Source organism: Collimonas sp. GW821-FHT07E08, assembly GCF_059418905.1.
Window position 1 is genome coordinate 134,278 of record NZ_JBWKQR010000004.1, and the last position, 54,592, is coordinate 188,869.

At 61.9% G+C, this 54,592-nt stretch carries 60 protein-coding genes (1 of these 60 cut by a window edge); 30 read left to right on the forward strand and 30 right to left on the reverse strand.

Going from position 1 to position 54,592, the window contains the following annotated elements:
• Positions 1-299: 299 nt before the first annotated feature.
• A complete protein-coding gene (locus AC07RZ_RS06690) occupies positions 300-1,136 on the reverse strand; it encodes an IclR family transcriptional regulator (RefSeq protein ID WP_092392953.1) in 837 nt (278 codons plus the stop codon).
• Between the two features lie 185 nt (positions 1,137-1,321).
• Here AC07RZ_RS06690 and AC07RZ_RS06695 point away from each other — a divergent pair, with 185 nt between their 5' ends.
• The 7 genes from AC07RZ_RS06695 (at position 1,322) to AC07RZ_RS06725 (ending at position 8,017) form a co-directional block, all read left to right on the forward strand.
• On the forward strand, positions 1,322-2,398 hold the full coding sequence (locus AC07RZ_RS06695) for an ABC transporter ATP-binding protein (RefSeq protein WP_494667350.1): 1,077 nt from the start codon (positions 1,322-1,324) through the stop codon (positions 2,396-2,398).
• Positions 2,391-3,257, forward strand: coding sequence for an ABC transporter permease (locus tag AC07RZ_RS06700; protein ID WP_494667351.1), 867 nt, complete (start codon positions 2,391-2,393; stop codon positions 3,255-3,257). The genes AC07RZ_RS06695 and AC07RZ_RS06700 overlap by 8 nt, the downstream gene beginning before the upstream one ends.
• 17 nt (positions 3,258-3,274) lie before the next feature.
• The gene (locus tag AC07RZ_RS06705) at positions 3,275-4,072 is read left to right on the forward strand and encodes an ABC transporter permease (protein WP_494667352.1); all 798 of its coding nucleotides are present in this window, start codon (positions 3,275-3,277) and stop codon (positions 4,070-4,072) included.
• Between the two features lie 28 nt (positions 4,073-4,100).
• Positions 4,101-4,397, forward strand: a complete 297-nt coding sequence (locus tag AC07RZ_RS06710; protein WP_494667353.1) for a (2Fe-2S)-binding protein — start codon at positions 4,101-4,103, stop codon at positions 4,395-4,397.
• Positions 4,390-5,775, forward strand: a complete 1,386-nt coding sequence (locus tag AC07RZ_RS06715) for an FAD/NAD(P)-dependent oxidoreductase (RefSeq protein ID WP_494667354.1) — start codon at positions 4,390-4,392, stop codon at positions 5,773-5,775. Before AC07RZ_RS06710 ends, AC07RZ_RS06715 begins: the two co-directional genes overlap by 8 nt.
• Entirely contained in the window at positions 5,772-6,893 is a 1,122-nt protein-coding gene (locus AC07RZ_RS06720) for an NAD(P)/FAD-dependent oxidoreductase (protein ID WP_494667355.1), read from the forward strand. Before AC07RZ_RS06715 ends, AC07RZ_RS06720 begins: the two co-directional genes overlap by 4 nt.
• Before the next feature lie 77 nt (positions 6,894-6,970).
• Complete coding sequence (locus tag AC07RZ_RS06725) at positions 6,971-8,017, forward strand: ABC transporter substrate-binding protein (RefSeq protein WP_494667356.1); 1,047 nt, start codon at positions 6,971-6,973, stop codon at positions 8,015-8,017.
• 12 nt (positions 8,018-8,029) lie between these two features.
• Here AC07RZ_RS06725 and AC07RZ_RS06730 read toward each other — a convergent pair whose 3' ends face one another.
• Entirely contained in the window at positions 8,030-8,473 is a 444-nt protein-coding gene (locus AC07RZ_RS06730) for an Lrp/AsnC family transcriptional regulator (protein ID WP_144738548.1), read from the reverse strand.
• 133 nt (positions 8,474-8,606) lie between these two features.
• Between AC07RZ_RS06730 and AC07RZ_RS06735 the strand changes: the two genes are divergently transcribed.
• The gene (locus AC07RZ_RS06735; protein WP_494667357.1) at positions 8,607-9,494 is read left to right on the forward strand and encodes a DMT family transporter; all 888 of its coding nucleotides are present in this window, start codon (positions 8,607-8,609) and stop codon (positions 9,492-9,494) included.
• A 55-nt stretch (positions 9,495-9,549) separates the two neighbouring features.
• On the opposite strand, the gene AC07RZ_RS06740 is transcribed toward AC07RZ_RS06735, so the two are convergent.
• Positions 9,550-10,242 (reverse strand): alpha/beta fold hydrolase, encoded by a 693-nt coding sequence (locus tag AC07RZ_RS06740; protein ID WP_494667358.1) that lies wholly within the window; start codon positions 10,240-10,242, stop codon positions 9,550-9,552.
• Positions 10,243-10,392: 150 nt separating this feature from the next.
• Positions 10,393-10,605 (reverse strand): hypothetical protein, encoded by a 213-nt coding sequence (locus tag AC07RZ_RS06745; protein ID WP_494667359.1) that lies wholly within the window; start codon positions 10,603-10,605, stop codon positions 10,393-10,395.
• On the opposite strand from AC07RZ_RS06745, the gene AC07RZ_RS06750 reads away from it, so the two are divergent.
• From AC07RZ_RS06750 to AC07RZ_RS06775, 6 genes are all read left to right on the forward strand, one after another.
• Positions 10,600-10,761, forward strand: coding sequence for a zinc-binding dehydrogenase (locus tag AC07RZ_RS06750; RefSeq protein WP_494667360.1), 162 nt, complete (start codon positions 10,600-10,602; stop codon positions 10,759-10,761). The genes AC07RZ_RS06745 and AC07RZ_RS06750 overlap by 6 nt on opposite strands.
• Positions 10,762-11,169: 408 nt before the next feature.
• The gene (locus tag AC07RZ_RS06755; protein ID WP_494667361.1) at positions 11,170-12,342 is read left to right on the forward strand and encodes a cytochrome-c peroxidase; all 1,173 of its coding nucleotides are present in this window, start codon (positions 11,170-11,172) and stop codon (positions 12,340-12,342) included.
• 22 nt (positions 12,343-12,364) lie between these two features.
• On the forward strand, positions 12,365-13,708 hold the full coding sequence (locus tag AC07RZ_RS06760; RefSeq protein WP_494667362.1) for a putative porin: 1,344 nt from the start codon (positions 12,365-12,367) through the stop codon (positions 13,706-13,708).
• Positions 13,709-13,717: 9 nt separating this feature from the next.
• Positions 13,718-14,254, forward strand: coding sequence for an FMN-binding protein (locus tag AC07RZ_RS06765; protein WP_494667363.1), 537 nt, complete (start codon positions 13,718-13,720; stop codon positions 14,252-14,254).
• Positions 14,251-15,081 (forward strand): FAD:protein FMN transferase, encoded by an 831-nt coding sequence (locus AC07RZ_RS06770; RefSeq protein ID WP_494667364.1) that lies wholly within the window; start codon positions 14,251-14,253, stop codon positions 15,079-15,081. The genes AC07RZ_RS06765 and AC07RZ_RS06770 overlap by 4 nt, the downstream gene beginning before the upstream one ends.
• Positions 15,082-15,084: 3 nt before the next feature.
• Positions 15,085-15,579: a DUF4405 domain-containing protein gene (locus AC07RZ_RS06775; RefSeq protein ID WP_494667365.1), complete on the forward strand. Its 495-nt coding sequence runs from the start codon at positions 15,085-15,087 to the stop codon at positions 15,577-15,579.
• A 224-nt stretch (positions 15,580-15,803) separates the two neighbouring features.
• Here the strand turns inward: AC07RZ_RS06775 and AC07RZ_RS06780 are convergent, their stop codons facing one another.
• The 18 genes from AC07RZ_RS06780 to AC07RZ_RS06865 form a co-directional block, all read right to left on the reverse strand.
• Positions 15,804-16,676 carry a pirin family protein gene (locus AC07RZ_RS06780; protein WP_494667366.1) on the reverse strand — a complete coding sequence of 291 codons (873 nt, stop codon included), beginning with the start codon at positions 16,674-16,676 and terminating at the stop codon, positions 15,804-15,806.
• A gap of 184 nt (positions 16,677-16,860) precedes the next feature.
• A complete protein-coding gene (locus AC07RZ_RS06785) occupies positions 16,861-17,463 on the reverse strand; it encodes a HupE/UreJ family protein (RefSeq protein ID WP_494667367.1) in 603 nt (200 codons plus the stop codon).
• A gap of 68 nt (positions 17,464-17,531) precedes the next feature.
• A complete protein-coding gene (ureG, locus tag AC07RZ_RS06790; RefSeq protein WP_144738541.1) occupies positions 17,532-18,170 on the reverse strand; it encodes an urease accessory protein UreG in 639 nt (212 codons plus the stop codon).
• A gap of 35 nt (positions 18,171-18,205) precedes the next feature.
• On the reverse strand, positions 18,206-18,886 hold the full coding sequence (locus AC07RZ_RS06795; RefSeq protein WP_494667368.1) for an urease accessory protein UreF: 681 nt from the start codon (positions 18,884-18,886) through the stop codon (positions 18,206-18,208).
• Positions 18,887-18,900: 14 nt separating this feature from the next.
• Complete coding sequence (gene ureE / locus AC07RZ_RS06800) at positions 18,901-19,419, reverse strand: urease accessory protein UreE (protein WP_144738539.1); 519 nt, start codon at positions 19,417-19,419, stop codon at positions 18,901-18,903.
• Between the two features lie 21 nt (positions 19,420-19,440).
• On the reverse strand, positions 19,441-21,144 hold the full coding sequence (ureC, locus tag AC07RZ_RS06805; RefSeq protein ID WP_494667369.1) for an urease subunit alpha: 1,704 nt from the start codon (positions 21,142-21,144) through the stop codon (positions 19,441-19,443).
• Complete coding sequence (locus AC07RZ_RS06810) at positions 21,141-21,464, reverse strand: urease subunit beta (protein ID WP_494667370.1); 324 nt, start codon at positions 21,462-21,464, stop codon at positions 21,141-21,143. The genes ureC and AC07RZ_RS06810 overlap by 4 nt, the downstream gene beginning before the upstream one ends.
• Before the next feature lie 17 nt (positions 21,465-21,481).
• Positions 21,482-21,784 (reverse strand): urease subunit gamma, encoded by a 303-nt coding sequence (locus AC07RZ_RS06815; RefSeq protein WP_092393009.1) that lies wholly within the window; start codon positions 21,782-21,784, stop codon positions 21,482-21,484.
• A 72-nt stretch (positions 21,785-21,856) separates the two neighbouring features.
• Entirely contained in the window at positions 21,857-22,765 is a 909-nt protein-coding gene (locus AC07RZ_RS06820; RefSeq protein ID WP_494667371.1) for an urease accessory protein UreD, read from the reverse strand.
• A 6-nt stretch (positions 22,766-22,771) separates the two neighbouring features.
• Positions 22,772-23,470, reverse strand: coding sequence for an urea ABC transporter ATP-binding subunit UrtE (urtE, locus tag AC07RZ_RS06825; RefSeq protein ID WP_144738537.1), 699 nt, complete (start codon positions 23,468-23,470; stop codon positions 22,772-22,774).
• A 6-nt stretch (positions 23,471-23,476) separates the two neighbouring features.
• A complete protein-coding gene (gene urtD, locus AC07RZ_RS06830) occupies positions 23,477-24,331 on the reverse strand; it encodes an urea ABC transporter ATP-binding protein UrtD (RefSeq protein WP_144738536.1) in 855 nt (284 codons plus the stop codon).
• On the reverse strand, positions 24,328-25,467 hold the full coding sequence (urtC, locus tag AC07RZ_RS06835; RefSeq protein ID WP_494667372.1) for an urea ABC transporter permease subunit UrtC: 1,140 nt from the start codon (positions 25,465-25,467) through the stop codon (positions 24,328-24,330). Before urtC ends, urtD begins: the two co-directional genes overlap by 4 nt.
• A complete protein-coding gene (urtB, locus tag AC07RZ_RS06840; protein WP_494667373.1) occupies positions 25,464-27,068 on the reverse strand; it encodes an urea ABC transporter permease subunit UrtB in 1,605 nt (534 codons plus the stop codon). The genes urtC and urtB overlap by 4 nt, the downstream gene beginning before the upstream one ends.
• Before the next feature lie 506 nt (positions 27,069-27,574).
• A complete protein-coding gene (urtA, locus tag AC07RZ_RS06845; RefSeq protein ID WP_494667374.1) occupies positions 27,575-28,828 on the reverse strand; it encodes an urea ABC transporter substrate-binding protein in 1,254 nt (417 codons plus the stop codon).
• A gap of 346 nt (positions 28,829-29,174) precedes the next feature.
• The gene (locus AC07RZ_RS06850; RefSeq protein ID WP_092393028.1) at positions 29,175-30,257 is read right to left on the reverse strand and encodes a calcium:cation antiporter; all 1,083 of its coding nucleotides are present in this window, start codon (positions 30,255-30,257) and stop codon (positions 29,175-29,177) included.
• A 75-nt stretch (positions 30,258-30,332) separates the two neighbouring features.
• Positions 30,333-31,277 (reverse strand): 4-hydroxy-tetrahydrodipicolinate synthase, encoded by a 945-nt coding sequence (dapA, locus tag AC07RZ_RS06855; RefSeq protein ID WP_494667375.1) that lies wholly within the window; start codon positions 31,275-31,277, stop codon positions 30,333-30,335.
• Between the two features lie 51 nt (positions 31,278-31,328).
• Positions 31,329-31,559 carry a hypothetical protein gene (locus tag AC07RZ_RS06860; protein WP_494667376.1) on the reverse strand — a complete coding sequence of 77 codons (231 nt, stop codon included), beginning with the start codon at positions 31,557-31,559 and terminating at the stop codon, positions 31,329-31,331.
• A 263-nt stretch (positions 31,560-31,822) separates the two neighbouring features.
• Positions 31,823-32,623 (reverse strand): AraC family transcriptional regulator, encoded by an 801-nt coding sequence (locus tag AC07RZ_RS06865; RefSeq protein WP_494667377.1) that lies wholly within the window; start codon positions 32,621-32,623, stop codon positions 31,823-31,825.
• A gap of 87 nt (positions 32,624-32,710) precedes the next feature.
• Here AC07RZ_RS06865 and AC07RZ_RS06870 point away from each other — a divergent pair, with 87 nt between their 5' ends.
• On the forward strand, positions 32,711-32,977 hold the full coding sequence (locus AC07RZ_RS06870; RefSeq protein ID WP_144738529.1) for a hypothetical protein: 267 nt from the start codon (positions 32,711-32,713) through the stop codon (positions 32,975-32,977).
• 33 nt (positions 32,978-33,010) lie between these two features.
• Here AC07RZ_RS06870 and AC07RZ_RS06875 read toward each other — a convergent pair whose 3' ends face one another.
• A complete protein-coding gene (locus tag AC07RZ_RS06875; RefSeq protein WP_494667378.1) occupies positions 33,011-33,721 on the reverse strand; it encodes an N-acetylmuramoyl-L-alanine amidase in 711 nt (236 codons plus the stop codon).
• A 166-nt stretch (positions 33,722-33,887) separates the two neighbouring features.
• Complete coding sequence (locus AC07RZ_RS06880; protein ID WP_342830259.1) at positions 33,888-34,832, reverse strand: LysR family transcriptional regulator; 945 nt, start codon at positions 34,830-34,832, stop codon at positions 33,888-33,890.
• Positions 34,833-34,968: 136 nt separating this feature from the next.
• Here AC07RZ_RS06880 and AC07RZ_RS06885 point away from each other — a divergent pair, with 136 nt between their 5' ends.
• The 6 genes from AC07RZ_RS06885 to AC07RZ_RS06910 all read left to right on the forward strand — a co-directional run bounded on the left by AC07RZ_RS06885 (position 34,969) and on the right by AC07RZ_RS06910 (position 41,053).
• Positions 34,969-36,207 (forward strand): argininosuccinate synthase-related protein, encoded by a 1,239-nt coding sequence (locus tag AC07RZ_RS06885; RefSeq protein ID WP_494667379.1) that lies wholly within the window; start codon positions 34,969-34,971, stop codon positions 36,205-36,207.
• Positions 36,208-36,963 carry a 2OG-Fe dioxygenase family protein gene (locus AC07RZ_RS06890; RefSeq protein ID WP_494667380.1) on the forward strand — a complete coding sequence of 252 codons (756 nt, stop codon included), beginning with the start codon at positions 36,208-36,210 and terminating at the stop codon, positions 36,961-36,963.
• A gap of 129 nt (positions 36,964-37,092) precedes the next feature.
• Positions 37,093-38,085 (forward strand): DMT family transporter, encoded by a 993-nt coding sequence (locus AC07RZ_RS06895; RefSeq protein ID WP_494667381.1) that lies wholly within the window; start codon positions 37,093-37,095, stop codon positions 38,083-38,085.
• A gap of 481 nt (positions 38,086-38,566) precedes the next feature.
• Positions 38,567-40,462, forward strand: coding sequence for a S53 family peptidase (locus tag AC07RZ_RS06900; protein WP_494667382.1), 1,896 nt, complete (start codon positions 38,567-38,569; stop codon positions 40,460-40,462).
• Positions 40,463-40,565: 103 nt separating this feature from the next.
• Positions 40,566-40,790, forward strand: coding sequence for a 2-phosphosulfolactate phosphatase (locus tag AC07RZ_RS06905; RefSeq protein WP_144738522.1), 225 nt, complete (start codon positions 40,566-40,568; stop codon positions 40,788-40,790).
• Between the two features lie 47 nt (positions 40,791-40,837).
• On the forward strand, positions 40,838-41,053 hold the full coding sequence (locus AC07RZ_RS06910) for a hypothetical protein (protein ID WP_144738521.1): 216 nt from the start codon (positions 40,838-40,840) through the stop codon (positions 41,051-41,053).
• Between the two features lie 3 nt (positions 41,054-41,056).
• On the opposite strand, the gene AC07RZ_RS06915 is transcribed toward AC07RZ_RS06910, so the two are convergent.
• Positions 41,057-41,458: a YXWGXW repeat-containing protein gene (locus tag AC07RZ_RS06915; RefSeq protein ID WP_494667383.1), complete on the reverse strand. Its 402-nt coding sequence runs from the start codon at positions 41,456-41,458 to the stop codon at positions 41,057-41,059.
• Positions 41,459-41,822: 364 nt separating this feature from the next.
• On the opposite strand from AC07RZ_RS06915, the gene AC07RZ_RS06920 reads away from it, so the two are divergent.
• A complete protein-coding gene (locus AC07RZ_RS06920; protein ID WP_494667384.1) occupies positions 41,823-42,473 on the forward strand; it encodes a glutathione S-transferase family protein in 651 nt (216 codons plus the stop codon).
• A gap of 79 nt (positions 42,474-42,552) precedes the next feature.
• The gene (locus AC07RZ_RS06925) at positions 42,553-42,909 is read left to right on the forward strand and encodes a DUF1304 domain-containing protein (RefSeq protein WP_494667385.1); all 357 of its coding nucleotides are present in this window, start codon (positions 42,553-42,555) and stop codon (positions 42,907-42,909) included.
• Position 42,910: 1 nt separating this feature from the next.
• Here the strand turns inward: AC07RZ_RS06925 and AC07RZ_RS06930 are convergent, their stop codons facing one another.
• Positions 42,911-43,450: an NADPH-dependent FMN reductase gene (locus AC07RZ_RS06930; protein WP_494667509.1), complete on the reverse strand. Its 540-nt coding sequence runs from the start codon at positions 43,448-43,450 to the stop codon at positions 42,911-42,913.
• 75 nt (positions 43,451-43,525) lie between these two features.
• Positions 43,526-43,777 (reverse strand): hypothetical protein, encoded by a 252-nt coding sequence (locus AC07RZ_RS06935; RefSeq protein ID WP_494667386.1) that lies wholly within the window; start codon positions 43,775-43,777, stop codon positions 43,526-43,528.
• Between the two features lie 277 nt (positions 43,778-44,054).
• Between AC07RZ_RS06935 and AC07RZ_RS06940 the strand changes: the two genes are divergently transcribed.
• From AC07RZ_RS06940 to AC07RZ_RS06955, 4 genes are all read left to right on the forward strand, one after another.
• A complete protein-coding gene (locus AC07RZ_RS06940) occupies positions 44,055-45,053 on the forward strand; it encodes an alpha/beta hydrolase family protein (protein WP_494667387.1) in 999 nt (332 codons plus the stop codon).
• A gap of 46 nt (positions 45,054-45,099) precedes the next feature.
• Positions 45,100-45,435, forward strand: coding sequence for a 4a-hydroxytetrahydrobiopterin dehydratase (locus AC07RZ_RS06945; protein WP_494667510.1), 336 nt, complete (start codon positions 45,100-45,102; stop codon positions 45,433-45,435).
• On the forward strand, positions 45,432-46,241 hold the full coding sequence (locus AC07RZ_RS06950) for an SDR family oxidoreductase (protein ID WP_494667388.1): 810 nt from the start codon (positions 45,432-45,434) through the stop codon (positions 46,239-46,241). The genes AC07RZ_RS06945 and AC07RZ_RS06950 overlap by 4 nt, the downstream gene beginning before the upstream one ends.
• Positions 46,242-46,324: 83 nt before the next feature.
• Positions 46,325-47,137, forward strand: coding sequence for a DUF1223 domain-containing protein (locus AC07RZ_RS06955; RefSeq protein WP_494667389.1), 813 nt, complete (start codon positions 46,325-46,327; stop codon positions 47,135-47,137).
• Positions 47,138-47,221: 84 nt separating this feature from the next.
• Here the strand turns inward: AC07RZ_RS06955 and AC07RZ_RS06960 are convergent, their stop codons facing one another.
• From AC07RZ_RS06960 to AC07RZ_RS06970, 3 genes are read right to left on the reverse strand one after another with little or no spacing between them, the layout of a single operon-like run.
• A complete protein-coding gene (locus tag AC07RZ_RS06960) occupies positions 47,222-48,580 on the reverse strand; it encodes an amidase (protein WP_494667390.1) in 1,359 nt (452 codons plus the stop codon).
• A gap of 32 nt (positions 48,581-48,612) precedes the next feature.
• Positions 48,613-49,299, reverse strand: a complete 687-nt coding sequence (locus AC07RZ_RS06965) for a DUF2848 domain-containing protein (RefSeq protein ID WP_494667391.1) — start codon at positions 49,297-49,299, stop codon at positions 48,613-48,615.
• A 58-nt stretch (positions 49,300-49,357) separates the two neighbouring features.
• On the reverse strand, positions 49,358-50,644 hold the full coding sequence (locus AC07RZ_RS06970) for an MFS transporter (protein ID WP_494667392.1): 1,287 nt from the start codon (positions 50,642-50,644) through the stop codon (positions 49,358-49,360).
• A gap of 607 nt (positions 50,645-51,251) precedes the next feature.
• Between AC07RZ_RS06970 and AC07RZ_RS06975 the strand changes: the two genes are divergently transcribed.
• The 3 genes in view from AC07RZ_RS06975 to AC07RZ_RS06985 are tightly spaced (at most 15 nt apart) and all read left to right on the forward strand, a layout consistent with a single transcriptional unit that may run on beyond the window.
• Positions 51,252-53,738 (forward strand): type VI secretion system Vgr family protein, encoded by a 2,487-nt coding sequence (locus tag AC07RZ_RS06975; protein ID WP_494667393.1) that lies wholly within the window; start codon positions 51,252-51,254, stop codon positions 53,736-53,738.
• Positions 53,735-54,520: a DUF4123 domain-containing protein gene (locus AC07RZ_RS06980; protein ID WP_494667394.1), complete on the forward strand. Its 786-nt coding sequence runs from the start codon at positions 53,735-53,737 to the stop codon at positions 54,518-54,520. The genes AC07RZ_RS06975 and AC07RZ_RS06980 overlap by 4 nt, the downstream gene beginning before the upstream one ends.
• 15 nt (positions 54,521-54,535) lie before the next feature.
• On the forward strand, positions 54,536-54,592 hold the start of the coding sequence (locus AC07RZ_RS06985) for a DUF3304 domain-containing protein (protein WP_494667395.1). The gene runs 492 nt beyond the window's last position; only the first 57 of its 549 coding nucleotides appear in the window; the start codon lies at positions 54,536-54,538; its stop codon lies beyond the right edge, outside the window.

The following is a 54,592-nucleotide window of genomic DNA, read 5'->3' on the forward strand; positions in this document are numbered from 1 at the left end:
CCATATTCCAGGCAAGGAAGATGAACATGTCTTCCTTGCCGTTTCAGTAAAAAATCCTGCCTTGATTTTCTCCTGATTTGCCGCGCAGCCTTCCTGCGCGCATGGATTTTCCGGAGCCTTGCCGTCGTTCAGGTGCCGATACAAGAGTAGATTCACCTTTCGCCGGGGCCACTTTCCAGATAGGACTGGGTTCCGGGAGTCTTCTCCTTTATCGGCTATCGCGATAGCCGCATCCTTTCCAATTTACGTTTTGCAATCCAGTTTGACGACCGGTCCGTACGCGCGAGCCGGTCGTTTTGTCATTTGGGCGGCTCAATCGGCAAGCCGCCGAGTATCTGCGCAGGCCTGCGCAGCACCGGGTCGAACGGATTAAGCTGCGCGCCGACGCTCGCGGCTTCTTTCTTCAATATCTGCACCACGGTCGGCAAACGATCGGCATTCAGTCTTTCCGCCAGCGTGGCGACGCTCAGGGCGGCCACTGCACGACCCTGGCGGTCCAGCACCGGCACCGCAATGCCCGCCATGCCGGGCAGCAGCCCGACGCCGTGGCTGGCGGCGTAGCCAAGATCGAGAGAGCGCTTGATTTCGGTGCGCAGATACACCTCGTCGTACAGGCCCAGGTCCAGCAGGCGCGGCAGGTTGAAGCGGATGATTTCTTCCCGTTCCGCTTCCGGCAGGAACGCCAGGATCACCAATGCTCCCTGGCCGACCCCGAGCGCCACCCTGCCGCCTACGTCTCCCGTAAACGAACGGATCGGGAACGGTCCCTCGCTGCGGTCCAGGCACATCGCGTCGTAGCCGCTGCGCACCAGCAAGAACATGGTGTCGCCCAGCGCTGCCGACAGCCGCAGCAGGATAGGGCGGCAGATATCGCGCAAGTTGCCGCGCTGGCCGGCGCGCGCAGCGAGCGCAAAAAATTCCACGCTCAAGCGATAGGCCTTGCTGCGTTCATCCTGTTCGACCACGCCTTCGCCTGCCAGTGCGCGCAGGATGCGGTGCGCAGTGGGCTGGGCCAGGCCGGTGGCCTGGGCGATATGGGTCAGCTTGGCGCCATCTCCGCTGCTTGCGGCCAGGGCCCGGATAATCGCGAAACCGCGCTGCAGGCTGGTTCCGGTAGAACCATCTTGATCCTTCATCAATTTCTCCAGGTGGAATATATATATCTATATGTTTAATAATATATTCATTTAATGGAGTAAATCAAATAATTAGTCTGGTATATGGAATATTGAATTGACCCTGATTTTTCTTTTCACTATATTTCGGAAAAGGCTTTGGCAAGGTATTGGATGCAAAACCGACCGTCATGGGAGACAAGTCGATGTCGTTTCTACAGCTGGAAAACCTATCCAAGCACTACGGTGACTTCACCGCGGTGGAGAAACTCAACCTGACGGTGGAGAAGGGGGAGTTCGTTTCGCTGCTCGGACCTTCCGGCTGCGGCAAGACCACCACCCTGCAAATGATCGCCGGTTTTATCGAGGCGAGCGCAGGCCGGGTGCTGCTGGACGGGCGCGACATCACCCATGAAAAACCGAACCGCCGCGGCCTCGGCATCGTGTTCCAGAGTTATGCCTTGTTTCCGCACATGACGGTGAGCGGCAATGTCGGCTTCGGCCTGGAAATGCGGCGGATTGCACCGGACGAATGCGCTGAGCGGGTACGCAAGGCGCTGGCGCTGGTGCACCTGGAAAAACTCAGCCATCGTTATCCACGCGAGCTGTCCGGCGGCCAGCGCCAGCGGGTGGCCCTGGCGCGCGCCCTGGTGATTGAACCGCCGGTGCTGCTGCTGGATGAGCCGATGTCGAATCTCGACGCCAAGCTGCGCGAGGACATGCAGGTAGAGCTGCGCGAGATCCAGCGCAAGGTCGGCACCACTACCATCATGGTCACGCATGACCAGTCGGAAGCCCTGTCGATGAGCGACCGCGTGGTGGTGATGGATGCCGGCCGCGCGATCCAGATCGCCAAGCCGTTCGATGCTTATGAATCGCCGGTCAACCAGTTTGTCTCGCAGTTCGTCGGCAAGGCCAACCTGTTCGAAGGGCAGGTGGCCTCGGTCAGCCAGCAAGGATCGGCGCTGAATGTTCACGGGCATCTGCTGAACACCAGCGACGCTACCTTGCAAATCGGCGAACAGGTCACGCTTTGCCTGCGCCCGGAAAAACTGGAACGCTGCAGCCCGCAGGATGAAATCATTCGCGGCCGGGTGCGTTCCGGCGTGTTCCTTGGCAACCAATGGCTGTATCACATCGACACCGGACTGGGCGATTTGCTGGCCACCTGGCAGAACTGCGGCAATGCCGCATGCAGCGACGGCCAGGAGGTTTCCTTGCGCTGGCCTGCGGATGCGCTGCACATCGTCAAGCGCGGACAGCCCGAGGTCCGGCATGGCTAAGTCGCCCGCGCTGTCGTCGCCATTGCTGCCGTACTTGCTGACCGCCCCGGGCGTGATCCTTTTTTTCACGATGGTGCTGGTGCCGTTGCTGCTGACCTTGCTGCTGTCTTTCTACGGCTTCGATTCCGGCACCGGCATCGTCGCAAAATTCAGCCTGAACAACTACTGGCAGGTGTTCAGCGACGAATATTTCCATTCCATCTTCTTGCGCACATTCTGGATAGCGGGCCTGACCACGCTCATCTGCATAGTGATCGGCGCCCCGGAAGCTTATGTGCTGAGCCGCATGGGGAAACCGTGGCGCTCGATTTTCCTGGTCGTCATCCTCGGGCCCCTGCTGGTGTCGGTAGTGGTGCGCGCTTTCGGCTGGAGCATGCTGCTCAGCGCCAACGGCCTGGTTAATTCGGCTATCGCCTGGTTCGGTTTTGCGCCGCTCAAGCTGCTCTACACCACGGGCGCCATCGTGATCGCCCTGGTGCACGTGATGCTGCCGTTCATGGTGATTCCAGTATGGACCTCCTTGCAAAGGCTCGACCCTACCGTCGCCCAGGCAGCCATGTCCCTGAACGCCTCGCCGGCGACCGTGCTGCGGCGGATCGTGCTGCCGCAGGTCTTGCCCGGCATCCTCTCCGGCAGCCTGATCGTGTTCGGCCTCAGCGCCAGCGCCTTTGCGATTCCGGGCTTGCTGGGCGGACGCCGCCTGAAAGTGGTCGCGACCACGGTCTACGACGAATTCCTCGGCTCGCTCAACTGGCCGCTGGGAGCGTCGATAGCCATCATCCTGCTGCTGGCGAACCTGCTCATCATGCTGAGCTACAACCGGGTCCTGGAACGCAAGTATTCCAGGACGCTGGGCTAACCGGGGAAACCGATCGTATGCGCAACAATGGTCCGATTGCCTTGATATTCCATGCGCTGGTGGTGGCGTTTGTACTGGCGCCGCTGCTGGTTGTGTGCCTGGTCGCGTTTACGCCGGAAGACACGCTGTCCTTGCCGACCCACGGTGTTTCATTGCGCTGGTTCAAGGCTGTCTTCGAACATCCCGACTTCGTGCAATCGTTCTACAACAGCCTGCTGCTGGCCCTGCTGTCCGCCACGCTCTCGCTGTGCGTCGCGCTGCCGGCAGGATTGGCGATAGGACGCTTGAGTTTTGCCGGCCGCGATGCCTTGAATGCCTTGTTCCTGTCGCCGCTGATCATTCCCACCCTGGTGCTGGGGGTGGCGCTGATGCGCCTGTTCGCCAGCATGGGCGTCAGCGGCTCGTTCAGCTGGCTGGTGGTGGCCCACGTGGTGGTGATCAGCCCCTATGTATTGCGGCTGGTGCTGGCAGCGGTAGTGGGCATGGATCAAAGCGCCGAGCAGGCCGCGCAGTCGCTCGGCGCCGGACCCTGGACGGTATTCCGGCGCGTCACGCTGCCGATGATCCTGCCCGGCATTACCGGCGGCTGGCTGCTGGCGTTCATCAACAGTTTCGACGAGCTGACCATGTCGATTTTCGTGACCACGCCGGCAACCGTCACCCTGCCGGTGCGCATGTACATGTACGCCACCGAATCGATCGACCCGATGATGGCTTCGGTGTCGGCGTTGATGATCCTGGTTACCGGCGCCGCGATGCTGGTGCTGGATCGCGTCTACGGGCTGGACAAGGTATTGATCGGCCAGCAGGGATGAATCCATGCCAGCAACAGGAAACCAGGCAATGACTTTATTTACCAGAATCGCAGAGACGCAGCGCGAACCGGTCAGCTTCTCGCTGGACGGCCGGAGCGTGACCGCGCTGGCAGGCGACACCGTATTGACCGCGGTCCTGACGCAGGCGGACAGCTTGCGTTTGTCTGAATTCAGCGGCAAGCCGCGCGCCGGATTTTGCCTGATCGGCGCTTGCCAGGATTGCTGGATGCGCACTGAAGACGGACAGCCGCTGCGCGCCTGCAGCACCGAAATCCAGGCCGGCATGCGGCTGCTGACTGCAGTCTCGGGAGCGCAGCATGGATGAGCCGCGGATCGTGATTGTCGGCGCCGGCCCGGCCGGGGTGCGTGCTGCCGAAGTCCTGGTGGCGGCAGGATTGCGGCCGGTGGTTGTCGATGAAAACCAGCGTGCCGGCGGCCAGGTATATCGCCAGCCGCCTGCAGGGTTTGTGCGCTCGAAAAAACAGCTGTACGGTTTCGAATCGGCCAAGGCGGATGCGCTGCATCGCACATTCAACAAACTGCGCAGCTATATCAATTATCTGCCCGAGACCCTGGTGTGGAATTGCGATGGCCGCCAGCTGGACCTGCTGGGCCGCGGCCAGCACCAATCCTTGCCCTATTCGCACCTGATGTTATGTACCGGCGCCATCGACCGGGTTTTGCCGTTCCCGGGCTGGCTTTTACCTGGCGTGTATACCCTGGGCGCAGCCCAGGTCGCGCTGAAAGCGCAAGGCTGCGTGATCGGCAGCCGTATCGTCCTGGCTGGTTCCGGACCCTTGCTTTACCTGCTTGCCTATCAATATGCGAAAGCCGGCGCCGACATTGCGGCAGTGCTGGATACCTCTTCTTTTGCCGGCAAACTGCAGGCGACATTCGATCTGCTTAAGCAACCGCTCGCTTTGGCCAAGGGTTTGTATTTTCTGGCTTGGCTGCGCTGCCATGGCGTCAAGGTGGTGGAGGGCGTGGAAAAAATTGCAGTCAAAGGCGAGCAAAAGGTAGAAACCATTTCCTGGCATAAGGATGGCCGGGAGCAAACGCTGGAGTGCGACGCTGTCGCCAGCGGTTTCGGCCTGCGTTCGGAAACCCAGCTGGCCGACCTGGCGGGCTGCGCGTTCGAGTTCAGCCAGCTCAATCAGCAATGGCTGCCGCAGCGCGACCAGGCCGGGCGCAGCAGCGTCAAGGGGGTATACCTTGCGGGCGACGGCGGCGGCATCGCCGGCGCCGACGCCGCCGAACTGGCGGGACGGCGCGCCGCCCTGGCCTTGCTTGAAGACTTGGGAAAGACCATCGACGCGGGAGAAAGCAGGCGCCTCGATCGTGCATTGCAACGCATACAGGGGTTCCGGCGCGGACTGGAGCGTGCATTTCCAACGCCGGTCGAATGGGCGCGCGAGTGCGCCGATGAAGAAATCATTTGCCGCTGCGAAGAAATCACGGCGGGCGAACTGCGCCATGCCGTGGACCATGCCGGCACGGTCGAAATGAACCGGCTGAAAGCGCTGACCCGGGTCGGCATGGGACGTTGCCAGGGGCGGGTTTGCAGCGCCGCCGCAGCTGAAATCCTGGCTTGCAGCACTGGCAAATCGCTGGCGGAAATCGGACGCCTGCGCGGCCAGCCGCCGATCAAGCCGATGCCGGTGGCGGCTGGCGCGGCGGCGAGCCTGATACGGGAAACGTCATGAGCGAGCAGCTGACAGCTGATGTCGCCATTATCGGCGGCGGCCTGATGGGATGTTCTGCCGCGCTGGCCTTGCGTCGCATGAACCTGTCAGTGGTGTTGCTGGAACAGGGCTGGTGCGGTGCGCAAGCCAGCGGCGTCAATTATGGCGGGGTACGGCGCCAGGGCCGGGCTGCGGTGCAGCTGCCGTTATCGCAGCGTGCCTATGCGATCTGGCAGCGTTTGCCGCAACTGGTAGGCAGCGACTGCGAATATACGGTTTCAGGCCATCTGAAACTGGCGCGCAGCGAGATTGAAATGGCGTCGCTCGAAGACTACCGCGCGCAAGCCGACGGCTTCGGCTTGCAGCTTGAGATCCTTGGACGCGCAGCACTGCGCCAGCGCTTTCCATGGCTGGGCGAGAAGGTCGCCGGCGGCTCCTTGTGCCCGGGCGACGGCCACGCCAATCCACGGCTGGTGGCTGCCGCTTTTGCGCTGGCGGCAAAGAATCACGGCGCCGACTTGCACGAAGGGACGGCAGTAGAAAGCGCCGTCTTCGATGGCGAGAAATTTACGGTCCGCGCTGCCGGCGGGCTGGAAGTCAAAGCGAAATTCCTGCTTAACTGCGCCGGTGCATGGGGCGCAAGATTTGCCGGACAATTTGGCGAGCACGTGCCGGAATATCCAATTTTTCCGAACATGTGGGTGACCGAACCGATGCCCAAACTGGTAGAGCCCAATGTCGGCATCGTCGGCGGCGGTTTTTATGTGCGCCAGGTAGAAAGAGGAAATTTCGTGCTGGGCGGCGGACGCGGCACGGGGCAGTTGGCGATTGCATCGACCAGGCCGGCCAGCGCCTCCATGTTTGCCTCGATGAGGATGGCTTGCGAATTCATTCCTGCATTGCAAAACGCATTGGTTATCCGCAGCTGGACCGGCGTCGAGGGCGCCTTGCCGGATCATCAGCCGGTACTCGGGCCGAGTGCGACGACTCCTGGCCTGTTTCATGCTTTTGGTTTTTCCGGCGCCGGCTTCCAGCTGGCGCCGGCAGTAGGGGAAGTCCTGGCGGACCTGGTAGCCCATGGGGCGACGGCAACGCCTATCGAGGCTTTCAGCATCGGCAGATTCAGCGCAATAAGTTGAAAACAAGCGGAAGCCGATGCATCAGGAAATTATGTGGCAGGCATATCGGGGCGTTTAATCTTTGAGGAGGCGGGACCATGAAATTCAAACAGATTCTCCTGGCGACAGGATTCATTTCTGCATTAGGCGTCGCGGCGGCAAGCAGCGCCGAGACGCGCACGCTGTATGTCGGCATGAACGGCGGCAGCATGGAAAAAAATTACACCAGCTATATATTCCCGGAATTCGAAAAAGCCAATAACGTCAAGATTGTGGTGGTTCCCGGCACGTCCGCCGACATCGTGGCCAAGATGTCGGCGCAAAAAGACAAGCCGCAGATGCACCTGGTGTTTCTCGACGATGGCGTCATGTACCGCGCGGTCGGCATGGGGCTGTGCCAGAAACTGAAAGACGCTCCGGTATTCAAGGAAATTTATCCATTCGCGCGCATGGCGAACGACCAGGCGGTGGGGATAGAACTGGGCACGGTCGGCATCGGTTACAACAAGAAGATGTTCGATGAAAAAGGCTGGGCTGCGCCGACCTCCTGGATGGATTTCGCCGATCCGAAATACAAGGGAAAAGTGGTGTTCCAGTCGATCCAGAGCAGCACCTTCGGCCTGCACAGCTTCCTGATGTTCAACCGCCTGGTCGGCGGCACCGATAAAAATGTCGAGCCGGGTTTCCAGAAGTGGGGCAGCACGGTCGGTCCTAACGTGCTTGAGTACCTGTCCAGTTCAGCGAAAATATCGGAAATGGTGCAAACCGGCGAAACCGCGATTTTCCCGCTGACGCCGACGGCAATTGCGAATCTGAAAGCCAAGGGCATCCCGGCCGAATTTGCTACGCCGAAAGAGGGGGCCGTCATGCTGATGGTCGGCGCTTGCGCCTTGAAGAATAATTCCGAACCCGAACTCTCGCAGAAACTGGCGGAATACCTGTTGAGCGCCGGCGCGCAAGCCAAGGCGGTGGAGTATGCCAACGTCATTCCGATCAACAAGAATGTCAAGATACCGGAATCCGTGCAAGCCAAGATAGGCAATGTCGACAAGCTGATGAAAAACATCAACACGGTCGACTGGGACGCCATCAACAAGGACCGCGCCGCCTGGAACGATCGCTGGAGCCGCATGATCGAGCGTTAACCTGGCGCTGTCCTATGCGGCGGCAAACGGCGGCGGCCGGCGCTTGATCGGCTGCGCCTTGACGATCGCGGTATTGGTCTCGGCCTTGTCGGCGATGCGGTCGATGACCTGGTCCAGTTCTGCGATCGAGCGCACGAACAGGCGCGCGATATAACAATCTTCTCCGGTCACCTTGTCGCATTCGCAGAATTCGGGCGTGTCTTCGATCAGCTTCTGGACGATCTGCAGCTTGCCGGGCAGGGGCCGGATGCGCACGATGGCTTGCAGCTGGTAGCCCAGCGCCTGCGGATCGATATCCACCGTGAACCCGCGGATGACGCCGCGCTCCTCAAGCCGGTGCAGCCGCTCCGACACGCTGGGCGAGGACAGGCCAACCTGCTGGCCCAGTTCCTTGAGTGAAATACGCGCATCCTTGAGCAGGACTTCAAGGATGCGCTGGTCGACATTGTTCAGCATTTTGCATGTCTCCGGAAATTTGAAATATTGCCTTATATAATAAGGCGAATGACGCATATTTCCTTGTATTAAGCATGGAAAATACGATGATAAAGTGAGATTATCAGGCTCTGACGGCTTTCGGGAGCTTTATATGAACAAGAAAGTAAGCGGCACGGTTGAAATGACCGCCGCCATGGCCATTTCGGGAACCATCGGCTGGTTCGTCGTGGTTTCGGGCCAGCCGGTGCTGGACGTGGTGTTCTGGCGCTGCGTGTTTGGCGCGGCAACCTTGCTGATAGTCTGCGCCGGAATGGGGCTGCTGCGCGGCGCCATCACGCTGCGCTTGCTGGCCCTGGCGGCGCTGGGCGGGGTGGCGATCGTGGTCAACTGGCTGCTGCTGTTCATCTCTTATTCGCACGCGTCGATCTCGATCTCTACCGCGGTCTACAACACCCAGCCGTTCATGCTGGTCGGCCTGGGCGCGGTTTTTTTCGCTGAGCGGCTGACGCTCAACAAGCTGACCTGGCTCGCGATAGCCTTTGCCGGCATGCTGCTGATCGTGCTGGCGCAACCGGGCGCGGCCGACAGCGGCAGCAATTACTTGGCGGGGATACTGATGGCGCTGGGCGCGGCCTTTTTCTATGCGGTGGCCGCCATCATCACCAAGAAACTGGCCGGCACGCCGCCGCACCTGATTGCCTTGGTCCAGGTCTGCGTCGGCATGCTGATGCTGGCGCCTTTCGCCCACCTGTCGGCGCTGCCTTCCGGCGTCGGCGCCTGGAGCATACTGGTGACGGTCGGCGTGGTGCACACCGGGCTGATGTATATCCTGCTGTATGGCGCGATCCAGAAATTGCCGACGCACCTGACGGGATCGCTGTCGTTCATCTATCCCATCGTGGCGATCGCAGTGGATTTCCTGGCCTTCGGCCACCGGCTGCAGCTGAGCCAGCTGATCGGCGCCGCCGCTATCCTGATCGCTGCCGCAGGCATGAACCTCGGCTGGGCGCTGTGGAAGCCAAGGGTGCAAATGCAATGACGACAAGCGCCGCAGCCAGCCGGTAGCCGGCCGCCGCGGCGCTGTAACGGCCGCATCAGGCCAGGGCGCGCGCCGCCTCTTCAATCAGGGCGACGATTTCATCGGGATGCGAGGCCATGGAAGCATGGCTGGCCGCCAGTTCGATGGTCTTCCTAGGTTTCATGCGTTCGGCGAACCAGCGCTCGGTTGCCGGCGGGATCATGCGGTCGCTGCTCGAGACCTGGTACCAGGAGGGTTTGGTTTTCCATGCCGGCGGCCCCGAGGCGTCGCCGAAGCAACGGGCAGCGATCGGCTTCTGCGTCAGCGCCATCACCAGCGCTTCCGTTGCATCCACGTCCTGGCAGAAATTGTCGCGGAACTGGTCGCGGGCGATCCACAGGAAACCGTTGTCGTCCGGCGCGATGCTGGCGGCGCCGGGCGGCGGTTCGCGCATGCCGAAAATGCCTCCCGGGGTTTCGCCTTCATCGGGAGCGAAGGCGGCAACGTACACCAAGCCAAGCACATTCGGCGCATGGCCCGCGCCGGTGATCACCATGCCGCCGTAGGAATGGCCGACCAGCAGCGTCGGACCGTTCTGGGCTGCGGCGAACCTGGTGGTGCGGTCGACATCGTCGGCCAGCGAGGTGAGCGGGTTTTGCACGGCGCTCACGCGGTATCCTCTTGCGTGCAGCGGCGGAATCACGTGGCGCCAGTGCGAGCCGTCGCCCCATGCGCCATGCACCAGGACTATATTGAGCTGCGTTGCCATATTGCGTTCTCCTGTTCTGTCGAGCGACCGTGGAAACTGCAGGATGGTGTCGCTCAAGCCATCCCGGACAATGCTGGTCGTTGATGCCGGTTTGCGCTTTTCCAGCCCAGTGTGCCGTTGATATTGGCCAGATGCGATGGCAGCTTGGCATCAAATCATCCGGGCGTCCGGAAAAGTTTCCAGCAACAGATCGGAGAATACCCGCAGCCTGCTGCTGACATGGCGCCGGCTCGAATACGGCAGCCAGACTTCCACTTCGCTGTCGGCCAGGATGCCGATCTCATGCAGCAGGCCGCGTTCCAGGTCCTGCCGGATCAGCGACGGCGGCAAGACGCCGGCGCCGGCCGGTGGCTCCAGATGCATCCCGATGCGCAATTGCTGGCGACCCTGGCGGCGATGGTGGTGCGCGGCGAAATAAAGGTCGAGGTGTCATGCCTGTTCCAGCTCGATAACGCGCGGCAGGCGATCGACTGTCCTCACTCGGGAGGAAGACGGGGCAAAGCCGTCCTTGAATTCTGAGCGGCTTGTACTCATGAATTGATACATGCCTGAATCCACGTTTCCGGTGTATGGCGGACGGCACAAGGCGAGACCCGGTTGCCCCCGTTCTTGCCATTGTGCACACCAGCGAGGTTCCCAAAGCGTGGCCGATTGTTGGGAGAAAAAGACATGTTCTGCAGAAATTCCCAGCTGAAAGTGATAGTAATTGCTAATTGCAATCATTCTCAATACCATTCGTATTCTATTGTTTCGTATTGTTTCAAATAAGAATAAAACGATGAAACAGAGGAGGAGCAGCCCCAAGGTCTGGATAGGTCTTTGGCCGGGGCTTGCATGACTTTAAATCAACAAAAAACAACACACATGTTTCAAGATAATGTTGCGGCTCCGGCCCGCAATCGGGGAAGGCTCAAGTGGCCGCTCGCATTGGCGATAGCCTGTCTGGCGGCTGCATGCGGAGGAGGCGGCGACGACAGCGCCAGTACGCCGATTACGCCGGTGGCCGATGGCGGTTTGAGCAAGGTCGCCGCCCTGGGCAAGAAGATATTCAGCGATCAGAGCCTGTCTGCCTCAGGCAAGCAGTCCTGCGCCACCTGCCACAATCCCGACAATGCACACGCGCAGAGCAACGACCTGGCAGTACAGCTGGGCGGCGCCAATCTCGATGTGCCCGGCTTTCGCGCGGTGCCGTCCTTGCGTTACCTGAACCTGACCCCGGCTTTCTTCTTTGCCAGCGACGGCACGCCGACCGGCGGCTTCAATCGCGACGGCCGCGCCAATACGCTGGCCGACCAGTCGGAGCGGCCGTTCCTGGCGCCGCACGAAATGGCCAACGGCAGCAAGGCCAGCGTGATCGTCAGACTGAAGCAGGCGGCGTATGCCGAGGAATTCCGCCAAGTGTTCGGCGCATCCATCCTGGACAATAGCGACGACGCTTTCAACCGTATCCAGCTGGCGTTGCAGCAGTACCAGAAAGAAGACGCGGATTTCCATCCCTACGATTCCAAGTACGATCAATTCCTGGCCGGCAAGGTGCCGCTGGACGCGGCCGAGCTGCGCGGACTGGCCCTGTTCAACAACCCGACCAAGGGCAACTGCGTCGCCTGCCACCTGAGCGCCAAGGGGAGCGACGGTTCGCCGCCGTTGTTTACCGATTTCACTTTCGACAACCTTGGCGTGCCGCGCAATCCGGCGATCGCAGCGACCGCCGACGCGGCTTACTTCGATCTCGGCCTGTGCGGGCCGGACCGCACCGACCTGGGCAACCGCAGCGAGCTGTGCGGCGCCTTCAAGGTGCCGACCTTGCGCAATGTCGCCACCCGCAAGGTGTTTTTCCATAACGGCTACTTCAAGACTTTGCGCGAGGCGGTGAGTTTCTACGTCAAGCGCGATACAAATCCGGAGCTGTGGTATCCGGCCGACGCGAATGGCGTCGCCCAGAAATTCAACGACTTGCCCGAGCAATACCGCAAGAACGTGAATGTCACCGAAGTGCCGTATAACCGGCAACCGAATATGCCGCCGGCATTGTCCGACAGCGAAGTCGACGATGTCGTGCAGTTTCTCGGCACGCTTACCGATGGCTACAAGGCACAATAAAATTTAAAGGGGAAGCAAGATCATGAAAAAAAATATCCTGGCGCAAGCCGTTGCATTGGCCTTGATGGCAAGCCCGCTGGCGGCGTCGGCCAGCGAAGCGGAATTGCTGAAACGGCTCGACAAGCTGGCTGCCGAAGTCGAGCAGCTCAAGGCTGAGCTCGCGGCCACCAAGAAAAAAACCGACACGGTTGAAAAGCGCCAGGACGCGCTGGCGGCTGCACCTGTTGCCCCAGTAGCGGTCGCGGCTGCTCCGGCAGTCGCCGCTGCGCCGGTCTCGACGGTAGCGGCGGCTTCGCCGGCGGCCATGTTGGGACCGAACACGGTGCTGTCGAGCTACGGCGAAGTCAATTACACCCGTCCGCGTCATGACAGCAGCAAGGCGCAGACCGATGTCGCCCGCGCGGTAATCGGCATCACCCATCGTTTTGACGAAAAGACCAAGATGGTGGCTGAATTCGAATGGGAGCATGCCGTCACGTCCGCCAGCGACAAGGGCGAGACGGAAGTCGAGCAGCTGTATGTCGAGCGCGAGTTCAACAACGGCCTGCGCGCCAAAGGCGGCCTGTTCCTGATCCCGGCCGGCTTGCTCAACACGAATCACGAACCGACTGCCTACTACGGCGTATATCGCAATTTCGTTGAAACCGCGATCATCCCGTCAACCTGGCGCGAAGCCGGCCTGGGACTGTCGCAGACCCTGGACAACGGCTTGACCTGGGACACCGGCCTGACTACGGGCTTCGACCTGAGCAAATGGGATGCCGCAGCGACCGAAGGCCGCGATTCGCCGCTGGGCAGCATCCACCAGGAAGGCCAGATGGCAAAGTCGCACGATCTGAGCGTGTTCGGCGCATTGAACTGGCGCGGCGTGCCAGGCTTGCTGCTGGGCGGCTCGGTGTTTACCGGCAAGGTCGGACAAAAGACCCCGGATTTCCCGGCGCAAGATGCGCGCCTGACCTTGTGGGACCTGCATGCCCGCTACACCCCAGGCAAGTGGGACTTGTCGGCGGTCTACGCGCGCGGCACCATCAGCAACACCGAAGCCCTGAACCAGACATTTGCCGGCCAGCCGACGCCGGTGCCGTCGTCGTTCTACGGCTGGTACACGCAAGCCGCCTACCAGTTATGGAAAAATTCCGACTACACCCTGACGCCCTTCGTACGCTATGAGCGCTTCAACACCGCCAACGGCTACGCAGCGATGCCGGCCGGCCTGGCAGTCGCCACCGGACCGAACGAAGGCGTGTGGACTACCGGCCTCAACTTCAATGTCGGTGAAGGCGTGGTCCTGAAAGCCGATTACCAGAAATTCAAGGTAGATACCGCGCGCGACCGCTTCAACCTCGGCCTGGGTTATGCTTTCTGATTTTTGATCATGAAACCCATCAATATGACGGTGCTGGCGCTTGCCGCCGGCGCTGCCTCGAACGCTTTCGGCACCCAGTACCTGACGGTGGAGCAGGCGCAGCAAGCCATGTTTCCGGACGCCAGCGGATTCAAGGATGCCAGCCTGCAGCTGTCCGCCGAGCAGATGAAGCAGGTCGAAAAACTTTCCGGCTTGCCTGCGCGTTCGGTCGCCTGGCGCGTGTTCGCTGCCTATAAAGGCGATACCCAGCTGGGCTACATGGTGCTGGACGACGTGGTCGGCAAGTTCGAGCTGATCTCGTACGCGGTCGCGGTCAATCCCGACGCCAGCATCAAGCAGATTGAAATCCTGACCTATCGGGAAAGCCATGGCTTTGAAATCAAGAGTCCGGCGTGGCGCAAGCAGTTCGTCGGCAAGACGGCCGCAGCCGGTTTGGCGATCGGCGACGGCATCGCCAGCATCAGCGGCGCCACGCTGTCGTGCACTCACGTTACCGATGGCGTGCGGCGGATCGCTGCGATTGCCCAGGTCGCGCTGAAAAAATGAAGCGGCGGGCGCAACCTTGGCTGGGAACCCTGGTTGAGGTGACGCTTGCCGATGCTCTCGACGGGACAGCCGCCGCAGCTGCATTCGACGCCGCCTTTGGCGCAATCGCCGAAGTGCATCGCCTGATGAGCTTTCATGACGCCGCCGGCGATGTCAGCAGGATCAATCAAATGGCGGTCGACAGCGTACTGCAGGTCGATGGCCATACGGCGGCAGTGCTGCGCGCGGCGCTTGACATGAGCACGGCGACAGGCGGCCTGTTCAATATCGCTTGTGCCTCGAAACTGGTGCAGTGGGATTATTTGCCAGGTGCGGGTGCGGACCTCGATGCGGACACCGATGCCAGCCGGCCGGCCTTGCATGTCGATGAAGCCGGCAACGTCCGCAAGCTGGCGCCGGTGCTGATCGACCTCGGCGGCATCGCCAAGGGTTACGCGGTGGACGTCGCCATCGCCGCTTTGCAGAGACAGGGTGTTGCTGCGGCTTGCGTCAACGCCGGCGGCGATTTGCGGGCGTTCGGCGAAAACCCGTTTCCGGTCATGGTCCGCGATCCTCGTTCACCTGGGCAGATCGCCTGCCAGATAGATCTGGACAATGCTGCAATGGCCACTTCAGGCAGTTATTTTTCACAAAAGACGGTACGAGGCCAGCTGCGATCGGCGCTGGTTCACGGCATCGACGGCAGTGCCCTGGTCGACAGCGTCAGCGCCACGGTGCTGGCCCCTGACTGCATGACGGCCGACGCCCTGACCAAGCTGGTGTTGCTGAGCAACGACCCGCGGCATCCGTTATTGCAACGGTTTGGAGCGACTGCTTTTATAATCTGACGGATGCGCCAACTCAAACATCCTAAACATAGCCTGCATCGTGCCAGCACCCGGCCGCCGCTCATCCGTTTCCGGCTTGAACGCTGGCACCGTCTCAGCCTGTATGGCGTGTCCGGCTTGCTGGCGGCCAGCGGCATCCTGTGGTTGGTCGTGCACTATTTTTTCCGTGTCGCCGGCGAGTTCGGAGAGACTGTCAATCCGCTGGAGCCATGGACTATGAAATTGCACGGCGCCGCTGCCATGGCCGCGCTTTTTTTTGTTGGAAGCTTGCTCAACAGCCACATGCGCCGCGCCCACCATGCTCGCCGCAACCGCTATTCCGGCTGGGGCATGGCCGCGCTGCTGGCCTTGCTCACGATAAGCGGTTATGCCTTGTATTACCTCGCCAGCGAATCAAGCCGGCCGCTCTGGTCGGCGGCGCACTGGATACTGGGTTTGCTGTTTCCTGCATTGCTGGCGTTGCATATCTTTCTGGGACGGCGCGCAGCCAGGCGCTAGAGGCAAGCCGATCGGGGTCGGCATCGGCGACCATGCTCTTCCTGATGCCGGGAATGGGGCATTGCCGCGGCGGCGTCGGCCCCAATACATTCGACGCCATCGGTACCCTCGACCAATGGGGGGGAGAGCGGCCGCCCTCCCGGCCAGACGATTGCCGTCACATCTGAAACGACCGATGGCGTTGGCGGTTTGGCCGACAGCACCTTGAACAAAGAGATCCGAGCCTATGCATCCGGCAAGGGAATCCGTTCGTTGTCGCCCGGCACCGGATCGAAGCGCTGCTCGCGCCAGTTGTCTTTGGCGGTTTCAATCAGCTGCGGATCGCTGGCGACAAAATTCCACCAGATGGTGCGCGGCCCGTCGATAGGAGCGCCGCCCAGCAGCATGACCTGGGCTGCTTCGCCGGCGGCAATGCGCACCGCCTGGCCAGGTTCCAATACCGCCAGCACGCCCATTTCCAGCATTTCGCCATCGATGGTCACGCTGCCGCTGGCGACATACACCGCCTGCTGCGGATATTCCGCTTCCAGCGTGAACTGCGCGCCGGCCTGCATTTCGGCGGCGACATACAAGGTCGGCGCCAGGACCTTGACCGGCGCCTCCTTGCCGAAGGCGCGGCCGGCGATGATGCGTAACCGGTAACCGTCGCCCTCGACCAGCGGCAGGCTGGCAGCCGGATGGTGAACGAAGGCCGGCGGCCCCTGTTCGTCGGCCAGCGGCAGCGCCACCCAGGTCTGGATGCCGTGCAGGCGCCAGCCTTTGGCGCGCTGCGCCGCAGGCGTGCGTTCGGCATGGACGATGCCGCGTCCGGCAGTCATCCAGTTGACGTCGCCCGGAATGATTTCCTGGTCGTTGCCCAGGCTGTCATGGTGGCGGATGGCGCCTTCGAACAGATAGGTGACCGTCGCCAGGCCGATGTGCGGGTGCGGGCGGACATCGATGCCCTGGCCGCTGGCGAAGTCGACCGGCCCCATGTGGTCGAAAAACAGGAAAGGTCCCACGCTTTGGTGGCGGCCGGCCGGCAGCACGCGGCGTACTACGAGTTCGCCGAGGTCGCGGGCGCGCCCCGGTATCCGGTATGCAATAGAGGTAGTCATGTTATATCCAGTCCAGGTTGCAAAAAAGGAAGTGCAATGACTTCAGCAAGCTGAAAGACATTAGCATATTTGAATATGCAGGGTCCCGAACAATGAAAAAGCCAGTTTCTTCCGCGGCGCAGCGCGGAAGAAACTGGCTTTTTTTGAATCGCTGCAAGCTGCAGCCATGGGGCTTGGCTGTTTCTTAGAGTGCGCCGGACAGCAGGTAGCAGCCCACCGCCGCAATCGCCACGCCGCCCAGCCGCACTGCCTGCGCCGCCATTTTCTGGCCGGCAACCAGGCCGATCGCCAGGCCAAGCGCATGCAGCAGCGCTGTCGCAGCGACAAAACCGGCGCCATACCAAAGCGCCGAGGCGCCATGCGGCAACTCGCTGCCATGCGCATAGCCGTGGAACAGCGCGAAGATGGAAACCACGCCGGCGCTGGCCCAGAGCGGCATGCGCACGGCGAAGGCGATCAGCAGGCCGAGCACGGCGACCGATGCCGCAATGCCGGTTTCAACCGCGGGCAGCTGCAGGCCGGAAAACGCCAGCAGCGCGCCGGCCGCCATCGTCAGCGGAAACGCCAGCGGCAGCACCCACAGCGCGGAGCGCTTGTTTTGCGCCGCCCACAGGCCGAGCGCCAGCATCGCCAGCAAATGGTCGATGCCGGAGAACGGATGGGAAAATCCGTCGTTGAAGCCGAATGCGTCGGGATGGCCCGGATGGGCGAACGCCGAGCCGATGCCGAAGGCGGCGATGGCCAGCGCGCTGAGGCGGCCACAGGTACGGGCGGAAGGATGGGACATGGCAGGACTCCTTGGAAATGGCGGTCTATTTGAAGAGTTCATTTGGGTTGCTTATTTGGATTGCGGATTCAGGCTGCTGATTTAGGCTGGTCCAGCAAACCTTGTTCGCGGATGAAAGCGATCACTTGCTCAACGCCGTCGCCGCTGCGCAGGTTGGTGAAAATGAACGGCCGTTCGCCGCGCATCTTTTTGGCGTCGTGCGCCATCACATCCAGGTTGGCGCCGACGTAGGGGGCGAGGTCGGTCTTGTTGATGATCAGCAGGTCGGAGCGGGTGATGCCGGGGCCGCCCTTGCGCGGGATTTTTTCACCGCCGGCGACGTCGATCACGTAGATGGTCAGGTCGGACAGTTCCGGGCTGAAGGTCGCCGCCAGGTTGTCGCCGCCGGATTCCAGCAGGATCAGGTCGAGGTCGGGGAAATCGGCGCTCATGCGCGCAATTGCCTCCAGGTTGATCGAGGCGTCTTCGCGTATCGCGGTGTGCGGGCAGCCGCCGGTCTCCACGCCCATCAGGCGCTCCGCCGGCAAGGCGTCGGCGCGCAGCAGGATCTCCATGTCTTCCTTGGTGTAGATGTCGTTGGTGATGACCGCCATGTCGTAGTGGTCGCGCATGCCTTTGCACAGCATTTCGCACAGCGCGGTCTTGCCGGAGCCGACCGGGCCGCCGATGCCGACGCGGAGTGGATTGGATGTTGAGGAAGTGGTCATTTTGGGATTCGCTTAAAAATATTGAATGCTTGGTTTCAGGAGCGGTAAAGGCGGCTGTATTGTTCTTCATGCTGCATCGACAGCAGCGACAGGCCCGGCGCCCAGTTCGACAATTCATGGTCGGCCAGTTCTTGCGCCTGCCGTGCAGCCAGCTGCAGTTCTGCCTGCAAGGACAACAGCAGGCGCTGGCCGGCGACCTGGCCCAGCGGTATCGACTTGACGCACACCAGCACCTGGTTTTCCGCCCAGGAAAACAGCATGCCCAGCAGCGCCGCCTCATGCGGCACCTGCAGCGCTACCGCGGCGTAGGCGTAGGCGGTCGGCAGCGGCAGTTCCGGCTGGGCCTGCAAGATCGCCAGCAAGGCGGCATCGCCTACCTGCAGTTCGATCGCCAGCTTGCCCAGCGAATATCCCATCTGTATGGTTTCGGCGCGGAATTCGGCGGTGTCGCGGGCTGCGATGAAGCGTTCAGTCCACAGCGCAACCGCGGCGCCGTCGCGGCCTTCGAACGCTTGCAGCAGGCGCCACAAGACGGGCGCCTCAAACAGCGTCACTACTTGCTGCAGGTTGTTGCAGATCCAGCCGCGCGCGGATTCCGGATCCTTGACCCAGCCCTTGTCGATAGCCGTTTCCAGTCCCTGCGAATAGCTGTAGGCGCCGATCGGCAGCGACGGACTGGCCAGTTGCAGCAGGTGGAGCAGCGCGGTCGCGTTCATCTTGTGTGCCGGACTCAGGTGCCGGACTCGTCGCCAGGCCGGTGGATTTTCTGGCGCAGCGGCACCGGCGCCAGCAAGCCGTCGTGATGATGGTGATGGCCGCCGCCATAGGCTCCCGATTCGGGCTCGAACGCCGCCAGTTCTTCGGTGACCGTGGCTTGCAAGCCCTGCAGCATTTCCTTCAGCACCGCATCCTTGCGTATGCGCAGGAACCCGTCGCCGACATGCGCCTGGGTGTGCCGGTTGCCCAGGTGGAAAGCGCAGCGCAGCAAGGCGTGCGGACTGGCGCATTCGATGCGGTAGGTTGCTTCGGCCGCCGCCATGATCCTGATCACGCGCTCCTGGCCGCTGTCGTCGCTGCCTTTGAGCAGGTCGCCATGGCGCAGCACGGTGCCGCGCACCGTGAATACGCCGACTTCTTCGCCGCTGGCCAGCGCTGCCCGCAGGCGGCTTTTCTCGCGCAGTTCATAGGGCAAGACCAGTTCGCCATGGACCAGGTCGGCGCGTTCTACTTTTGTGTTGAGGATTAACATCTTGCTTTCGTCGAAATTGAATCAGAACAGGAAATAACGCTGCGCCATCGGCAATATGCTGGCCGGTTCGCACACCAGCAATTCGCCGTCGGCGCGCACTTCATAGGTTTCCGGATTGACTTCCATGTGCGGCGTGGCGCTGTTGTGGATCATGTGGTGCTTGCGCAGGTGGCGCACGTCTTTGATCGCCACCACCGGCTTGTTCAGCTTCAGGCGTTCGCCTATGCCGTCGTCAAACGCCGCTTGCGAAACAAAGGTGAGCGAGGTCTTGAGGCCGCCGCCGTAGGCGCCGAACATCATCCGGTAGTGCACCGGCTGCGGGGTCGGGATAGAAGCGTTCGGATCGCCCATCTGGGCGGCGGCGATCATGCCGCTTTTCAGGATGGCGGATGGCTTGACGCCGAAGAAAGCCGGCTTCCACAGCACCAGGTCGGCAATCTTGCCGACTTCGATCGAGCCCACCACATGCGAAATGCCATGGGTGATGGCGGGATTGATCGTGTATTTGGCGATGTAGCGCTTGACGCGGAAATTGTCAGCCTTGCTGCCGCTGTCCTCGGCCAGCTTGCCGCGCTGGACCTTCATCTTGTGCGCGGTCTGCCAGGTGCGCATGATGACTTCGCCGACCCGGCCCATGGCCTGCGAATCGGACGACATCATGCTGATGGCGCCGATGTCGTGCAGGATGTCTTCGGCGGCGATGGTCTCGCGCCGGATGCGCGATTCGGCAAACGCCACGTCTTCGGCAATCGCGGCATCGAGGTGATGGCAGACCATCAGCATGTCCAGGTGCTCGTCCAGCGTGTTGACGGTAAACGGCCGGGTCGGGTTGGTGGACGAGGGCAGCACGTTGCTGTTGCCGACCGCGGCGATGATGTCCGGCGCATGGCCGCCGCCGGCGCCTTCGGTATGGAAGGTGTGGATGGTGCGGTCCTGGAACGCGGCCAGCGTGTGTTCCAGGAAGCCGCCTTCGTTCAGGGTGTCGCTATGGATCGCGACCTGCACATCCATGCGGTCGGCCACGCTCAGGCAGTTGTCGATGGCGGCCGGGGTCGAGCCCCAGTCTTCATGCAGCTTGAGGCCGATGGCGCCGGCCCGCACCTGTTCTTCCAGCGGCCCCGGCAGGCTGATGTTGCCCTTGCCGAGGAAACCCAGGTTCATCGGGAAAGCGTCGGCCGCCGACAGCATCGCATGCAGGTGCCAGGGGCCGGGCGTGCAGGTGGTGGCGGCGGTGCCTGCCGCCGGGCCGGTGCCGCCGCCGAGCATGGTGGTGACGCCGCTCATCAAGGCTTCTTCCATCTGCTGCGGACAGATGAAATGGATGTGGCAATCGATGCCGCCGGCGGTGACGATCTTGCCTTCGCCGGCGATGATCTCGGTGGCGCCGCCGATCACCATCGTCACGTCGGGCTGGATGTCCGGGTTGCCGGCCTTGCCGATGGCGGCGATCTTGCCGCCCTTGATGCCGATGTCGGCCTTGACGATGCCCCAATGGTCGATGATCACGGCATTGGTGATCACCGTGTCCATTACATCCTTATGCATGCGCTGCGACTGGCCCATGCCGTCGCGGATCACCTTGCCGCCGCCGAATTTCACTTCTTCGCCGTAGGTGGCGTAGTCCTTTTCGATTTCGATGAACAGCTCGGTGTCGGCCAGGCGGATGCGGTCGCCGGTGGTGGGGCCGTACATTTCGGCGTAGGCGTGCCTTGCGATCTTGCTCATGATTTTGCTCGTTTCGTTAATGCGCCCATGACCTTGCCGTTGAATCCGTAGACGATGCGGTCGCCCGCCAGCTCCACCAGTTCCACCGTGCGCTTCTGGCCCGGCTCGAAGCGCACCGCGGTGCCGGCGGCGATGTTGAGCCGCATGCCGTAGGTATCCTCGCGCTCGAACAGCAGGGCCGGGTTGACTTCGTAAAAATGAAAGTGCGAACCGATCTGGATCGGCCGGTCGCCGCTGTTGGCGACGGTGACGCTGCTGCAGCGGCGGCCGACATTGAGTTCGATGTCGCCGCCCTGGATCTGCATTTCTCCTGGAATCATGTTGGCTCCGGCGCTGGTTAGGGAATGGGGTGATGCACGGTGACCAGCTTGCTGCCGTCCGGGAAGGTGGCTTCGACCTGGATGTCGGGAATCATTTCGGCGATGCCGTCCATCACGTCGGCGCGGGTCAGGATCTGGCTGCCGTAGGACATCAGCTCGGCGACGCTCTTGCCGTCGCGCGCGCCTTCCATGATGGCGGCGCTGATCAAGGCTACCGCTTCCGGATAGTTCAGCTTGAGGCCGCGCGCCAGCCGCCGTTCTGCCAGCAGGGCGGCGGTGAAAATCAGCAGCTTGTCTTTCTCTCTTGGCGTCAGGTCCATGTGACTGTTCTTTCTTTTCGATGACGGAGGCGATGTCGGTTCGTTGATTCGTTGATTCGTTGATTCGTTGATTCAGGTGTTCCAGATGCGCGGTATCAATGCTGCGTGTCCCAGCAATTGCGGGCGGACCAGCTGCCAGGCTTGCATCATCCACTGCCGCGCCAGTTCGCTGGAGTGGCCCAGGTGGCGCAGCACCAGGACTGACTTCACCTGCGTGACGCCGACGCTGGCCCGGTCTCCCGCCAGCTGGTTCGAGAGTTCGCGCAACTGTTGCACGAAGCCCGGGGAAAACGGCTTGCCGGCCACTACCAGGGTGGCGCACACGGTACAGCCCGCCAATCCCAGGCGGTTGTGCATGGCCGGGCTGGCGCCGCTCAGCGCACCTTGTTCAAACCACAATAATTTGCCGTCGCGGCGAATGCTGGTCTGCTGCGAGATGCGGCCGCTGTTGAATGTTTCGCCCGAGGCGGTGCGGCCGAAGCACAGGATCTCGCCGCCGATGTAGCGGGCGTCGCCTTGCAGCTCCACCTGGTGTTCCAGCGCGACTTCGGCCTGGTCGAAAAAAATGGTCTCCTGCGGCAGCCATTCCATGGTTGCCGAATCGGCAAGCTGCAGCCGGACGTGCTGCTGCGAAAGCTTGCCGTTGGCCTGGTACCACTTGGCGGCGCCGGGCGTGGTGAGGAAGGCGTGGGCGCCTGGACCGACGCTGGCCTTGACGGTAAGCTGGTCGCCGCCGACCACGCCGCCGGGCGGATGGACGATGATGGCGTGGCAGATCGACGGATGTTCCGGATAGAGCGATTTTTGCACACGCAAGGGGCCGTAGTGGGCGCGCTCCAGCAGCCGCGTGGTGCCGCGGTCGTCGCCAAAGCGCAGCGACAGCCAGGCCTGGTTGCCGGCGCGATGGATCGGCTCGGACAGGGCCGCAGGCAGGGCAGGCCCGGCGCTGGCCGGCATGGGCTGGGCAATGAAATTATCCATGGGGAACTATACCGCCAAGTGCCGTTTCACGCTGTCGTCATCCATCCCGTCCTGGCTGCCGGCGGCCACCACTTCGCCGCGCGACAGCACGACAAAGTTGTCCGCCAGGTCGCGCGCAAAATCGAAGTACTGTTCGCATAGCAGGATGCCGATGTCGCCGCGTTCGCGCAGCAAGCGGATCACGCGCCCGATATCCTTGATGATGGAGGGCTGGATGCCTTCGGTCGGCTCGTCCAGGATGATCAGCTTCGGTTCCGCCAGCAAGGCCCGCGCGATCGCCAGCTGCTGCTGCTGGCCGCCGGACAGGTCGCCGCCGCGCCGCTGCAGCATTTCTTTCAGCACCGGGAACAGTTCGTAGACCTCGTCCTTGATCAGCAACGCCTTCTTGCCCGATTTGGTGGCCATGCCCATCAGCAGGTTTTCTTCCACCGACAGGCGCGCAAAGATTTCACGTCCCTGCGGCACATAGGCAATGCCAAGCGCGGCGCGCTGGTGCGGCTTGAGGCTGGTGATGTCGCGTCCCTCCAGCACCACCTTGCCGCTGGCGCTGGGCAGCACGCCCATCAGGCATTTCAGCAGGGTGGTCTTGCCGACGCCGTTACGGCCCAGCAGAGCCAGGCACTTGCCTTTTTCCAGGGACAGCGAAACGCCGCGCAGGGTATGCGAGGAGCCGTAATACTGGTTCAGTTGTTCAACGTTCAGCATAGTCTTCTAGCGCCCGAGGTAAACTTCGATCACGCGCTCATCGGCCTGCACTTCCGACATCTTGCCGGCTGCCAGCACCGAGCCTTCATGCAGCACGGTGACCTTGCCCTCCTGCGCGATCTCGGCGACAAAGCCCATGTCATGTTCGACTACCATGATCGAATGCTTGCCGCGCAGTTCATTGAGCAGCTCGGCGGTGCGCGCGGTTTCTGCATCCGACATGCCGGCTACCGGTTCATCCAGCAACAGCAGCTGCGGTTCCTGCATCAGCAGCATGCCGATTTCCAGCCACTGCTTCTGGCCGTGCGACAGCAGGCCGGCCAGCCGCCGCTCGTTGCCGTTGAGGCGGATCAGCCTGAGGCAAGCGTCGATCTTGTCGACCTGTTCCGAGCTCAGCCGCGAAAACAAGGTGGTCTTGACGCGCTTGTCCATCTTCATCGCCAGTTCAAGGTTCTCGAACACGGTGTGCTGCTCGAACACGGTGGGCCGCTGGAACTTGCGGCCGATGCCGGCGTGGGCGATGTCGTATTCGGTCAGCTTGGTCAGGTCGATGCTCTGGCCGAAGAAAGCGGTGCCGGCGCTGGGCCGGGTCTTGCCGGTGATGACATCCATCATGGTGGTCTTGCCGGCGCCGTTGGGGCCGATGATGCAGCGCAGTTCGCCCACCGAAATATCCAGGTTCAGGTTGTTCAGCGCCTTGAAGCCGTCGAAGGAAACCGTGATGTTTTCCAGGTAGAGGATGGCGCCGTGGGTGGTGTCGACGCCTTCCGGCTTGATCCGCGCATACGAGGTGCCGTAGTCGGCGTGCAGGGCGTTGTCGACCTTGTCGGACGGCTGCGCCGGGTTATAGATCTGGCTCATGCGCTCTCCTTGCCGCTGTTGAATTTGCTTTTCAGCTTGTCGGCCAGGCCCAGGATCCCCTGCGGCATGAACAGCGTGACCAGGATGAAAATCAAGCCGAGCGCGTACAGCCACAGGTCGGGGAAGGCGCCGGTAAACCAGCTCTTCAGGCCGTTCACCGAGAAGGCGCCGATGATCGGCCCCAGCAGCGAGCCGCGGCCGCCGACCGCGGCCCAGATCACCATTTCGATCGAATTGGCGGGCGACATCTCGGACGGATTGATGATGCCGACTTGCGGCACGTACAAGGCGCCGGCGATGCCGCACAGGACCGCCGACAAGGTCCATACGAACAGCTTGAACCAGAGCGGGTTGTAGCCGATGAACATCAGGCGCGATTCAGAGTCGCGCACTGCCTGCAGCACCCGTCCGAGCTTGGAGGTGACGATCCAGCGGCACAGCAGCAGGGCGCCCAGCAGGAAGGCCAGCGTGATCAGGTACAGCACCGCCTTGGTCGACGGCGCCGTGATGGAATAACCCAGGATGCGCTTGAAATCGGTGAAGCCGTTGTTGCCGCCGAAGCCGGTGTTGTTGCGGAAGAACAGCAGCATGAAGGCGAAGGTCATGGCTTGCGTGATGATCGAGAAATACACGCCCTTGATGCGCGAGCGGAACGCGAAATAGCCGAACACGAAAGCCAGCACGCCCGGCACCAGCACCACCAGCGCCATGCAGTACCAGAAATGGTCGGTCAGCGACCAGAACCAGGGATAGGTTTTCCAGTCGAGGAACACCATGAAATCGGGCAAGTTGCTTTGATAGACGCCGTCGCGGCCGATCGCCCGCATCAGGTACATGCCATGGGCGTAGCCGCCCAGCGCAAAGAATACGCCGTGGCCGAGCGACAGGATGCCGGTGTAGCCCCATACCAGGTCGAGCGCCAGCGCCGCCATGGCGTAGCACATGAACTTGCCGACCAGGGCTACCGTGTAGCCGGAAATGTGCAGTACATGGCCGGCAGGGAAGGCCAGGTTGAGCGCCGGCAGCAGGGCCAGGACCACGCTGCAGAAAATGATCCCGCTCCACGCCGGTCGCGAAAACAATGGCGTCCTGGCTGCGGCGATCTGCTGGGAAACCGGTAGGGTTGCGCTGCTCATTCGACGCTCCTGCCTTTCAGGGCAAACAGGCCTTGCGGGCGTTTTTGAATGAAGACGATGATGAAGACCAGGATCGCGATCTTGGCCAGCACGGCGCCGGCCACCGGCTCCAGGAACTTGTTGACTTCGCCCAGGCCGAAAGCGGCGATCACGGTGCCGGCCAGCTGGCCGACGCCGCCCAGCACCACCACCATGAAGGAGTCGACGATGTAGCCCTGGCCCAGGTCCGGGCCGACATTGCCGAGCTGCGACAGCGCCACGCCGCCAAGGCCGGCGATGCCGCAGCCGAGGCCGAAAGTCATCATGTCGATCTTGCCGGTCGAGACGCCGACGCAAGACGCCATGCGGCGGTTCTGCATGACTGCCCGCACGAACAGGCCGAGCCGGGTCTTGTTCAGGATCAGCCACACCGCCAGCACCACGGCCAGCGCGAAGAAAATGATCACGATGCGGTTATACGACAGCACCAGCGAACCGAGCACGGTGACGCCGCCCGACATCCAGCTGGGATTGGCGACTTCGACGTTCTGCGCGCCGAAGATGGAACGCACCAGCTGCATCAGCATCAGGCTGATGCCCCAGGTGCAGAGCAGGGTTTCCAGCGGCCGGCCGTACAGCCAGCGCAGCACCAGCCGTTCCAGCACGATGCCGACCGCGGCGGTGACGATGAAGGCGGCCGGCAGCGCGACCAGCAGGTAGCCGTCCAGCGCGCCGGGGAAATACTGGCGGAACAGCAGCTGGCAGACATAGGTGGTGTAGGCGCCGATCATCAGCAGTTCGCCGTGCGCCATGTTGATGATGCCCATCAGGCCGAACGTGATAGCCAGCCCGAGCGCGGCCAGCAGCAGGACGCTGCCGAGCGAGATGCCGTAGAACACCTTGCCGATGAAATCGACCGTCGCCAGGTGGCGGTCCAGCACGCCCAGGGTACGCACGGCTTCGATGCGTACCGCCGGATCCGGTTCGACATAACTGCCGTCCGGGTTCTTGTCGAGCAGGTTTTGCAGGGCGGGGCGCAGGTTGGCGTTGGTGCTGCCGGCCAGGGTTTGCACCGCGGCCTTGCGGGTGGCGGCTTCGGGCGAGTGCAGGTTGGCGGTGGCGATCACCTGTTGCAGGATGGCCTGGATTTCGGGATCGCTTTCCTGGTGCAGGGCTTTGCTGATCAGCGGGATTTGCGCCGGGTCGGCGGTTTTTATCAGTTCCGTGGCGGCGGCAATGCGCTGGTTGCGGTTGGCGGAAAACAGTTTCAGGCCGGACAGGGCGCCTTCCACTACGCCGCGCAGGCGGTTGTTGACGCTGATGCCTTCGGCGTCGTCGGGCGTGGGCGTGGCCTGGTCGGTGGCTGGGTTGAATGCCTGGGTGTCGTCGACGATCAGTACGGTGCCGTCGGGGCGGGCATACAGGGCGTCGGTGTTCAGTGCATTCAGGATTTTTAGTGCGTCGTCGTTGGCCAGTGCGGCGATCTGGTTGACTGCGGCTATGCGTGCATCGGGGTCGTCGCCGGCCAGCGGCTTGAGCAGCGCCGGGTCGATCCTGGCGTGCGCCAGCGCGGTGTGCAGGCACAAACTTGCAATGAGAAGAATTTTTCTTGAGATTTTCATTAGTCTGTTTGCGAGCCGATTTTTTTCCTGCCTTGGCGTTACGGGACGGTAGTTAAATGGGGTCAGAGTTTTTTTTCGGCAGTTTTACCGCCGAAAATTACTCTGACCCCATTTAACGGGCTACGGAGTAGGTTCGGTGGCATGCGATGGCCTTCGTTCGGTGTTACCTAAAAAGTTCGCTACTCCGTGGAAGCTAGCCGGGGGTAGCCCGGCAGCTAGTCACTTTTCTTGCTTCGCCAAGAAAAGTAACCAAAAGAAGGCGACCGCAAAGCCGTTGCCCTCCCTTCGGTCGGGTCCCCAAATGAGCCAGCGGTCAGCCGGGTGGGAAGACAAACTCGCTTCGCTCAAACATGTCTTCCCACAATTCCCGGCTGACCGCTGGCTCATTTGGCAACGTCCCCATGCGGAATTCAAAAGCAACGGCAACGTCAAGAGCCACGGCAACGTCAAAAGCAACAGCAACTACAACAGCAACGTCAAAACCAACAGCCTTGATGCCGCTACGGTCAGAGTTTTTGCTTGCCTTCGTTGCCCGGGATGTATGGACTCCAAGGCTGCGCACGGATTGTGGTCTTGGTTTTGTTGACTACGTTGAACTGGCCGTCTGCCTTGATTTCGCCGATCATTACCGGCTTGTGCAGGTGATGGTTGGTGGCGTCCATTTCCAGTTCATAGCCGGACGGGGCCTTGAATTTCTGGCCGGACATGGCGGCGATCACTTTGTCGGTGTCGGTGGACTTGGCTTTTTCCACGGCCTGTTTCCACATGTAGATGCCGACATAGGTCGCTTCCATCGGATCGTTGGTGACCACGGTGCTGGCGTTCGGCAGTTTCTTGGCGACGGCGTAGGCTTTCCATTTCTTGATGAAGGCGGTATTGACCGGGTTTTTCACCGACTCGAAATAATTCCATGCGGCCAGGTGGCCGACCAGCGGCTTGGCGTCGACGCCGCGCAATTCTTCTTCACCGACCGAGAACGCCACCACCGGCACGTCCGTGGCTTTCAGGCCGGCATTGCCCAGTTCCTTGTAGAACGGCACATTGGAATCGCCGTTGATGGTCGAGATCACTGCCGTTTTGCCGCCGGCGGAAAATTTCTTGATGTTGGCGACGATGGTCTGGTAGTCGGAGTGGCCGAACGGTGTGTAGACCTCGTCGATATCCGCATCTTTCACGCCCTTGCTATGCAGGAAGGCGCGCAGGATCTTGTTGGTGGTGCGCGGGTAGACATAGTCGGTGCCGAGCAGGACGAAGCGCTTGGCGCCGCCGCCTTCTTTCGACATCAGGTATTCGGTGGCCGGGATCGCTTGCTGGTTAGGCGCGGCGCCGGTGTAGAACACGTTCTTCTCCAGCTCTTCGCCTTCATACTGCACCGGATAGAACAGCAGGCTGTTGAGTTCCTTGAAGACCGGCAGCACCGATTTGCGCGAAACCGAGGTCCAGCAGCCGAACACCACCGACACCTTGTCCTGCGAAACCAGCTGGCGCGCCTTTTCGGCGAACAGCGGCCAGTTGGAAGCCGGGTCGACCACCACCGGCTCCAGTTGCTTGCCCATCACGCCGCCGTTGGCGTTGATCTCTTCAATCGCCATCAGGGCCACATCCTTCAGCGAGGTTTCAGAGATCGCCATGGTGCCCGACAGCGAATGCAGGATGCCTACCTTGATGGTGTCCGCGGCAAATGCAGACGGCAGCCAGGAGCTGGCGGCCAGGGCGAAAGCGCCGAGTGCGGTAGCTTTCAGAAGGGTGCGACGTGACATGAATTTCTCCTCCGGTTATGAGCGATAAAAAACAGAAAAAGCACGAGCAAAGAAAGCCTGCGGCAAACCTGGTGAGGGGATGCGCCGATTACACAATGGCATTAGCAGAATGCATGCCAGAGAGGCGGGGCGGCGCCATGCGCCGGATTCGGGGAGAACGACTTGAATCTGGAACAATATCGACGCCAGCGAGACGCGCGGCGCCCATATTTGGTGAGAGGGGATTTTGGTGCAGGATAAGCGCACCAGCATGGTGCCGCGCTATGCGGCGACCCTGGGGGCGCCGCAAAAAACGATACCGATTGGTGCGGAAAACCGGAACTGGCTGGCCAGCTCCGGGATTGGTTCAGGGAACGATGGTGGTAAACAGGTAAACCGCAAAAATCACCAGGTGCACCGTGCCTTGCATGACCGTGGTGCGGCCGGTGCCGAGCGACAGCGTGGCGACGATGAAAGACAGCAGCAGCAGCACGGTGGATTTGACGTCCAGGCCGAGCGACAGGGTCCAGCCGGTGGTGAGCGAAACGATGGCAACCGCCGGAATGGTCAGGCCGATGCTGGCCAGCGCCGAACCCAGCGCCAGGTTGAGGCTGGTCTGCAGGCGGTTGGCGCGCGCCGCACGCACCGCGGCCAGTCCTTCCGGCAGCAGCACCACCGCGGCAATGATGATGCCGACCAGGGTCTTGGGCGCGCCGACGCTCGCCACCGCGGTTTCCAGGGCCGGCGCCAGCGATTTCGCCAGCAGCACCACCGCTCCCAGGCAAACCAGCAGCAAGCCGCCGCTGAGCGCGGCCACCTTGGCTGATGGCGGCGCCGCGTGGACATCTTCATCGTTGACAGCTTCTTCCGGCAAGAAGTAATCGCGATGGCGCACGGTCTGCACCAGCACGAAGGTGCCGTACAGTATCAGCGAGATGACGGCGATGAACGCCAGCTGGCTGGGACTGTAGAACGGGCCGGCGGCGCTCGAGGTGTAGTTGGGCAGCACCAGCGTCAGCACCGCGATCGCCGCCAGCGTCGCCAGCGAAGCGCTCACGCCCAGCAAGCCGAAACTCTGTTCCTTGTGGCGGCTGGCGCCGACCAGCAGGCAGATGCCGACGATGCCGTTGAGGATGATCATGATGGCGGCAAACACGGTATCGCGCGCCAGGCCCGTGGTTTCTTCGCCGCCGGCCAGCATCAGCGAGACGATCAGCGCCACTTCGATCAGGGTCACCGCCAGCGCCAGCACCAGCGTGCCGTAAGGTTCGCCGACCCGGTGCGCGACGACCTCGGCGTGGTACACCGCCGCCAGTACGCTGCCGAGCAGGCCAATCACCAGCAATATCGTATAAAAGCCGCCTGGATTAAAGCTCGCGCCGCCGAGCAGGAGCCAGCCGGCGACCGGAGCGGCGATGGACCATATGGGGAGTGCAGGGGAAATTTTCATATGGCGATTGGACACGCATCAAGCATTTTTTGCAAGTATTGCGTGGAAATCGGCCGCCGGCAAGGACAAGGCGCTTCATCTCACCAGGCCCAGCAGCCGGGATTTGCCGCGCATGGCCGATTCCGGCTGCATGCTCTTGCCGGCAACCGGCACCGTCATCAGCTTTTCCAGCGCCCTGGCCAGCTTGACCCGGCCCGCCGCCGACATCCTTGTCATCGGCAGGCGCAGTTCGTCCTGTATCTGGCCTTGCATGGCCAGCGCCGCCTTTACCGGACCAGGATTCGGTTCCGAGAACAGCAGCTGGATCACCGGCAGCAGCTGCTTGAACAGGGCGCGCGCCGAACCGAGCTGGGCGGCGCGCACCAGTTCGAACAAATGCACAAACAGGTCGGGCCGTATGTGCGCCGCGGCGGAAATGGCGCCGTGTCCGCCCAGGCAGAGCGTATTGAACAGCAAGGAATCGTCGCCGCACAGGACACGCAGGCCGGTGCGGTTGATCAGTTCCATGGTTTGCGCCAGGCTGCCGCTGCTTTCCTTGATCGCCGCGATATTGGCATGCTGTTCCAGCGCGCTCACGGTAGCGATATCGATATTGACGCCGGTCCTGGCCGGGATGTTGTACAGGACCAGCGGACTCTCGGCGGCCGCGGCCAGCGCTTCGAAATGCAGGCGTATGCCTTCTTGCGACGGCCGTACATAAGACGGCGCCGAAACCAGGAAAGCAGCCGGGCGCAAGGCGTTCAGGCGCTCGATTTTCTCCGTCACCGCACGCGTGTCGCTGCCGCCGATGCCCATCGCCACCGGACAGCGGTCTTGCACCGCCTCCATCACGCTGCACAGCAGCTTGTCTTGTTCATGCTCGTTCAGGGTGGCGGCTTCGCCGGTGGTGCCGCACACCACCAGGCCATGCACGCCGGCGGCGGACAGGTTCAGGGCCAGTTGCTGCGCGCCGTAGAGATCGAGTTTGCCTTGTCGGAAAGGCGTGACGAGGGGAACCCAGATGCCTTCAAAAATGGACATGATGTGCTGTTTCCAGTAAAGGTTGGAATGATGTGATGTCGACGGCGGGGCTCATGCCGGCTGCAGCGGCGTGATGCGGCCGAATTCTGCCTGCGGCAAGGCGCGCATGATGTTGCCGATGACGGCGTCGATCGAGCCCTTGCTCAGGCACAGCCAGAATTTCATCTTGCTGGCGTGGTCGACCGGCTTGACGCGCATGTAGATCATCAGGTCGCCGCAGGTGCCGACGATGATGCGGCGCAGCTCGGCGACCGAGGCGGCATCCACGGTGATGCGCATCATGAAATCTTTGTGGATCGGGAGGGGTAGCCGGCGATACGAATGCGAAGGGAAGGGCAAGGCAGGGGCCTGGATTTTTTTCGAGACGGCAGCGGGAAGCGAAGAGAAGCGCCATGCTGCTGGAATTACCTGATTCATAGAGGGTATCTACTGGTCGTTTAGGTGATTACAGGTTAGCAGGCAGGACGTAAAGATTCTCTAAAAAGGACTAGCGGGCTTGTAAACGCGGCGTAAAAATTGCTGCGCTGCTCGTGCTTGATGCAGCGTCAGGCCGCGCCGTTTTTTGCAAGCAGGTATTTGCTCGGAGAGACGCCCAGCGAGCGCCGGAACATGGCGATGAATGCACTCAGGCTGTCATACCCGAGATCAAGCGCGATGCCGGTCACCGGCTGTCCCGCCATCAGCAGTTCCAGGGCGCGCATCAGCCGCGCGCGCTGGCGCCATTCGGAAAACGGCATGCCGGTTTCGGCGGCGAAGCGACGGCTCAACGTCCTGGGCGCAATCGCGGCCCACTCTGCCCATTGCTGCAGGCTGCGCTGGTCAGCCGGATTGTCGGCCAGGGCCTGGGCGATTTTTTTCAGGCGGCGTTCCACCGGCAGCGGCAACGCCAGCCTTGCGCGCGGCAGGCTGGCGATTTCATCAAGGATGACGGCCAGTACGCGCGCTTGCATTGCGTCGGGCATGAGGGCATCGGCCCAGCTTGCGGCTCGCAACACGGCTGCCCGCAACAGGCCGGAGACCTGCAGCACCAGCGCTTGCTGCGGGAGGCCGGCACAGGCTGCGGGGGCGACATAAACGCTCCAGCCGTCGAAGGGGCCGTGCGAGCGCAGGCTGTGCTGCTGATGGCCCGGGATCCAGACGGCGTGGCTGGGCGGCACCACCAGCCGTTCGTCGCCGGTATCGATGCTGAGCAAGCCGCCGGTCGCAGCGATCAGCTGGCCGCGCGCGTGAGCATGGGGCGGCGTGGCGCGGAAATCGTCGCTGCGGCAATGCACCGCGATGACTTGCGGCCCGTCCTGGCCGTCGGCGCGGGCGGGATCGAGCAGGGTTTGTGGTTTGGCTTGCATGCGACATATTATGGCTTAACAGCACAAGCCAGGCCATTTTTTGCGCAGCATACTGGGCACTCCTTTCTTAATTAACGGAGCACAACCATGCGAGCAGAAGACCTGCTTCCCAACCATATCGATAGCGGTGATTTCAACGGCACCGTCGTGCGCAAAGGCACCGTCGGCGCTTTCCTGGCCAATGCCCGCACCTTCCTGGATCCATCAGCAGCGCCAGGCCGCCGCCAGGAAGCGGAGCGCCACATGGCCGAGGCGCTTGCGGCGCTGGAGGCACTTGGCCTGTTCGAGGTATTCGCGCTGCGCGATCCGGTCTTGCTGGCTTTTGTCGAAGAATGCCGCCGCAGGCAGGGTTGAATTTTTTGCCGGCTGTCCGCCAGCTGCATACTCTTATGGCGCCGCCGGCAAGCACTTTCGTATGCCGGCGGCGACGGCGCGGGCAGCCTTGCCGGCAAACCGCGGCGAGGCCAGGCGCGGCTCCTGGTCCGGATTGGCCAGCACGCCGACTTCGATCAGCAGCGCCGGCGATTCGGCGGTTCTTAGCACCGCCAGCTCGTCAAAGCGATGGATCCCCAGCTGGCGGTCAAGCAAGGGACGGTTTTCGCCCGGGATGGGAGTGGCGTGATAAAGCGAAGGATGTTCGCCGATGTCTTGCAGGCGCAGGCTGATGCTTTTGGCGCAATCCAGGCTGCGTGCGTAGTGCGGCTTGCTGGCGGAAACAAACAGGGCGTAGCCGGAAAATTCGCGGCTGCGGCCTGCGTCCAGCCAGGCTTGCTGCATCGAATCGTGGTGGATGGAGACGAACAGCGCTGCCCTGGCGCTGCCTTTGGTGCGCGCTTGCAGGGAGGCCGGCGATCCTTGCGCGGCGACGTCGACCACGTCCATTCCTTCTGCCTGCAATGCCTTGCCGAGGGCGATGGCGAACTGCCGGTTGAGGTCGAATTCACGGCTGCCGCCGGGGCCGGTGGCGCCGGGCTTTTCCGTCGTGTGGCCGGTATCGACCACGACTTGCTGTGCGCTGCAGCGGGCAAGCGGCAGGGCATAGCAGCAGGCCAGGCCGGCCACCGCCAGGAGTTGCCGGCAGATGGCGGCCTTGCTCATTTGTCGGATGCTAGTGTAGTGTTTCACACCTAATGAAACTTAATAAATGGCGTCTTTTCGCGCCATGCGTCGTTGCAAATCCTCGCGATAGTCCACTATCGCTCCGGTTTGCGTCTAGCCTGACACAAAAATCCACCATTTCTTAAGCTCCATTAGATGTGAAACACTACACCAGCCGCCGCCGGTCCAGGGGCTTCAGGTCGGCTTCCATGTGGGTCGCCAGGTGGTCGATGAAGACGCGCATTTTGGGCGCCAGGTAGCGGGTCGGCAGGTACTGTATGAAAGCCGTGCCCTGGTAGGCGGCGATGAATTCCCAATCGGTGAGCACGGCTTTGACCAGCCCTTGCTCAAGCGCGTTGCGGACGATGAAGTAGGGCAGGCAGCCGATGCCCAGGTTCTGCAGCACGCCGTCCAGGCGCGCTTCGCTGTGGTTGACCACGTAACGGCCGCGCACCTTAATGATGGTGGTTTCGCCCTGGCGCATGAAGTGCCAGTCGGAATCGCCGGGATTTTCGCCAAGGTAGAGGCAGCTATGGCTGCACAGGTCTTGCGGCTGTTTCGGCGTGCCGTGCTGGGCCAGGTAGCTGGGGGTGGCGCACAGCACCTGGTCGATCGACATCAGCGGCCGCGCCACCAGGCCGTCGGCCGGCTGGCTGGTGATGCGGATCACCAGGTCGGCGTCGTCGTTGATCAGGTCGACGTGGCGGTCGGTGAGAATCAGCTGCACATCGACTTGCGGATATTTTTCCAGGAAACTGGGAATCAACGGCGTCACCACGCCCTTGCCGAAGGCTTTTGGCATGCCGACCCGCAGCAGTCCCTGCGGCACCGCCACGAACTTGTCGGCCACTTCCATCGCCGCCTTGGCCGCGCCCACCATCTCCAGGCAGCGCTGGTAAGCTTCGCTGCCGGACTCGCTCAGGCGCAGCTTGCGGGTAGTGCGTTCCAGCAATCTGACAGATAATGCCTGCTCCAGACGCGACACCTGGCGGCTCACCGCCGAGGGCGTCATGCCGAGCTCCTGCGCCGCGGTCGAAAAACTGCCGGTTTCCACTACCCGGACAAACACCGCCATATCCGGCATCAGCTTGATATATCGATTGGCTCCCATTTGTTCCCGCTGTGCACAAGTGTTGTTCTGAATACATAGATTATCGTATTTGCTGGAATAAAACATAATTACATTCATTGGTGATTGTTTTTATTGATTTATTCATACTATCTAGTTTTTGAATGTCGGAGCTCCCATGATTCAGCCGCTAAAAAGAATACGCAGCATCGACGACCTGAAACTGGTGGCGGCTCACTGCGAGCATGTCCTGACTTTGTTCAGCGGTGGACTGGATAGTACCTATGCCTTGAAATGCCTGGTCGATAGCGGCTGCCGCGTGACGGCGCTGACGGTGGACCTGGGCGAGGGCATCAACGCCGCCGACCTGCAGCAGATCACGACGCACTTCGGCGCCGAGCTGCTGGTGATCGACGGCCAGCAAGCGTTCGCCGAAGATGCCGTGCTGCCGGCGATCCGCGCCAATGCCCGCTATATGGGCATCTATCCGATCAGTTCGTCCTTGTCGCGTCCCATCATCGCTCGCTTCGCGGTCGAAACCGCCTTGCGGCTCGGCTGCAACGCCATCGTCCATACCGCCAACCAGTCGCAGAACACCCTGCGCCGCTTGAACGGCGCGATTGCGCAGCTGGGCTACGCCGGTTATTACGGTACGCCTTACGAATACACCGCAATCTCCCGCGAAGAAAAAATCGAAGCCTTGCGCGCTGCCGGCCTGCCTCACTTCCAGGCGCGCGGCATCAGCGGCGACGCCAACCTGTGGTGCCGCGAATTTGAATCCGGCTCGCTCGACAATCCGGAATCGTTCTGGGTGCCGGAATCCCTGTTTGACTGGACTGCCGCCGTCGATCCGGCGCCTGCCAGCATCGAACTGTCGATCCGTTTCGACGGCGGCCGGCCGGTCGCCATCGACGGCGAGGCCTTGCCGCTGGTGGAACTGATCGCACGCCTGAATCGCCGTGTCGGCGTTTTCGGCATCGGCCGTTATTGCGGCCTGGAGCACCTGGAGCAGGGCGAGAAGGTGCTGGAAGTACGTGAAGCGCCTGCCGCCATGGTGCTGCTGGAAGCATACCGGCACCTGGAAACGGCAGTGCTGGACGCCGAACTGCTGCGCGAAAAACTGCACATGGAGCAGCTGTGGGTGCGCGAAGCAATCGAAGGACGCTGGTTCACCCCGCTGCGCGCCGCCGCCGACCGTTTCATCCTGGAGACCGTGCAGTATGTCAGCGGCACAGTCAACTATCGCTTGCGCGCGGGCGCTGCCGACGTCTGCGCGATACGCGCCGACGCGCCGCTGTACCTGACCGATCGCGACAGCTGGGAAAAGGACATCGCTGCGCAACGTTCCAGCCGGCAGCTGTTGGCGCCGACCGGTTCGGTGCTGGATGCCAGCAAACTGCTGGCTGAGGAAAACTAAATGGAAATCGACGTCTTGGCGCCCATCAGGATCGCGCCGCCCATCATCGACCATCTCAGCAATGAGCTGCGCCAGCGGCAATTCAGCGTGATGTCCGGCCGCGCCGTGCAAGCTGCCTGCGATGTCGATCCAGGCACCTGGGATGAATTCGCCAGCTGCTGGAACAACCTGCCGCAAGACAAGTACATGGGCGACAACGGCAGCTACCGCTTCCGCCGCTACAGCGCATTCGAACTGGACGGCGTCGACGGCGTGCTGCGGCAGCTGCCGCACGCGCCTTACGTGCAGCCGAGCTACATCAATAAGCTGAACGGCGACGTCGCTCGCCATTTTGAACCGCTTGAGCAGCACTTTATCGACAACCCTTTCCTGTCCGGCCTGCTGCTGTCCCTGGCGCAAGTGTTTGACCGGGTCGACGGCGGCAGCGGCAAATGGAATATCCGCCTCCATCCTTACCGCATACGCGCCAGCTCCCATGTCCCAGGCAACCCGACGCCGGAAGGGCTGCACCGCGACGGCGTCGACTATATCGTGACCATGATGGTGCGCCGTCATAACGTGGTCGGCGGCGAGACCTACATTACCGATGTCGCCGGCAAGCTGATGTGCCGCTATACCTTGACCGATCCGATGGACCTGATGCTGGCCGACGATGCCCGCACCATGCACGGCGTGACCAAGGTGCTGCCGCATGAAGCCAAGCGTGAAGCATTCAGAGATGTGCTGGTGATCGCCTATACCAGGACCCAAGCTTAACCAAGCGTGATCCGACCCTGACCAATATCCTCGGTGCTCCCGCCGTTTGTTCCGCTCAGCCTCCACCTAGGCGGAACGTTTTTTTTTCTTAACTGATAGCGCTGATGGCGTTATCCGGAGTAAAGCGAAGTGACGATCCCATCTGCCAGCCGGTCCCCCAACTCATCTGCCAAAGGTCTCTGGTTCGCCGACTTGCTGCTGTTGCTGGTTGCGATCGTCTGGGGCACCAGCTATGGCGTCGCCAAGGACGCGCTGGTGTTTTATCCGGTGCTGGGTTTTGTCGCAATCCGTTTTTGCATGACCTTTTTCCTGCTGCTGCCCAGCCTGCGCCGGCTGGCCCGGCCGGAAGGCAGGGCTGCGTTGCGGGCAGGCGTGCCGCTCGGCTTGATCCTGCTTGCCATCTTCATCTGCGAAACCTTCGGCGTGGCGTTGACGCAAGCTTCGAACGCCGCTTTCCTGATCAGCCTGTGCGTCGTCTTTACGCCTTTCGTCGAATGGCTGGTGATGGCGCAACGGCCGCCGGTCAGCGCTTTCGTGGTGGCTTTTGTTTCGCTGTCCGGCACCTGGCTGCTGACCGTCGGCAGCAACCTGACCTTCAACCTGGGCGACGGCCTGATGCTGGCGGCGGCGTTGCTGCGCGCCTTCATGATGGTCATGACCAAGCGCCTGACGGTCGACAGGAGCATGTCCAACCTGACCCTGACCGCGGTGCAATCCGGCGTCGTCGGATTCGGTTGCCTGCTGGTCGCCAGCCTGTTCATGCAAGGCGGCTTGCCGCCGCTGCCAAGCGATCCGAGCTTCTGGGTGAGTACGGTCTACCTGGTGCTGTTTTGCACCATCTTTGCTTTTTTTGCGCAGAACTATGGACTGCGGCGCAGCAACCCCACGCGGGTTTCACTGCTGATGGGAAGCGAGCCGGTATTCGGCGCGCTGTTTGCTTCGTTCTGGCTCGGCGAGAAACTCGGCACCTTGTCCTGGATCGGCGGCGCGCTGATTGTCGGCGCTACTTTATGGGCGACATTGCCGCGTTCGATGCTGAATTTCGGTGCGGTTTTTTCGACCAGGAATATCAAGCAGGAGAGTGCTCCCATCATTGGTGCGGGAATTGATTCGAGCCAATGAATACAAGGGTTTGAGCGGAAACAGGGAGCAACGAAATACGCGGTTCGATAGAAGAAAATATCAGTTGAATTGCTATTGCCACACGGAAATAATTGATTTATTCTGAATCACAAGACAGATAGATTTGAATCTTGAAAAAGATGTGAAGCGTTGATTTTTCACACGGCATCCGCTCCAAAAGAGTCATCGGTGCCGTGGTTAATCCTCAAGAGGGAAGTCTCATGATTTGCACCGGATTCAATGCAATCTCCATCCGCCCGCGCCGCTCGCCAGATGCCGCGCAGCGGACCGCGGATCCTTCCGATCTTCCGGCATCGCCAGCGCTAACGCTGCGGCCATCCAGTTAACGGACATCACGTCTCGTTAAGCAACTGCATCACGACCGGTGATGCAGACTCCAGCGCCAGACCAACTTTGCATTGCTGATCGCAATGCCGGGCTGCGGCGTCTTTTATCTGTTCCATTCAAGAGGAATATGCACATGAAATCGGAAATATCAGCGAAAGCACTAGCAGCAAATTTTGCGATTCCCCAGGCTTCGGCATTGTCATTGGCGCTGTCCCTGGTGTTTGCATCTTTGTCTGCCGCCTCCTATGCAGCGGTGGCGGACAACAGCACTTGGGTCACCACCAAGACCCAAGCGTTCTTGCCGCAAGTCCAAGCGAATCAAAAGAGCGTGGCAGCCGATGCCAGCGTGGTAACCCCAGCCGCATCCGCCGTGCAATTGGCGCAAGGCGAGCCGGTCCACGTGACGCTCAGCCTGAATTTGCGCAATGAAGCCAAGCTCGACAAGTTCCTGCAGGACCTGCGTACTCCTGGCACGGCTTCCTACGGCAAGTTCCTGACGCCGGCGCAATTCGCCGCGCAGTATGCGCCTGCGGAAAAAGATGTGGCGAAAGTGGTTGCCCACCTGAGCAAGTCCGGTTTTGTCAACATCCAGGTGGCGCCGAATCGCCAGCTGGTGACAGCCGACGGCACTGCCGCTACCGTTCAAACCGGCTTCCGCACCGCGCTGAAACGATTCCAGCAAGACGGCCGTAACGTGTTCGCCAATACCGACGCTGCGCAAGTGCCTGCGGCGCTGAGCGGCATCGTCGGCTCGGTGCTGGGGTTGCAGAACGTTGCCATCGCCCAGACCCATCATCGCTGGGTACAAGCTCCTGAAGCCGGCGTGAGCGCACAGGCTAAAGTCACGGTCAATGCAACGCCGGTCGCAACGGCGCACAGCCCGGTGCAGTTCCCTGCGATCTATAGCGTCGGCTCTACGCCAACGGCTTCCAACACCGTGGTCGGCATCATCTCGGCAGGCGATCTCAGTCCGACGATTACCGACCTGCAAACCTTCACTACCGCCAAGGGCCTGCCTACCGTCAATACCCTGGTGGTGAAAACCGGCCCTGCCGGCGCCGACTATAGCGATACTTCCGGCCAGGTCGAATGGAACCTGGACAGCCAGACCATCACCGGCACGTCGGGCGGCGTCAAGCAGCTGGTTTTCTACGCGTCGCCTGACATGAGTTTCAGCGGCATCACTGCTGCCTACAACCGTGCGGTGACTGACAATGTGGCCAAGGTCATCAACGTCTCGCTCGGCGGCTGCGAGTCGGATACGCATAGCGACGGCACCCAGGCGGCAGACGACAACGTCTTCAAGCAGGCTGTGGCGCAAGGCCAGACATTCTCCATTTCGACCGGAGATGCCGGCACGTACAATTGCCAGGTCAGTTCGATTTCCGGTGCGCCTGGCGTGCCGAAAAGCAAAACTACCTATGACGTCAGCGAACCGGCTTCTTCGCCTTACGTGATCGCAGTCGGCGGCACCACCCTGTACACCAACTCCGGCGCCTACAGCAGCGAAACCGTGTGGAATGAAGGCCTGAGCGCAATCGGCACCTACGACGACGCAGGCGACTACGATGCCACCAAGCGCCTGTGGGCAACCGGCGGCGGCTACAGCAAGTACGAAACGGCGCCTAGCTACCAGACTGGCGTGATTGCCGCCGGCAAGACCACCCGCGGCCTGCCGGACATCGCATTTGATGCCGCCAGCGCCAGCGGCGCCACCATTTATTACAACAACCAGACCGGAACAGTCGGCGGCACCAGCTTGGCGGCGCCGATCTTCTCCGGCGTCTGGGCCCGCCTGCAATCGGCCAACAGCAATGCACTGGGTTTCCCGGCAGCCAGCTTCTACAAGTATTTCCCGGTGGCCGCCAACGCTTCGCTGTTGCATGACGTGACCTCCGGCACCAACGGCGCCAGCAGTTCTTACGGCTACAAAGCTGCCGCCGGCTGGGATGCGACAACAGGTTTCGGTAGCCTGAACATCGGCAACCTGAACACCTTCGTCAAGAACACTTCGGACTTTGCGCGTTAATCCTCCGAGGTTTCTGTAGCCAGCATGTTGGAAATCGCCGGCGCGGACAACCCTGTCCGCGCCGGCGACGAGATGGCAATACCTGTACTGATCGGAGCCGGACATGAACAAATCGAATTTCAGATGGATCGTCGCCGCCCTTGCGTTGGGCGCCGGCGGCATCTATGCGGTTTTCTCGGTCGACGATTCGATAGCGAAAACCGGGATCCATGCCGCGGCAGCGGCCGGGGAGCGGGGCGGATTGCCGTCCGGCGCCGCGCAGGCCGCTGCGCCAGCCTTGTCGGCCAAAGCGCAAGACGCCGTGAGTATCAATCCATTTGGAAAATAGCAAATGTCCGGGCCTGAACCGGGCAAGCAATCAAGGAAGAATCCGCAATGACCGCATATCTGCAACGACAAGACCGGCTGGCGCTGGTGACCCAGGCCACGGCAAATGTTACCGGCAAGCGATTCTGCTCGCATCACCAGGGTGAAGTCTCGGTGACGGAAGGCGATTTCGTGTTGCGCAACAAATCCAAGCGCTGGATCTGCTTCCGCTGCCAGGAACGCAGCCGGCTGCGCCGCGATGCGCTGGCAAAACAGGTCGGCTAATTATTAGCGAAACGCCGCAAGCGGATCGTATTGCGGCTCTGGAGCATCGTCTGCCTCCGCCGCGGCATTTCTCTGCTTGATGAAGCTGACCGAAGTGACGCGCCATTCGCCGCGCTGCAGCTGCCAGCCGTGTATCACTTTCTGCCAGCCCGGCTTCAGGTAAAGCTGGTTGTCGCGCTCCAGTTCCCAGTGGCCGGCTTCCCACACATACCAGCCGCCCACATAATTCCAGAATCCAGGACTCCACACCAGCCCGGCGCGCGGGACCGGTTCGGCTTCTTTCCTGGGGGCCGGCGGGGCGTTCCTGAGCACGATGCCGGGACCGCCCTGGGTCCTCGGCGGCGGACTGGCGAACGATGAAAAGCGGCCGGCGATGATCGCTGCGATGCTGAGAGGGTGTTTCAATTTGCGCTCCTGAAGTTGTTCAGTGCGATCGATTGTACGAAGCGGGAATTTCAGGAATGTGTCCCGTGCATTTGCTTACACTTTTCACATTTGACTTACAGCGCCAGGCTGGTTTGCCGACCGCGGCGCAGCCTGGCGGCTCTCCGATTCCCCTATGACAACCGCTGGTTTTCCGTGGCCGCGGCGGCGCCTGCGCCGCCTGCGGAGGTCTTGTGAATAGATTAATAAAGCTTGGCCAGGCGCTGCCCGAATAGAGGGTTTGGACTAATGCAAGAGGAAAATATTATCTAGTTGTTTCACTATGTGTCGGCAACGCTTGAGATATATTACATGCCCTGAGCGCCATAAAAAATCAGGAGATGCCATGACACCGAACCGCCGCGTGACTTTTTTCCATTCGCCCAACACCCGCTCCACGGGCGCCCGTATCCTGCTTGAGGAACTGGGCGCCGACTACCAGCTGCACGCGCTTAACATGAAGGCGGGCGAGCAGCGTAATCCCGCATACCTGGCAATCAATCCCATGGGTAAAGTCCCCGCGATCCGCCATGGCGAAGCGCTGATCACCGAACAGGTCGCGGTTTTCCTGTACCTGGCCGACCTGTACCAGGATGCCGGGCTGGCGCCGGCGCTGGACGATCCGCTGCGCGGCCCGTACCTGCGCTGGATGGTGTACTACGGTTCCTGTTTCGAGCCGGCGCTGGTCGACCGCGCCCAAAAGCATCCGCCGGTGGCGCCGTCGACCTGCCCCTACGGCGATTTCGATACGATGCTCAAGACCTTGACCGACCAGCTGGCCAAGGGACCGTATATCCTGGGCGACAAATTCAGCGCCGCCGACGTCCTGTGGGGCACCGCGCTGACCTGGACCACCGCCTTCCAGCTGGTGCCGATGTCGCCGGTGATACAGGCTTATATCGACCGGGTCAATGCGCGCCCGGCCGCGCAGCGCGTCAAGGCGCTCGACGCTGAGCTGGCGGCGCAGCACGCCAGCCTGGCCGCAGCCAAGACCTGAAAGCGGATTTCACCTCGCCTGCCGCCATCCTGCCAAAGCAGGGGCGGCAGCTTCCATCATCAAAAAAACGGAGCCTGATTTGAATACTGTCGCCAACCTGCTGATTGCCCTGGTCGCCTTGCTGCACGTCTATTTCCTGGTGCTCGAAATGTTCTTGTGGGATAAGCCGTTCGGCCTCAAGACGTTCAGGCTGACGCCGGAGTTTGCCGCGGCGTCCAAGGCGCTGGCCGCCAACCAGGGTTTGTATAACGGTTTCCTGGCTGCAGGCCTGGCCTGGGGGTTGTGCCTGGGTGCGCCAGGGCATGCGGTCAAGATTTTTTTCCTGGCCTGCGTGATCGTCGCCGGCATCTTCGGCGCGCTCACTGTCAGCCGCAAGATCCTGTACATACAGGCGGTGCCGGCTATCGTCGCTTCGGGTTTGCTGATGCTGGCCTGACTCATTCAGGCGGCAAGCGGGCCGCCAGCACGGCGGCGCGCAAGGCGAGCAGCGCGCCGCGCAGCGTTGCGGAAATTCCTGGGTGATGGACGATCTGGTCTTCGCTGAGATGCGAACCGAGGATGGGCACGGTGACCGACGCCGGCTCGACAACCTGCGCCGACATCATCGTCACGATTTCCTTCAACGACGCCTGGGCGTGCACCGCCCTGGGCGAAGCGTTCAGCAACGCCACCGGCTTGCGCACAAAAGCTTCGCAACCCACCATCCAGTCGAGCGCATTCTTCATGGCGCCGGTAATGCCGTGCGCATATTCCGGGCTGGCGATCAGCAAGGCGTCGGTGGCCACGATGCGGGCGCGCAAGTCTGCCACGGCGGCCGGGTCGCTGGCTTCGATATCGGGATTGAACAAGGGCAAATTGCCCAGGCCGCTGTACAGCGCGACGCTGATGCCGGCCGGCGCCAGGCGGACCATGGCGCGCAACAGGGCGGAATTGTGGGAGCCTGCGCGCAGGCTGCCCGAGATGGCCAGGAATTGCATGATGCCCGAGGAAGTTTGCAAGGACAGCCATTATGCCAACATCCGTTCCGGGCGTCGCCGGCACTGCGTTCCTGCCTATTTTGCAGGCGCGGCTTGCGGTGCTGGAGCAGCCTGGCGTGCGGCGGCTTCATCGGCGGCTTTCTTGTTGGCCAGGTGGCGTCCCACGACGCAGCCGCCAACCGCGCCGACCACTGCGTGATGACCCGCGTAGTGGCCCGCCACCGCGCCCACGGCAGCGCCTTTCAGGCAGCCTTTTGCCTGGGCTGCGCCGGTAGCGGCGACCAGGGCAACGGTGCATAGCATTGCTGCGATGATGCTTGATTTCATGGCGATTCCTTTGGAAGATGATTGTGCTTGTGCAGATCGTTAACGCCAAGGGCTGGGCGCTCGGTTGACAGCACCTGGAAAAAAGCGCCGGCTGTCGCATTGCCTGTTTTTCAAGGAAGCAGATCAAATGCCGGCTTTTTGATAACCCGGCATAGGCCATCGCGCTGATGCAAATCAGCAATCCCGGTCAGGCGCGCAATCCGGCCGCGCCCTACAATCGCTGCTATCCCGGCTTGTGACAGCCGGTTCGATTCCTGCCTTTCAGCCTGGAGATGACATGCGTTCCTTGCGTGCGGTGATATTGATCTTGATATGCGGAGTATTTGCCGGACAAGCCTCGGCCAGCGACGGCCAGATGAATGTCGGCATCGTCAGCCTGGCCACCGGCGGCGAATATGACATCCCGGTCGCGGTCTGGTATCCGACCGCAGCGCCGCCAACCGAATGGCAGACCGGTTCCGGCCTGATCCATGCCACGCGCAACGCCGCCATCGCGGCCGGGAAGCATCCGCTGGTCATCCTTTCGCACGGCAGCGGCGGCAGCGAATTCGGCCACGCGGACCTGGCTGAAGCCCTGGCCAGCCACGGTTACGTGGTAGCGACGCCGCGCCACCTGGGCGACAGCTACGACCGCCCGGAGGGCAGGTTTACGGATGTGCAGATCATTGGGCGCCCATGGCAAGCGGTGGCGACGCTGGATGCAGTCCTGGCCGACAAGCGGTTCGAACCGTCGATAGACGCCAGGCGCATCGGCATGGCCGGGTTTTCCGCCGGCGCCTACACCACCATGGTGATGGCGGGCGCCAAACCTGACCCTGCCTTATATACCGCTTATTGCGCGGCCCATGCCGACGACCATGAAGTATGCCCGGCCGGCGGCCAGTCGGCGCTGCGGCGCATCCGTCCCGGCTGGAACGTGCCCAGCGACAGCCGGGTGCGCGCCGCGGTGGCCATGGCGCCGTTCAGCATCATGTTCGACGCCAAAGGCGTGGCAGGCGTGACTATCCCGCTGCGCATCTACAAGGCCAGCGACGACCAGGTCTTGCGCAACCGCTGGAATACCGACCATCTGCTGAGCCTGCTGCCGGCCAGCGTGGAACGCGGCGAACTTGCCGGCGGCCACTATGTGTTCATCGCTCCCTGCAGCGACGGAATGAAGGCGGCAATGCCATTCCTGTGCGTCGATGCGCCGGGAGTGGACCGGGTTGCCGAGCATGCCAGGCTGAATGCTGAAATCATCGATTTTTTCGACCGCAAGCTGCCTAAAACCGAGTGAATGGCCTTCGATACGGCATCTTTTACTCATTCAGCTGCTCCAGGTTATAGAATTGAAGTTTTCACGAACGGATACTTCAATGCCAAGTTCTACTCATATCGGCGCCGCAGCGGCGCTCCAAAGCCTGGCCACCTGGACTGCGGCGGATGGCCGCGATGCGATTCAAAAGACTTTCCGTTTCGCAGATTTCAACGCCGCCTTCGGTTTCATGACACAGGTGGCGCTGCTGGCGGAAAAAATGGACCATCACCCGGAGTGGTCGAATGTCTATAACCGCGTAGAGGTGCTGCTGACTACCCATGACGCCAACGGCGTTACCGATCTCGATCTGCGGCTGGCGCAGTTCATGGATCGTCACGCCGCCGCTGCCGTCAAAAATTGAACAAGCACGCCAGCCAGCCGCCCAAGGCCGGCACGGCGGCGCCCGCCGTCGTGCTGATTACCGGCGCCGCCAAGCGGGTCGGGCGCGGGATCGCCGAACGGTTTGCGCAAGCCGGTTATGCGGTGGTGGTGCATTACGGCAGTTCGCAGCAGGAGGCGCTCGATACGGTGCAAGCCATCGAAGCCGGCGGCGGCAGCGCCGTCGCCTTGCAGGCTGACCTGCAGGCGCCGGACCAGCTGACGGCAATGGTGGCCGCGGTCTACGCCAGGTTCGGACGGCTCGATGTGCTGGTCAACTGCGCCGCGGTATTTTTTCCCGATACGCTGGCCGATTTTGAGCTGCCGGACCTCGAACGTTCATGGCAAGTGAATTGCCGTGCACCGTTGCTGCTGACCCAGGCATTTCACCAGCAAGCCAGGCAACGCGTCCAGCAAGGCGTGGTGATCAATGTGGTGGACCAGAAAGTGCGCGCCAATTTCCATCCCGAGGATTTCAGCTATACCGTGGCGAAAGCCGCGCTGGGCAACCTGACGGCGATGCTGGCGATGTCGGCGGCGCCGGTATTGCGCGTCAATGCCCTGTATCCCGGCCTGATGGCGACCAGCGGCGACCAGAGCCAGGCCGATTTCGAATATTCTTCCGCCCGTTCTACGCCGCTCGGCTATATCGCGCCCATCACGGAAATTGCCGACGCCATCCTGTTGCTGACAAGGCCTTCGTTCAACGGCGCCGAGTTTGTGGTGGACGCCGGGCAAAACCTGGTGCGGGTCGAACGCGACGTGATCAATTTGTACCGGGCGCCGTAGCGCCTGGCCCGGGTTGGTGCTGGTGTGTAAGGAAACCGCGAGGTGGAACGACCAAGCAGCAGACGACCAGCCAGGAGAGCCACGTGCCAGACCTTATCAATGTTGCAAAGAAGATTGCCGTAGCCGCGCTTGCGCTCGGCATTTCCGCCGCCGTTCAGGCGCAGGACTACAGCGCGCAAAGCCCGCCCAACCGGGTGGCGCTGGTCGAGCTGTATTCCAGCGAAGGCTGCAACAGCTGCCCGCCGGCCGACCAGTGGCTGTCCAGGCAAGGCGCGCAAGCCAGGCCAAGCGAGGCCGGAGCCGAGCGCATCGTGCCGCTGGCCCTGCATGTCGATTATTGGGACAACCTTGGCTGGAAGGACAGGTTCGGCGACCATCGCTTCACCGTGCGGCAGCAGGAGCTGGCGGCATCCGCCGGCAGCCGCGTGGTGTACACGCCGGAAATCTTTGTCGGCGGCCGCGAGCTGCGGCAATGGAGCGCGAACAAGGCTTTTGACGCCGCGATCGCAAAAATCGCGGAGCAGCCGTCGCCGGCCGACATCGCCATCAAGCTGTCAGGCACGGCGGCGCGCAGCTTCGACCTGTCGGCCAGGGTCAAGCTGCGCCAGCCTTCCAAAGACAGCCATGAGGCTTACATCGCGGTCTACGAAAACAAGCTGGTATCGAAAGTGGCGGCAGGCGAGAACGACGGCGTGACGCTGCATCACGACTATGTCGTGCGGCGCTGGCTCGGTCCGTTTGCGTTGAAGGATGGCATGGTGCAGATCAATCAAAAGCTTGCGCTCGACAGCATAGGCACGGACGTCCGCGCCGACCGCTTCGGTATCGTGGCTTTTGTCCAGAATGCGAACAGCGGGGAAGTATTGCAGGTAGCCAGGCTGGCGGTCGATCGCTGATCATCGCTGAGTGGCGGCCAGAGGCGGAAAAAAGCCGGATCAATCGCTTGATCCGGCTTTTTGTTTGGCAGCATGCAGCCGGTATCAGGCAGCCGCCAGCGCAGCCTCCACCGCCAGCCCGATTTCCAGGATCTTGCGGTCGCTGCCGCCGGCGCCGGCCAGCATCAGCCCGACCGGCGCCGTGCCGGCGGCATGGCAAGGCAGCGACAGCGCGCAGCCGTCGAGAAAATTGATCACCGATGGATTGCGCAAGATCAGGCCGTTAGCGGCGAAATACGCCTCGTCGCTGGCTTCCAGTTCGGCAATCAGCGGCGCCACGACTGGCACGGTCGGCAGCAGCAGGGCATCGTAGCCCGCGATCCTGGATTCGACCGCCGCGATCCATTGCTTGCGCGCCGCGAACAGGTCGATCAGGTCAGCCGCGCTGATTTCCTTGCCGCGCAAGATGCGCGAAATCACCCGCGGGTCATAGGCAGCGGCGCGCTCGGCGATCAGCGCGCGATGCCATGCATAAGCCTCGGCGCCGGTAAAGCCGCCCTTGGCGTTGATTGCGCCCAGCGCCGCAAATTCGGGTATCTCGATTTCCTCGATCAGTGCGCCCGCAGCCTGCAGCCGCCGGCGCGCATCGGCAAACGCCGCCGCGACCTGCTGGTCCATGCCGTCCAGCACCAGCGTGGTCGGCAGCGCCAGGCGCAGGCCGCGCAGCGAATAAGGCTGCAACGGCAATAGCGGTTCACCGGCCAGGATCGCATCGAGGGTGGCGCAGCAGGCGACGCTGTTGGCGATAGGGCCGATCGAATCGAGCTGCGTCGACAGCGGCAGTACGCCCTGCAGCGAGATCCGGCGCGCAGTCGGCTTGAAGCCTGTCAGCCCGCACAGCGCGGCCGGGATGCGCACCGAGCCGCCGGTGTCGGAACCGATGGCGGCGGCCGCCATGGCGTCGCTGACCGACACCGCGGCGCCCGACGAGGAACCGCCCGGTATGCGGCCGGCGCCTCTGTCCCAAGGATTGCGCGGCGTGCCGTAGTGCGGATTGATGCCGAGGCCGGAATAGGCGAATTCGGTCATGTTGGTGCGGCCGATGATGACGGCGCCGGCCGCCGCCAGGCGCTGCACCGCCAGTGCGCTGACGCTGGCCGGCGCAGCGTCGCGCAGCGCCACCGAACCGGCCCGCGTGGTGCTGCCGGCGACATCGAACAGATCTTTCACCGAAATCGGCACACCGTCGATCGGCGAGCGTGCCTGGCCGCTGGCGCGCAGCAGGTCGGAGGCTTGCGCCGCCGCCCGCGCCGCCGTCGCATAGAGTTCGGTAAACACCCGGCTGCCTTCGCCGGACGGCTCCAGCGCGCGCTGCAGCGCGGCCTCGGTAAGGTCGGCCGAACTGACGGCGTTCCGGCTGAGCGCCGCGGACAGGGATTGCAGGGTAGGTAGCGTGGTAGTCATGCGGCCTCGTGAAATAGTGTGGAATCCGATGTTCAGGCAACTTCCGGCAACACTTCTACCTGGTAGCGATGGCGCAAGGTGCGCTGCCGGCGCGGATCGAACAGCTCCATTGTAAATGAGCGGGCCGGGCGGATGCCGCCGATCGCGGCGACGGTGCCGCAGGTCATGCCGCTGCCGGCGGGCAGCACGGCGGCGCCGTTGGTATAGCCCGCGATCAGGTCCTGCGGCGTGCGCAGCGAAGCCAGCGTGCCTTCCTGGTACAGCAGCTGCTCGCCGTTTTCTTCGATGTAGGAGCGGATCACCAGTTCATCCCAATGGTCGGCGACCTCGGCCAGGCGCCAGGCGCCGGCGGCGACCGGCTTGACGCAAGCCTGTTTCGACAGCGCCACGCTGTGCGCTTCCAGCTTGCGGTCGGTATGGTCGGAAGCGATGCTGACATACAGCTCGCCGCCGGCGGCAAAGACAAAGGTTTCCACTTCGCCCGAGGAATCCGGGCCGACCACTTGCACCTGTTCCGCCTGGGTCAGCTGGTTGCTGGCGACGCGGTAATACAGCGGCACCGCGCTTGGGCGCGAGATGCCGAGCGCAGCCAGTTCCTCTATGTGATGTTCGATGGCGGCATGGTCGCGCCCGGCCCAGCCGGCGACGATCAGGGTATGGATATCGGTGTCGAGCTGGCGCGAGCCTTGCTCGCTGTCGACCTGAAATGAGATGTGCATGAGATGGTTCCAGCTTTAAAGAAGGCGGCCGGCGGGAAAGCCGGCGCCAGTTAGAAAATCAGCGAACTTTTTTGATGAACAGCAAGACCAGGATCGTTGCGCAGAATTCCAGCGCAGCGACGAAGTACAAACCGGAAGCGACGCTGCCGGTAGAGGTTTTCAGCGAGCCGATCAGGTAGGGCGCGGCGAAGCCGGCCAGGTTGCCGATCGAATTGATCAGCGCAATGCCGCCGGCCGCCGCGGTGCCGGTCAGGAACGCGGCCGGGATCGACCAGAACACCGGGAACGCCGCCAGGATGCCGATAGCCGCCAGCGTCAGCGCGCACAGCGCCAGCACCGCGCTGCCGATGAAGAAACCGGTCAGTATCAGGCCGATGCTGGCCACCAGCGTCGCCAGCGCGCAGTGCAGGCGGCGTTCGCCGCTGCGGTCGGAATGGATACCGTTCCAGATCATGGCGATGGTGCCGGCGAGGAATGGGATGGCAGAGATCAGGCCGATCTGCAGGTTGCCGACGATGCCGATTTCCTTGATGATCGACGGCGACCAGAAAGCAATCGTGGCATTGCCGCTGACCACGCAGAAATAGACGGCGGCGCAGATCCAGACCCGGTAGTTGCTGCAGGCGTCGCGCAGGGACGCATGTTTATTGTCGTGGTTCTCGGCCGCCAGCGCGCCGCTCACCGCCTGCTGTTCAGCCGGGCTCAGCCAGCCGGCGTTGACCGGCTTTTCCGGCAGGTACAGCAGCACCATGATGCCGGCCAGCACCGAGGGTATGCCTTCCAGCAAGAACAGCCATTGCCAGTTGGCGTAATGGCCGACGCCATCCATGGCGCTCATGATGAAACCGGCGATCGGCCCGCCGACCACGCCGGCGATGGCGAACGAAGTCATGAACAGGCCGTTGACGCGGGCCCGCTTGGCGGCCGGGAACCAATAGGTCAGGTACAGCACCACGCCGGGGAAAAAGCCGGCCTCGAATACGCCCAGGAAAAAACGGATGACATAAAACATGGCAGGCGTCTTGACATACACCATGGCCATCGAAGTCAGGCCCCAGAGGATGGTGATGCGCGCCAGCGTCTTGCGGGCGCCGATCTTTTCCAGCAGCAGGTTGCTCGGCACCTCGAACAGGAAATAACCGATGAAAAAAATACCGGCGCCGAGGCCGTAGATCGCTTCGCTGAACTGCAGGTCCTGCAGCATCTGCAGCTTGGCGAAACCGACGTTGACGCGGTCTATCCAGGCCAGCACGAACAGGAATACCAGGAACGGAATCAGCCGCCAGGCGATTTTCTTGTAGGTCGCTTCCAGCGCGTCCGGCGCCAGGTTGAGGTTGTTGCGCATGTGATGTCATCCCGAAATGAATGTGCTCCGCCGTGGCTGGCGAAGGATGGCGCGGCGTTTCTTTGACGTCCGTCACCGGCGGCCAGGACCGGCTACCGGATGCGTCGAGTATGCGTACCGGCCTGGCGGCTGTCCAACAAGAAATTGTCAGCGCAATTGAATGGAAAATCTTATGAGCAAAAGTGGGGCGCTGCATTGGGCGTTTGCCGCATTTTGGCCGCGCTGTGCACTGCGGCTGTGCTTTATGGTTTTTCTTAAAAACAGGCTGGCGATGTTTTAAGCAATGCTTTATTGCTTTTGCGATGCTGGCTCCCGATGCCGTATTGAACCGGTTTTCAGGCAGCGGCTCTTGTCTGGCCGTATGGAGCAACGTGGCGCAACAAACCGGTAGATGGGCGCGGCCGGGCAAGCGGAAACCTCCGAGTCTGTTATTTTTCATAACAGTTTCTTGATTGTAATTAGATGTTAGTTTGTCAATATTATTTCCTTGTGCCACAATCCTTCGCACTTCAATCAAGTGCGAGCCGCGCACCGGCGCAGCCCCGCTGGCGTAGTCCGATATGGAGAGCGGGCGGTTTCAGCAACAGACAAAAAAACAAGGACGACAATGACGCAAGAGTTCATCTCCTCGTGGCACAAGGGCCTGGGCCAGCACAGCCGCCTCCTGAAACTCGAAACCCTGCTGGGACAAGACGTACTGCTGCCGCAGCGCCTGGTTGCCGAAGACCGTTTGGGGCGCGGGTATGAATATACCGTTGATGTTTTGTCCCTGGACCGCAGCATCCCCCTCAAACAATTGATTGCCCAGCCAGTCACCCTCTGGCTGCAGCAGGCCGACCAGCGCAGTTACTTGCCGGTCCACGGTTATGTGCAGCGCGCCCGCAAGCTCGGCTGCGACGGCCTGCTGACGACGTATCAATTGACCTTCCGTTGCTGGCTGCATTTCCTCAAGTACCGCAAAGACAGCCGCATCTGGCAAGACCGGGACGCCACCGACATCCTCTCCGAGGTATTTAACCGCCATCCCCAGGGCCATGGCCGTTACCGTTTCAAGCTCAGGCGCCCGCCCGCGGCGCGCTCGTATTGCACCCAGTACGAGACCGACTGGCATTTTGCGATGAGGCTGATGGAAGAAGAGGGCTGGTACTGCTATCACGAGCAGCAAGAGGACGGCAAGGACCACATGCTGGTCATCACCGATTCGGCGCGCAGCTTGCCTGCCCTGGACCCTGCCGCCGTCCGTTTCCACCGGGCCGGCAGCCGGGACGAGGCCGACAAGATCACCGAATGGAGCGGCGAGCGCCAGCTGCGCAGCCGCAAGCTGGAAACGGTCACGACTGACTACAAGGCGCCGCGCCAGGCCAAAGGTGCTGCCAGGCGGATTACCCCGGAACACGGCAACATTCCCGAGCAGCTGGGAGTCTACGAATACACCGGTGCCTATACCTATGGCCAGCAGGCACAGGGCGATCTGCAGGCGCAGAACACGGTCGAGGGCTGGGAGTCGCAAGCCAAGCGTTATTTCGCCTGGTCTGCGGTGCGGCGCATGGCGGTCGGGTCGTATTTCAGTTTCGAAGGCCATGCCGACCATGCCGAGGCCACAGACGAGCAGCGGCAATTCATTGTCATCGGCCTGCATTGGTATGTCGAAAACAACCTGCCTTTGTCTGGCACGGCGGACGACGTGCCCGGCAGCTTGCGGGAACAGCTCGCCGCCATCAAGGAACGCGCCGGCGCCAGCCAGGCCGCGGCCAACAGCGGATTTTGCATCAACCGGATCGAAGTGCAGCGCCGCAGCCTCGAATATCGCAGTCCAAGGGAACATCACAAACCCGTCATGCATACCCAGACCGCGGTTGTGACAGGGCCGGAAGGGGAGGAGATATTTACCGACGCGCTCAACCGGGTCAAGGTGAAGTTCGTGTGGGCGCACGGCGTCGCCTCTTGCTGGGTGCGCGTCAGCTATCCAAACGCGGGCAACAATTACGGCGGCGTCTATACCCCACGCATCAACATGGAGGTGATCGTCACGTTTCTGGACGGCGATGCGGACCGTCCGGTCATCACCGGCCGTCTCTATAACGGCGACCAAGCGCCGCACTGGCATACCGACGGCAAATTGTCTGGATATAAGTCCAAGGAGCATATGGGGAAGGGATACAACCAGCTGGTGATGGACGACAATACCCGGCAGAACCGCCTGCAGCTGTACAGCACAAATACCCACGCCCAGCTCAACCTCGGCTATCTGGTCGGCCAGCAAGGCAATACCCGCCAGGCATTCTACGGCAGCGGCTTTGCGCTGAACACCAATGCATACGGCGCCGTCGTCGCCGGCCAGGGACTCTACCTGAGCACGTTCGGCCGGCCCGGCGCCACCGGCTCCCAGCTGGACGTGCGGGAAGCGCACCAGCAGCTGACGGCATCCCGGCGCCTGACCAAAACCTTGTCGGACGCGGCCGCCAAAGCCGGCGCGCCTGCCTTGGAAGCGCAAGATACGCTCGAACAATTCATCGACGCCACCCAGGACCAATATGCCGGGCAGGGCCAGGAACAGGCCAACCGTTTCCGGCAACCTGTCTTGCTGGCGGCGTCTCCGGCCGGCATCGGCCTGGCCACGCCGAGCAGCACGCATCTGCACAGCGGCGACCACCTGACCGTGTCCAGCGGCCAGGACACCAACCTGGCGGCAGGCAACAACCTGGCTGCCAGCGTCAAGCAGCAGATCAGCCTGTTTGCCAGCCAGGGCGACATCAGCCATATCGCCGGACGCGGCAAAGTGGCAATCGAGGCGCATGACAACGCCATCCGCCTGGTCGCCCAAAAGGTGATCGAGATGATCAGCGCGGAAGACTGGCTGCGCTTCAAGGCCAAGAAGGGCATCAGCTTCAATGTGGGCGGCACCGAATACACCATCCAGCCGGACGGCCACCGCTGGTTCACGCCGGGCGTGGTGGAGCATCATGCGATCAGCCACGGCACCTTCCCGCCGCAGAGCAGGTCGGCGGCCATGCCTGTCTTACCCAAAGGCGTTTGCCTGCCGTGCATGTTTAAGGCGGGCCGGCAGGCCAGGCTGGTTGCGCGGTTGACATGATGCGCCATTATTCCCTGATCGACGGCGGCTTGGTGTATGACGCGATATGCAATCACCCGTTGTTTACGGACCCCGCTGTCAACTGGTGCGCGCCGCTGCTGCCCACCGAGAAACGCTGCCTGGCCGGGCCGATACTGATAGACATGGCGCTCGTGGACGCAGCAGGAGCGGAAGCCAGATCTGCGGTCGATGCCGTACTTGGCGGCTTCCCGGGGCGGCTGCATTGCTCCACGCTGCAAAGCCAAGCCGACCTCGCCACGCTGGCCGGCCATCTGCAACGGTTCACGTGTTTCTACGACCAGGATGCCGTACTGCTGGGGCTACGCTTCGCGGACGCGCGAATCCTGGTGCATCTGCCCGCCATCATGACGCCGCAGCAGTGGGGCGAAATGACCGGACCGATAGAGCAATGGCGCACGTTTGACCGGCGTGGTGAGGAAGTCGTCTTGATGCTGCCGGAAGATCGCGCCAGCCTGATCCCGGAAGACAAGCAGTTTGCCTTGAGCGGCGAACAAATGGCGACTTTTGCCGTTGGCGCCGAGCCCGATATGTTGCTTGAGCAGTTGGTAGGCACGAAGCACGCCGCGAAAGGCCATTTGCATGACGATTGGCGTCTGGCGTGCGAGTGCGTCGCGATATGGCAAGAAAGCGGTTCCGATAATCAGGAGGTCTTATTAAGTTTCGCCCGCAAAATATTCAGCTCGAAAGGCCGGGCATTGCAGGAAAGAGACTGGGTGTCGTTTCTTGCGCATGCCGGACCGCAAGAGATTTCAGATTCGTGATCCGAGGATATGCACATGAAGAATAACCACATTAAATCCATTTCATTGCGCTGGCTGTTACCGCCATTCTTG

Bases quoted from the DNA above. Each gene is read 5' to 3' on its own strand.
- AC07RZ_RS06690 (WP_092392953.1), bottom strand. From the start codon at position 1,136: ATGAAGGATCAAGATGGTTCTACCGGAACCAGCCTGCAGCGCGGTTTC.
- AC07RZ_RS06695 (WP_494667350.1), top strand. From the start codon at position 1,322: ATGTCGTTTCTACAGCTGGAAAACCTATCCAAGCACTACGGTGACTTC.
- AC07RZ_RS06700 (WP_494667351.1), top strand. From the start codon at position 2,391: ATGGCTAAGTCGCCCGCGCTGTCGTCGCCATTGCTGCCGTACTTGCTG.
- AC07RZ_RS06705 (WP_494667352.1), top strand. From the start codon at position 3,275: ATGCGCAACAATGGTCCGATTGCCTTGATATTCCATGCGCTGGTGGTG.
- AC07RZ_RS06710 (WP_494667353.1), top strand. From the start codon at position 4,101: ATGACTTTATTTACCAGAATCGCAGAGACGCAGCGCGAACCGGTCAGC.
- AC07RZ_RS06715 (WP_494667354.1), top strand. From the start codon at position 4,390: ATGGATGAGCCGCGGATCGTGATTGTCGGCGCCGGCCCGGCCGGGGTG.
- AC07RZ_RS06720 (WP_494667355.1), top strand. From the start codon at position 5,772: ATGAGCGAGCAGCTGACAGCTGATGTCGCCATTATCGGCGGCGGCCTG.
- AC07RZ_RS06725 (WP_494667356.1), top strand. From the start codon at position 6,971: ATGAAATTCAAACAGATTCTCCTGGCGACAGGATTCATTTCTGCATTA.
- AC07RZ_RS06730 (WP_144738548.1), bottom strand. From the start codon at position 8,473: ATGCTGAACAATGTCGACCAGCGCATCCTTGAAGTCCTGCTCAAGGAT.
- AC07RZ_RS06735 (WP_494667357.1), top strand. From the start codon at position 8,607: ATGAACAAGAAAGTAAGCGGCACGGTTGAAATGACCGCCGCCATGGCC.
- AC07RZ_RS06740 (WP_494667358.1), bottom strand. From the start codon at position 10,242: ATGGCAACGCAGCTCAATATAGTCCTGGTGCATGGCGCATGGGGCGAC.
- AC07RZ_RS06750 (WP_494667360.1), top strand. From the start codon at position 10,600: ATGCATCCCGATGCGCAATTGCTGGCGACCCTGGCGGCGATGGTGGTG.
- AC07RZ_RS06745 (WP_494667359.1), bottom strand. From the start codon at position 10,605: ATGCATCTGGAGCCACCGGCCGGCGCCGGCGTCTTGCCGCCGTCGCTG.
- AC07RZ_RS06760 (WP_494667362.1), top strand. From the start codon at position 12,365: ATGAAAAAAAATATCCTGGCGCAAGCCGTTGCATTGGCCTTGATGGCA.
- AC07RZ_RS06765 (WP_494667363.1), top strand. From the start codon at position 13,718: ATGAAACCCATCAATATGACGGTGCTGGCGCTTGCCGCCGGCGCTGCC.
- AC07RZ_RS06770 (WP_494667364.1), top strand. From the start codon at position 14,251: ATGAAGCGGCGGGCGCAACCTTGGCTGGGAACCCTGGTTGAGGTGACG.
- AC07RZ_RS06775 (WP_494667365.1), top strand. From the start codon at position 15,085: ATGCGCCAACTCAAACATCCTAAACATAGCCTGCATCGTGCCAGCACC.
- AC07RZ_RS06780 (WP_494667366.1), bottom strand. From the start codon at position 16,676: ATGACTACCTCTATTGCATACCGGATACCGGGGCGCGCCCGCGACCTC.
- AC07RZ_RS06785 (WP_494667367.1), bottom strand. From the start codon at position 17,463: ATGTCCCATCCTTCCGCCCGTACCTGTGGCCGCCTCAGCGCGCTGGCC.
- ureG (WP_144738541.1), bottom strand. From the start codon at position 18,170: ATGACCACTTCCTCAACATCCAATCCACTCCGCGTCGGCATCGGCGGC.
- AC07RZ_RS06795 (WP_494667368.1), bottom strand. From the start codon at position 18,886: ATGAACGCGACCGCGCTGCTCCACCTGCTGCAACTGGCCAGTCCGTCG.
- ureE (WP_144738539.1), bottom strand. From the start codon at position 19,419: ATGTTAATCCTCAACACAAAAGTAGAACGCGCCGACCTGGTCCATGGC.
- ureC (WP_494667369.1), bottom strand. From the start codon at position 21,144: ATGAGCAAGATCGCAAGGCACGCCTACGCCGAAATGTACGGCCCCACC.
- AC07RZ_RS06810 (WP_494667370.1), bottom strand. From the start codon at position 21,464: ATGATTCCAGGAGAAATGCAGATCCAGGGCGGCGACATCGAACTCAAT.
- AC07RZ_RS06815 (WP_092393009.1), bottom strand. From the start codon at position 21,784: ATGGACCTGACGCCAAGAGAGAAAGACAAGCTGCTGATTTTCACCGCC.
- AC07RZ_RS06820 (WP_494667371.1), bottom strand. From the start codon at position 22,765: ATGGATAATTTCATTGCCCAGCCCATGCCGGCCAGCGCCGGGCCTGCC.
- urtE (WP_144738537.1), bottom strand. From the start codon at position 23,470: ATGCTGAACGTTGAACAACTGAACCAGTATTACGGCTCCTCGCATACC.
- urtD (WP_144738536.1), bottom strand. From the start codon at position 24,331: ATGAGCCAGATCTATAACCCGGCGCAGCCGTCCGACAAGGTCGACAAC.
- urtC (WP_494667372.1), bottom strand. From the start codon at position 25,467: ATGAGCAGCGCAACCCTACCGGTTTCCCAGCAGATCGCCGCAGCCAGG.
- urtB (WP_494667373.1), bottom strand. From the start codon at position 27,068: ATGAAAATCTCAAGAAAAATTCTTCTCATTGCAAGTTTGTGCCTGCAC.
- urtA (WP_494667374.1), bottom strand. From the start codon at position 28,828: ATGTCACGTCGCACCCTTCTGAAAGCTACCGCACTCGGCGCTTTCGCC.
- AC07RZ_RS06850 (WP_092393028.1), bottom strand. From the start codon at position 30,257: ATGAAAATTTCCCCTGCACTCCCCATATGGTCCATCGCCGCTCCGGTC.
- dapA (WP_494667375.1), bottom strand. From the start codon at position 31,277: ATGTCCATTTTTGAAGGCATCTGGGTTCCCCTCGTCACGCCTTTCCGA.
- AC07RZ_RS06860 (WP_494667376.1), bottom strand. From the start codon at position 31,559: ATGATGCGCATCACCGTGGATGCCGCCTCGGTCGCCGAGCTGCGCCGC.
- AC07RZ_RS06865 (WP_494667377.1), bottom strand. From the start codon at position 32,623: ATGCAAGCCAAACCACAAACCCTGCTCGATCCCGCCCGCGCCGACGGC.
- AC07RZ_RS06870 (WP_144738529.1), top strand. From the start codon at position 32,711: ATGCGAGCAGAAGACCTGCTTCCCAACCATATCGATAGCGGTGATTTC.
- AC07RZ_RS06875 (WP_494667378.1), bottom strand. From the start codon at position 33,721: ATGAGCAAGGCCGCCATCTGCCGGCAACTCCTGGCGGTGGCCGGCCTG.
- AC07RZ_RS06880 (WP_342830259.1), bottom strand. From the start codon at position 34,832: ATGGGAGCCAATCGATATATCAAGCTGATGCCGGATATGGCGGTGTTT.
- AC07RZ_RS06885 (WP_494667379.1), top strand. From the start codon at position 34,969: ATGATTCAGCCGCTAAAAAGAATACGCAGCATCGACGACCTGAAACTG.
- AC07RZ_RS06890 (WP_494667380.1), top strand. From the start codon at position 36,208: ATGGAAATCGACGTCTTGGCGCCCATCAGGATCGCGCCGCCCATCATC.
- AC07RZ_RS06900 (WP_494667382.1), top strand. From the start codon at position 38,567: ATGAAATCGGAAATATCAGCGAAAGCACTAGCAGCAAATTTTGCGATT.
- AC07RZ_RS06905 (WP_144738522.1), top strand. From the start codon at position 40,566: ATGAACAAATCGAATTTCAGATGGATCGTCGCCGCCCTTGCGTTGGGC.
- AC07RZ_RS06910 (WP_144738521.1), top strand. From the start codon at position 40,838: ATGACCGCATATCTGCAACGACAAGACCGGCTGGCGCTGGTGACCCAG.
- AC07RZ_RS06920 (WP_494667384.1), top strand. From the start codon at position 41,823: ATGACACCGAACCGCCGCGTGACTTTTTTCCATTCGCCCAACACCCGC.
- AC07RZ_RS06930 (WP_494667509.1), bottom strand. From the start codon at position 43,450: ATGCAATTCCTGGCCATCTCGGGCAGCCTGCGCGCAGGCTCCCACAAT.
- AC07RZ_RS06935 (WP_494667386.1), bottom strand. From the start codon at position 43,777: ATGAAATCAAGCATCATCGCAGCAATGCTATGCACCGTTGCCCTGGTC.
- AC07RZ_RS06940 (WP_494667387.1), top strand. From the start codon at position 44,055: ATGCGTTCCTTGCGTGCGGTGATATTGATCTTGATATGCGGAGTATTT.
- AC07RZ_RS06960 (WP_494667390.1), bottom strand. From the start codon at position 48,580: ATGACTACCACGCTACCTACCCTGCAATCCCTGTCCGCGGCGCTCAGC.
- AC07RZ_RS06965 (WP_494667391.1), bottom strand. From the start codon at position 49,299: ATGCACATCTCATTTCAGGTCGACAGCGAGCAAGGCTCGCGCCAGCTC.
- AC07RZ_RS06970 (WP_494667392.1), bottom strand. From the start codon at position 50,644: ATGCGCAACAACCTCAACCTGGCGCCGGACGCGCTGGAAGCGACCTAC.
- AC07RZ_RS06975 (WP_494667393.1), top strand. From the start codon at position 51,252: ATGACGCAAGAGTTCATCTCCTCGTGGCACAAGGGCCTGGGCCAGCAC.
- AC07RZ_RS06980 (WP_494667394.1), top strand. From the start codon at position 53,735: ATGATGCGCCATTATTCCCTGATCGACGGCGGCTTGGTGTATGACGCG.